The organism is Lentibacillus sp. (genome assembly GCF_035301675.1).
Classification (GTDB): domain Bacteria; phylum Bacillota; class Bacilli; order Bacillales; family Amphibacillaceae; genus Lentibacillus.
Map to the genome: position 1 here is coordinate 1 of NZ_DATGTT010000049.1, position 57671 is coordinate 57671.

The window sequence follows — 57671 nt, forward strand, 5'->3', positions numbered from 1 at the left end:
TTGGTGAAAGTATTTTGTATCTTGTAAAAGGAGAATCCTATAAATTAAACTAGCCTGACAGAAAAAAAGCTGTATTACACTTGGCAATACAGCTTAGTTGGTGATGGTTTCGGCAATTTCCTTCTGGTCCATATCACTTGATAATTCGAACTCACCAAGCTGGACCAATTCACTGTAACCCTCGTCCTCTAAATACTCTGTAAATGCATCAGCATCGTCGATAATATCATTCTCTTCCAGCGTTTGACTTATTTCGGATGGTGCTACGCCTGATTCTACTGTCAGTGTATAGGTTTTTGGCGAACTTTCATCAGTACTGTCTGAGCTGTTGTTCTGCTCATTATTACTGTCATTGCTATCATCGGAATTGGTTTCCTCCGAAGAATTCTGTTGCTGATCTCCATCATCACTGTTTCCTTTATTGTTCTTATCCTTGTCCGATTCTACGGAAACAGAAATATATTCGGATTCTGTCAGCACGTGATAACCTTCTGACTCAATAATGTCAATCATATCCTCTGCAGGAATATTTTCGGCTTCAGGCTGCGGTTCATCAGCAACATAAAATACCCCAAGCAGAACGATACCGGCAGTCAGCAGGCCAAATGCAAATGAACGAATGATTTGTTTCATAGCGCTCCCCTATCTCTCATTGTTATGATCTCTTTTATGTATGGTGTCCTGAGAATAATCATTTGTCAGCACTTCGTCTTCCAGGGTCTTTATTTTCTTTTTCATTTGATAATTTTCCTGCATCGTTGAGATTGAAAGCTGTTCCAGTTCACTTTCGAGGTCATCAAATTTATCGTTCATGAAAAACGACAGGATCAGCAGCACCACTCCAAGGACGATAACGGTAACGACCGCATACAGCATGATTCATCCCTCCATTCACGTATCAATATAGTTATAACATACATTGTCGAAAAGCGAAACGGTCAAAATTTTACAGATTGTCAGCTTGAATATTATTCAATCATCTGCTATTATAGTTAAGGTCTGAAAAATGATATTAAATGTTAATAAACAACAGCAATTTATTGTCTGGAGGGAAAGAAATGCGCGTAAATATTACATTGGCCTGCACTGAAACAGGCGACCGTAACTATATTTCTACAAAAAATAAGCGGACAAACCCTGAACGTTTGGAGCTTATGAAGTACAGCCCGCGATTGAAAAAACACACATTGCATCGTGAAACAAAGTAATGATTTAATGAAGCTCCTGCCATTTACTGTGGCAGGAGCTTTCTATTTTGCCCGCGTTTGTTTATAATGACAGTCAGGGGTGATGACTTGGATAAATCAAATCTGCGAAGCAATATCATTGAAAAATTAAAGACATTATCAGCTGCGGAAAGAAAAAATATCGAACAGTCACTGGAAGAAAACCTTCTGACTTCCGAAATCTGGAAACAGTCTTCTGTTATCGGGATAACAATTTCACATGGTTTTGAATGGAATACCAAATCAATTATCGAAGCAGCCTGGCAGAATGGAAAAAAGGTTTGTGTTCCTAAATGCCAACCCAAAGAACGTAAGATGGATTTTTATCTCATAAACAATTATGATCAATTGGAAGTCGTTTATTATAACTTACAAGAACCAAAACTCGAAGAAACTGAAAAAATAACTAAAAATAACATCGATTTGCTTGTTGTGCCCGGTCTGCTTTTCGATAAACAAGGTTACCGTATCGGTTTTGGCGGCGGTTATTATGACCGTTTTTTGACCGATTTTACAAATAAAAAATTGTCACTTGCGGCGAATATGCAAGTCGTCGATAAGCTTCCCGCTGAATTGTTCGATGTTCCGGTGGATGACGTCATTACAGAAAATGGTTTCATCATACAGGGAGGATTATAAAGTGGATTCAGATCTCTCACGTTATTCGAGGCAGATTTTATTTGAACCAATCAGGGAAAGCGGGCAGCTGCGATTGTCGGATAGTACGGCGCTCGTTGTAGGCGCGGGAGCCTTGGGGACGGTTGTCTGCAGCCAATTGGTAAGGGCGGGAATCGGAAAACTTCGTCTGATTGATCGTGACTACGTGGAAATGAGCAATTTGCAGCGGCAAATGCTGTTTGATGAAGAGGACGTGAAGCATGTTCTGCCAAAAGCGGTTGCAGCCAAAAACAAATTGGAAAAGATGAACAGCCAGGTTGTCATTGAACCGATTGTGGGCAATATATCAATTGAAAATATAAATGATCTGATTAAAGATGCAGACGTTGTTCTTGACGGCACTGATAATTTTTCAACACGATATCTTTTAAATGATGCCTGTTTCAAATACAAGATTCCTTTTTCGTATGGCGGTGTTGTCAGTTCGCGCGGGATGACTGCATTTTTTATTCCGGGAAAAACCCCTTGCTTAAGATGTATAACAAGGGAAGGCGAAGGGGACGGTCAGACGTGTGATACAGTTGGTGTCATATCGCCTGCAGTTGATATGATTTCCTCTTTTCAGGTGACGGAAACACTAAAGTATTTAACCGGTAACCAGCTAGCACTGCGTCAGACATTAAAAACGATTGACGTTTGGCATAACCGTCACTATGATATGAAACTGTCCAATTCTGATCCGGAGTGTCTGGTGTGCTGGAGAAATGAATTTCCTGCCCTGCAGAAAACAGCTCAGAATGAAGAGACAGTATTATGCGGTCGGGATACAGTTCAGATTCACCGTAAGTCCGATATCGACCTGGAACAATGGGAAAATAGATTAGGACAGATTGCCGATATCAAACGTACACCATTTTTATTGAAGGCCGCCTTGCAAGAGGGGATTCATTTTGTCATGTTTAAGGATGGGCGGGTCCTCGTCCAGGGAACGGAAGACCCTGTGCAGGCACGTACGCTGTATGATCGATATATCGGGTCCTGATGCATAATTTCACGTTAATGGCAGATAACTATTACTGTCACAACATGAGAAAAGGGTGTCAGGTATGAGAGTTTTTACAGTACTTACGGTAATTTTAACAATCGCTGCAGTGATTTTCAGGTGGCGATACAGGATTATGAATACCTTGCTTGCAATCAGCTTTTTACGGCGTGCGGCGGTCATGATTTCAATGAATATGCCAGTCATCCGTGAGAAAATAATGCCAGTTTTATTCCAGAGGCGGCCAGCTAAATAACTAATATTGAGAAGCTGTTAATCCAACAGCTTCTTTTATATGTACAGAAGAAAATTATGATTAATTTTGGTATCATAAGTTTGAGGGGGGAAATGCATGTACCTGGATGAGAGCTATATACTGTATAAATTAGCCTGTCATTTGACTGATGCTGATGACTTTGAGCTAATACATATGAGTCAACATGAAGAATTATGGCTGGAAAAGCGTGAAGGCAAAACATCACATGTCATCCGGTTATTCCATGGCGGTTTTGACTGGAAGAACCATTTAAAGAACGATATAGGTCAGGTTTTTCAAAAAGCAAAAGCCGTGAAGCGTCATTTACGGGGCAAGCATGTCGAAATACATAATATCTATATTGCTGAACATGCACCGGTTGACAACTGGGATGTTCTGAAAAAACCGATGCAATTAAACGAGAAAAACCCGGTCAAAATGAATGTGTATTATTTATCAGCCAACGAAAAAGAAGAAGAACTGGCAAGACTCCGGGATGCTGTTGGGACTGCATTCCGGCTGCCTGATGAAGTTCTTTCTGAATCTGATAAAGAGGAAGCGGTACTTAACTGCAAAAGCAGATTAGCCGATCAGTTGAGACAGAAAGAACAGGAGCTTCAAGAGGTTTTCTCATACGGCAAGCCTTTCCTGACTTATTTTCTGCTGGCTGTCAATATTTTTATTTTTTTGCTGCTGGAACTGAATGGTAAAAGCACTTCAACTGAAACATTAATCAAATTTGGAGCTAAATATAATCCGGCCATTATCGAAAATGGTGAATGGTGGCGCATTGTGACCTCAATGTTTCTGCATATCGGCATATTTCATATATTAATGAATATGCTGGCCGTTTATTATCTGGGAACGGTCGTGGAGCGGATATATGGGTCATTCAGGTTTTTGATTATTTATTTTCTGGCTGGGATTGGGGGAGGTCTGGCAAGTTTCGCCTTTACAACCAATGTTTCTGCAGGTGCTTCCGGTGCACTGTTTGGTTTATTTGGGGCGCTGTTGTTTTTCGGGTGCATACATAAAAGAATCTTTTTCCAGACAATGGGCATGAATTTATTGTTTATAATCGGAATCAATATCGTGTTTGGTCTGATTGTTCCTCAGGTTGATAATGGTGCGCATATGGGCGGTTTGATTACAGGGTTTGTTGCATCAGCTATATTGTTTTTGCCTAAGAAAAAAAATGGACTAATTCAATTATCTGCTGTTATATTATATATGCTGATTGTTCCTGCACTGGTGGTTTGCGGTGTGGACCATAACAAGAACAGTCCTTCCTATCTATTAATGAAGGCGGAACAATTAATTTCAGAAGAACAATACGAAGAAGTTGTGGATGTTGCAACCAAGGGATTGCAAACTTCGAATCAAATAGAAGATGAGTTGGAAAGTCATTTATTGTTTCAGCGTTCATATGCCTATATCGAACTGAACAGTATTGACCAGGCGATAACGGATTTAGAAAAATCAGTTGAACTGAACGATAAGTTTTCGCGTGCACATTATAATTTGGCTGTTTTATATGGCAACAATGGAGTGAAAGACAAAGCAGTAAAGCATATCAATAAAGCCTATGAACTGGAGCCCGGAAATGAGGATATCGAGAAATTATATGAGCAGTTAACCGGAAATCAGGAAGATTGACCGCAAGATAATGGAACACCCCCGTTTTTTTATTGAGAAAACGGGGTGTTTTTATTTGATCAGTCAGAAATTTTCAGGGTATTGCTGTATGAGTCTTTCTTTTTGCCCATTCCATTCAAACAGGACCATTAAATGATCATTTTTCTTGGCGAACAGTATAAGGGGTATATAACTTTTCACTGTTTTGCCCCGTAAGTTCTTAACATTCAGGATATAGTTTTTGTAAATTCCTTCCCACAGCCGGCCCATGATCTGGTTTGTCTGCTTCTGTGTGAATGAAGGCAGTGGTTCGGTGTTAAATTTATGCAGATCTGTCAGCGGTGTTGTATAGTAATCCTCTTCGTCAATGTTGAAATACGCTATTAGCTGCTTCCAATTGTAGACAAGCTGCTGTTCTGTTGTATGATCCAGAAGTCGGGCCCATTCATGTTCATACTCCGTTTCAGGCGTTTTGAATGATTCAAGAACTGTATTTGGTGAATCAATGACATACAGCTGGTCGTATGTCATATGATGGATGCTTTTAATCTCATCATCGGGATAATGGACTTCACCATGATGAAATGATATCGTCTGAAAATAATTGCTGTCTTCCGCATTAAACTTCTCTTCTATGCTGATGGTGTCAGTGTTTTCTTTCCATTTGCTCCGAATTCCGAATAGCTGGCCATTATTAAACAATAGTGAAGCGTCCTGGCGCAGGTATAAGTCCTGGTCACTTACTGATTTGCTTGTCCAGATCATGTCATAAGAATCTCTCGAGTTTTCCGACATCATTTCAAGTGTTGTGTCGGTTTCAACAAATCTGGTTTGTTCATCTTCCGGAAAATAAGTGATCACCGGTGCATTGTCCAGCCGCCATATTAATGTTAACAGGCCTGTACAAATTAGAGGTATAGCGATCAGAAGCAGCAATCGTTTATTCATCCCGACCATCCTTTAGCGGGTTCTAGGTTTTGATATTTATCAAAAAATAATACCTTTTTCATAAGAAATGTATGAAAGCCTGCAACCGTTTATGTCCATTTGTGTATAGCTGCCATTGTTTCACACAAACTATGACAGATCTTATGAAATAAAAGGTGATTATATGGAAAAAGAAAAACAACCGTTATTTTCCACGTATTCCAAAAATGTGTCTTATATGAAGGAACGGCTGGCAGTTGATAAAAGCTTTGATGTCATACATTTGGATTTGAAATATGCCGGCCGGAATATGGCGATGTTTATGATTGACGGTTTTGCCAAAGATGAAATTATGCATTATATTATGAAACTGCTGGCAAAACTCGAGCCGGAACAGCTGGATCCTGATCCATTGGAAAAGCTGTTTAAGACGTATATTCCATATATCGAAATCGATCATGTAAAGGATTTAAATAATGCATCAGATCTTGTACTTGGGGGACCAGCTGCACTGGTTGTAGAGGGCATTGATGAAGTGATTATGATTGATGCGCGGACCTATCCTGTCAGATCACCTGATGAACCGGATCTTGAGAGGGTAGTCCGGGGCCCCAGGGACGGCTTTGTGGAAACGATTGTGTTTAATACGGCTCTCATAAGAAGAAGAGTTCGGGACCGTTCATTACGAATGGAATATATGCAAATAGGCAGAAGGTCAATGACAGATATTACGGTTTGTTATCTTGAAGATATAGCCGACCCGGAACGTGTCAATGATACAAAAGCTGTATTAGACAAAATTGATACAGATGGTCTGGCGATGGCTGAAAAAACAGTTGAGGAATACATCAGCGGCAGGCACTGGAATCCATATCCGACTGTGCGTTATACAGAGAGACCTGACACAGCTGCTGCGCATTTATATGAAGGGCATGTTCTGATTATTATTGATGGGTCACCGAGTGTCATGATAACGCCTGTAACGTATTGGCATCACCTTCAGCATGCCGAGGAATATCGACAAAAACCGATTGTTGGTGCGTATTTAAGGTTTGTGCGTTATCTGGCAGTATTTGCGTCTATATTTGTGTTGCCGCTGTATTATTTACTTGCCATTAATCCGGAGTATTTGCCCGCAAACCTTTCTTTTATTGGCCTGAGTGAGGAAGGGACAGTTCCGCTTATTGTACAGTTTCTTATTGCTGAAATGGGGATTGACGTCCTAAGGCTTGCTGCTATACACGTCCCATCTGCTCTGGCAACAGCCCTAGGCCTCGTGGCGGCAATATTAATTGGGCAGGTAGCAGTGGAAGTTGGTTTATTCTCATATGAGGTCGTTCTTTACATTTCGATTGCTGCAATCGGAACGTATGCCACGCCGAGCTATGAACTCAGTCTGGCAAATCGGCTTGTCAGAATGTTCCTGCTTATAGTGACCGGTATGTTTGGTGCGATGGGCTATTTCGTTGGGATCACACTCTGGCTGCTTTACTTAGTCCGGATGTCGTCATTCCGAATCGCATATTTTTGGCCGATGCTGCCATTTTCCTACAGGGCATTCAGGGATGTGTTTATTCGGTCGCCGATCCCTTTGAAAAACCGCAGACCGGTATTTTTAAATCCAAAAGATCCGGACCGCTGAATTCAGCAGTCTGGATTTGTTTTGTCCCGTAAGGAAACACCCACTGAAATTTCACTTTATGCCGATTTTTGACGGGTTTTGGGTCACCGCAGCTTTCTTATTCACTATTATGAGCGGTTTTGATATAATTTAGTTTGGTGATATATATGAAAACGGTATATGACGTACAACAGTTATTGAAACGTTTTGGCACAATTATATATGTGGGCAACCGGATTGCAGATCTTGAACTGATGGAAGCAGAAGTAAAGGAACTATATCAGTTTCAGATCATTGAGGCACACGAATATCAAAGGGCATTGCTGATACTGAGGAAAGAGACAGCGCGCCTGCGAGATGAAAAAGGGGCGAATTCCTAATGAAAAAGCCAATCATTGGTATTGACATTGGTGGTACAACAGTTAAAACTGGCATAATTGATAACGATGGAAATATACTGGATAAGTGGGAGATTCCCACCAATAGAACGAATTGCGGGGAATCAATTGTTTCTGATATTTGGAAATCGCTGACTGAGAGACTTGATCAAAACGAAATGCCGAAAGAATCAGTCGAAGGGATTGGAATCGGAGCACCCGGTTTTATTGACAGTGATACTGGCCACGTTTTTGAGGCTGTCAATATCGGCTGGAAAAACATGCCTTTATCTGAAGAGCTAAGAGCCATTTCCAAATTGCCGGTATTTGTGACTAATGACGCCAATGCTGCCGTATTGGGTGAGAATTGGAAAGGCGCTGGCGGAAATGTAAAAAATCTTTTCGCGCTTACACTTGGTACAGGTGTTGGTGGCGGAATTATAGTAAACGGAAATATCCTTAATGGAGAAAGCGGCATGGCAGGGGAAGTAGGCCATACGACTGTTGAACCTGACGGGGTATTGTGTAATTGCGGACGAAGAGGCTGTCTTGAAACAATCGCATCGGCAACCGGAATGGTCCGTCAGGCAAAAATGAAAATTGAACAGCACTCTGAGAGTTTGCTTGTATCAAGGTATAATGCTTCCGGAAACATTACGGCCAAAGATATTTTTGAACTGGCAAATGACGGTGATGTACCGTGCAAGGATATCATTGCATATACTGCTGATGTTCTCGGTATGGCAATTTCAAATGCAGCAACTCTGATCAATCCTTCTAAAGTTCTGATTGGCGGTGGAGTATCTGCAGCCGGCGAAGAGTTTATCCAGCTTATAGAAGATGCATTTCGCAACTATTCCTTAGCAAGAGTCAGCGGCATTTGTGAACTTAAACTGGCTCAATTAGGTAATGATGCCGGGATAATCGGTGCAGCATTTCTGGTAAAGAATAAACTGCAAAACATAAAATTCTAGGCTTGCCGGCAGAATCTATTAAGATAACATTTCACTAATTTGAAACGGATTCTATGAAACTTTTAATTGACTGAAAGCGTCGTATAATAATACGGGATATTAATGTTTTAAAATTTATATGCCGGGAATTTAACAAAACAGTATACATTGTTAATTATACCCGCACTGGGAGGAAAGAAAGATGGACTTTAAACGGTTCAGATATCCGTTGTTTATAGTTGCATCGTTATTATTTGGCATTAAAACGTATATAATGTACCGCTTGATATTTAATTTGGAATTGGAAAATAGGATGCAGGAGTTTATCCTGCTCATTAATCCTTTTGTAACCGCATTTTTGATTTTTGCCATAGCTGTCTGGTTTAGAAAGCAGTCACGGCAAATGAAATTTATTCGCTATAGTGCATTGGCCGGAAGCCTGATTTTGTATTTTAATCTTGTTTTTTACCGTTCGTTCAATGATTTCATAACGGCACCGCAGTTGTTCCAGGCAAGCAATATGGGTGACTTGGGTTCGAGTATCCTGACACTTATTGAAATATATGATGTGCTGCTTTTCCTCGATGTTGCGATTATCTGGTATTTAAGCAGGAAAAAACCGGAAGTTATGTCGGTCAGCTGCCAAAAAAGCGGGAAAGTATTTGCGCTGGCAATGTCATTTCTGCTCCTTGCCGGTAACTTTTTCCTGGCTGAAATGGAGCGCCCGCAGTTATTCACACGTGCATTTGACCGTGAATATCTCGTGAAAAACATCGGACTGTTCAACTACCATATTTATGATGCAGCAGTCCACTCCAAAGTGAAGACACAGCGTGTGTTTGCTGATGGCAATGAAGTTCCGGAAATTACCGAATATGTAGATGATAAAGTTAAGAGCGAAAAGAAATCGCCGTTACACGGTATTGCGGAGGATAAAAATGTCATTTTCATTTCACTGGAGTCCATCCAAAGTTTTGTGATTAATAATGAAGTTAACGGTGAAGAGATAACACCGTTTTTAAACAGCCTTGTCGGTGATGAGAGCACGTATTATTTTGAGAATTTCTATCACCAGACAGAGCAGGGGAAAACATCGGATTCTGAATTCCTGGTTGAGAATTCACTCTATCCGTTGTCCCGGGGAGCTGTATTCTTTACACACGGACAAAATGAGTATCACGGATTGTCAGAAGTATTAGGTGAAGAAGGCTACTATTCATCTGTGTTTCACGCCAACAACAAAAGCTTCTGGAATCGGGATCAAATGTATCAGAGTCTGGGTGTTGACCATTTTTATGGAGAAGAGGCCTATGAAGTTAATGCAGAGAATTCTGTCGGCTGGGGTCTGAAGGATAAACCGTTCTTTGAACAATCAATTAAGTATCTGCAGTCAATGGAACAACCGTTTTATTCGAAGTTCATTACACTGACAAACCATTTTCCGTTTGAACTGAGTGAAGAAGACAGCTCAATCGACAAATATGATTCTAATTCGAGCACACTAAATAATTTCTTCCCTACAGTACGTTATATGGATGAGGCAGCGGAACAGTTTTTTAACCAATTAAAAGAATCCGGACTCTATGAGGATTCCATTATCGTGTTGATGGGTGACCACTATGGCATCAGTGAAAATCATCATAAAGCCATGAGTCAGTATTTAGGAAAAGATGAAATAACACCATATGACCATGTTCAGTTACAGCGTGTCCCAATGTTTATTCACATTCCCGGACATGAGGATGGCAAAGTAATTTCGAAAGTAACCGGACAAATTGATGTAAAACCAACATTATTGCATTTGCTGGGCGTTTCTGCCAAGGATGATATCTATTTTGGCAACGATATGTTCATTGATGACCGAAAGGGATATATTGCCTTGAGAAATGGTGACTTTATCAGTAATGAATATATCTCGACCAGCGGCATTTGTTATAATCGTGATAATGGTGAGCCGGTAGAATCAGAAGTGAAGACAGAAGAAAAGTCCAAAAATAATACAACCGCGTCTGATAAAAAACAGAGCGAAACGCCATGTGATCCGATCATGCAAAAGGTAGAGAAAGGACTGGAGATGTCCGATAATATTATTTATGGCGATCTGTTCCGGTTTATAGATTTTAACAAAACGGATGAAATCAAAAATGATCAATAACCAAACAAAAAGCTGACGCGATTAACAATACGCGCCAGCTTTTTGTTTGGTTTTTAATGTTACATATTACCTAATTCCGTAACGATTGTGGCGATTGAAAAGAATCCGAAGACCAATACGGAAACTGCTGAAAAACCAAGTGCAAATAAGTTTTTAATTTTAATTTGCCGTATAACTGATACAATGGCCAGTAAAGTAACTAACAAAAAGATAAGTGCCAAAACCATTCGTAACACATCCTCCCTATAACTAAACATGGAAACTTATCTGTATTATTATGTAATAACTGTTTTCTATACTTATTTTATAGTATAAAATGATTTTTGTCGAGGTATAATCAAATGAATTGGGGGAGATTAGATGAAAATAACTGGTATGGAGGCAGGCCCGCTGGGAACAAATTGTTATATTGTACATAACAACACAGATGGTTTGATTGTTGATCCCGGAGGAAACCCTGAAGAGATAATTAACTATTTGGCAAAAGAAAAGGTGAATCCGAGAGCAATATTGTTAACACATGCTCATTTTGATCATATTGGCGGTGTTGATGCATTAAGATCGTATTACAATGTGGATGTTTATCTGCATGTTAATGAGGCAGAGTGGCTGGAAAATCCGGAATACAATGGATCCACTTCATTTATGGGCAGCGCTATTGCCACAAAACGTGCAGAACATAATTTGGATCAGGGGAGGATGGATATCGGCACAATAACATTCGAAGTTATTCATACACCAGGGCATTCACCAGGGAGTGTCAGTTTTATATTCAATGATCGGCAGTTTGTAATCAGCGGGGATGTTTTATTTAACCAAGGCATCGGGCGGACTGATTTACCTGGTGGTGACATGAATGTATTGGAGCAGAGCATACGTGATTCCCTCTATCAATTGCCGGAATCATTTACGGTTTATCCCGGGCACGGTCCTGCAACGACAATTGGCGATGAAAAGAAGCACAATCCTTTCTTTCGGGTTTAATAAGGACAATTGTTTTTTAATTTAGCGACTGAAATTGTTTCATCGTATGGGTTACTTGTGTGACCAGTTATATACACAGAGGCCACTGCGAAACAGCCGAGGCAGTCCAAGCTTCCACGGTTCTAAAATATAAAAAGTTAAAATCAAAACAAAAAATGCCAGCCATGATTGATGGCTGGCATTTAGGGGGGATGTGCTCTGCTCTTTTGTTGGTTAGGGATAAAAGTTAAGCTACTTAATATAGTATATACTGCATGTTAACACTATGTCAACAGTGAAAACTAAGAAAATGAAAAAACCCTGCATGTTGTATGTAGGCAGGGTTTTTCATAATAGTGATTAGACTTATCAATGCCCGAATCCCGGTACTAATATAAATTCTGAATACCAGGTAAATCCGACCATAAATATAGTACAATAAGCTCCGAATAAATACATATACATACGTTCAGATAATTTCAGATAGCTTACTGCCAGGAAAAATGCCGTCTGGACAAGAAACAATAATGCTACGTTTGTCATTTCTCCAACGTAAAACATAACGGTAAAAATACCTGTCCAAAAGGCAAGGACCCGAAACATTCGATCCATGTTTTCCCCTCCTTTGAGTTACCTTATAAATGTATTATAAACGACCTGATGAATAATGTAAATAAATCGCATTAAACAATTGAAAGCCTTGCTACGTACGTACAACTCTCACTGCCGCTGAACATAGTTTCCGTCTCGATTAATTCCATTGGTGACTGTCTGTTTTTGCTTACGAGTTTAGGGTAACACAGAAACATCACTTTTATTCAGAATTAAGTGTCATCCGATTGAAGACACTGTGAGTGGCACCATTGTCCGTTTGAATCCTGAAATATAAATGATACACCTGCTTTGTCTGTCTCGTATACTCAACAACAACATCCCCATAAGGGTATTCGTACGATATCGTTGTTACAGTTTCTGGTTTGGCGGATACATCTTCCTTAAATTGTGTCCGGGCCATTTGTAGTAATGTCTCGATTTTTAGTTGTTCTGTCTGGTGTTGCGTGATGCGGATTTCATCCTGATAAACATGAACATTTGCCGTAATAATTATGAGCGCTAAAGCAATGAAAAACAGAACATAAGGAAACACGAAACCTTTCTGGTCAGTTGTAAAAGACAATGATTTTCTCAAATTGATCACCATTTGTGGTTGTGATGGAAGCATGTAAACCATAAGACAAAGGAGCAAATTGAACATCCCGGACATTTCGCAAATATACTTCAAATCCTTCCTCATCAAGCTGTCTTATGATCAGATCGTCATATTGTTCCAATAAAACGCGTGAATCGTCCGGCTGTAAAAGGGTTATTTTGGTTGGCTCAACAATGATGTCGGAAGCCCTGATAACTTCATCACGCAAAAAGAAGAAAAATTGCTGCACCGACAGCCGATCATAATTGGTAGTGTAATCAGCCGTTTTTGTCAAGTATGCAGTAAAAGGAATCGTCATAAATATAATGCTGACTGCTAAGAAAATCGAAATAAATGTAAATCCTTGTTCATTTTTCCGGATGCCCGTATAAACAGAATTGACCATTTCTCTCATTAGCATTTTTCCATGTGGCACATCCTTTCAGTAAATTGCCTTTAGTGGTAAACCGGAACTCGGCTTCTGTTCCATCTACTGTTTTCAAAAGGCGGTGGGGGAGGCTTGTTTGCTCCTCCCACAAAAAATCCTGAAGCTGATTATGCAATTCGCTGCTGATATTTTGTTTTTGCTGCAAACTCTCGCGCTCGTTCAATATAAGGCTTGTGAGCGGAATCAGGTTGGTGATGATCATCATGAGAAGACTGGCTGCCACCAGCGCTTCAATCATCGAGAAACCATTACTGTTCGTCAAAGTAGCACCGTCCTTTCCCGAGCGGGCATACCAGATTATAGTGAGTGGTTGGTGTATAGATCGCCATTGTTCCCGGTTCACGGATTGTCCCGTTTTTATTGAATGAAATGGTCTTTATAACGCGGGTGTTTATTGTCCACCCCTCAGGCACTTTCCGTTCCAGGATATCTTGGTGGGCCGTACTTTTGATGACATAACGGTCCTGGTCAGGGAAGGCAAGACGGTAATTTGTTCTGGAATTGTACGATAAACTTTGCATATATAATAGATCCATTTCCAATGTTTCCAGAAAGCTTTCCTCGGTTTTTTTATCGAGCACGGAGGCTTGAATGGGTGCAGCGATAAGAATCAGGACAGACAATACAACTAAAACGAAAAGCACCTCGATAAGGGTGAAGCCGTTACTCGGTTTCATTATTCCGCAGAGACTTCCCCTTCTGTATTAATCGTTAGTTCTGTGCCATCAGGACAGGACTGTTGCTCGGCTGTTATATAATCACCTGTTAAATCTGCAATGGCTGCAGGGTAAGTGCCTTCCTCAATATAGTAGGCATCTGCCTGTGCTTGTACGACGCTAATCAAGGCATCACATCCCTTATCATATACTTCCTCGCTTTTTTTGCCTAAGTTCGGGACGATTAAAATGATCAACACAGAAATGATCATAAGAACGATCAGCATTTCAATCAACGTAAAACCACGTTGGTTTTTAAACATTAATTACATCTCCTTTTCAGATTGTATTGATTAACTGAAACATTGGCCACATGAGTGCCATGTAGATAAAAATAACGAGGCTTGCCAAAATCAAAAAGAAAAGAGGCTGGATATATGTGATGGCTTTCATAATCTTGCGGTGCATTTCCTCTGTCTGAAATTCTGCATAAATAGATAAATCTTTTTCCAATTCTTCTGTATCCGCGTTTTTTTGAAAAATAGCTGAAATTTGTTTATCGAATAGCGGTAAGTTCGCCAGCAGACTGGTGATATAAATTCCTTTGGATAATTCGGCAGTCAGCAGGGACGCGTAGTGGGCAAGGATCGGCTGTTTCTTCTGTTTGGACATATTGATCAGAATTTCTTTTATGGAAAGACCTGTCGACAATAATGAACTTAAGTGAGCTGCAAATAAAAATGAGACTTCCATCGTTTTATACTGCCGGTATACAGGAAGCAGGCTATAAAATCTAATCCGTTTATCGATACTGACTTTTTTCTGATTAACCTGCCAGATTAAAAACCCGAAAACGATAATGAGTAACAAAATCATGAAAAATCGCACGCTGAAGTCGATGGCTCCCATTGTCAGCATAACGGTTGAGGCGGTTTCAGTGTTGTTTTGAAACAAGTCGATAAACGAAGGCAAAACTGACTGTTTGACAAAGTAGAGAAGAACCGCAAATATAGCTAGCAGGATGATTGGGTACCGTGCTGCTTCCTGGAATTTTTTCATGTAAACCATACGCTGTTCGAACATAGTCATGCATTGTTCAATACTAGTGCGAAGATCGCCATTACTGCGTACAAAATATAAATAAGCTGTAATGGTTTGATTGAAATGGATTTTTTCCAGTGCTTCATCAAAATGGCTGCCAGATTTCAGAGAGGCAATAACGGAGGAAGCGATTGGTTTTAACTGCGTGTCCCACTGTATGATATCGAGGGCTTCAATTATTGGGTATCCGTTGTTCAATAATCGGGACAGACGGTGTAAGAACCGCAGTTGCAGCTCTTTTTTAGGAGCATTATTTACCGGTTTCCAAAATCGTTTCATTCCCGATGAACCCATATGCATAAGCCTTCTTTCGTAAGTGATGGAATGTATGAAAATGTTGTGTTGATGGTATATTCTCTCCCTTGATTACTGTTTCAAGCAGCTGTCCATCGAGCAGCTCCATAATGGCAGCACGTCTTACGGTATGCTGATTGATTTTAATCGGAACCAGCTGCAGGGCAGCAACCGCTATTAATGATTGTTGCAGGTCTGACTCCTTTATCCCCATTTCCAGCAATCGGTGTATTGTGCCTGCCGCATTCTTGGCGTGCAGCGTGCTTAATACCAAATGCCCGGTCAGCGAAGCATCAAAGGCAAACTCTGCCGTAAACCGATCTCTGATCTCACCAACCATAATGATATCGGGATCATGTCTGAGTGCGGCTTTGAGCCCGGTCTGATACGTAAGTCCCGCTTTTTCGTTTACCTGTACTTGCAGGATGTCACGAATTTCCTTTTCAATCGGATCCTCCAGGGTGATTGTCTGATATGATTTTTCGGCCAGAATGGATTGAAGCAGTGCATACAAAGTTGTGGTTTTTCCGCTGCCGGTCGGTCCTGTCAGCAGAATGATACCATTGCGGCTGGCAATCCATTTTTTCAGTCTTTTTAATTGATTGGGAAAAAGGAAAAGTTTATCAAGGGTAAGGTTGTTTTCCTGCGGGAGGATGCGAATTGCAAGACTTTCCAAGTGGTTAACAGGAAGCGTGGACAAACGTAATGCATAACGATGACTCGGCTGCTCATGGATTATTGTACCGTTTTGCGGTTTACGGACTTCCCCTATATCCATACCTGATGTAAACTTGTAATAAGTGAGCAATAACTGGTACTGGCTGGCTGAAATGGTTTTGTGAAGCATTCTGTTGCCAAATACACGGAAGTAAATGTTGACTTGTTCAGAGAAAGGGTAGAAATGGATATCCGAAGCATTTACTTTAACAGCGGATTGCAGGAGTTTTTCAGAGAGTCTGGAAGCTGTGTCCAATCATTTGTCACCTCCTTTATTTGACTATATTCGACACGATTCATAAAACTCCTTCTTTTTTCAAGAAATTATTTTTAATTCTTTTAAAGGCAGGTTGAAAATTATGCAAACACTTTATTTAATTGGATTCATGGGAAGCGGAAAAAGTACAGTGGGAAAACTGCTGCATGATAAGTTAGGTGGTTTGTATCTGGATACAGACGAAATGGTTGTTGAAAAGTATGGGGAAATAGCAAATATCTTTGAACAAAAAGGCGAGAAGCAATTTCGTGATTATGAAACCGAAATGCTAAGGGAGACAGCTGGTGAGAACTTTGTTGTTTCAACCGGCGGCGGGATTATAGAACGGCGGGAAAATGGTAAATTCATGAAAAGTAATGGACTGGTAATTTATTTGGATACGTCATTTGATGAAATTGAAAGCCGGCTGGGAAGTGATCCGACCAGACCATTGTGGCGCAAAAATGATTTAGAGAAACAGCGATTGTATCAGCGCCGGAACAAGCTTTATTCAGAGCTGGCGGATATCACAGTTGTGACTGATCACAAATCTCCACATATCGCGGTCAAGGGAATAATTGGGCAGTTACAATAATGTGTATTATTTTTAATTATGCCGGTAAACACTATAATAACAATCAAAACAGGAAGGTGTCAGTCATGCCTTTGAATGATTATATTAAATATTTGACCCAGCAGATTACGTCCTATATCGATACACCAGCAAAGGAAAAAAAGGAGCAAAAGGTTAAAAATAAAGATGAATCACCGGTCTATTTAAACAGATGGCTGGGGGTTTTACCATTCGCTTTTAAAGTGGCAAAGAAGAAAACCAATTGACAGGCTCACAAATGATGGAGCCTGTTTTTTCAATCCTGCAAATAAAAAATGCCTCCGTTAATAACTTCAAATGTGATATGCGGTGAATAGCGTTTTTTTATTTCCTCGATTTCCTTTTCCATTTCATGTTCATTCGATCCTTCTTTGTAGAAGTGACGGACCAGATCAATTTCTTCCTCCATGGTTTTGCGTGACGCTTCCGCCCAGTCATGATCCTGGTCCTGTATATAGCTTTGGAGTACCTTTTCAATCCGTTTAAATCCGCTGTGCAATTTAATCATCGGTGAAATGGTGTAACAATAATCGGGAATAGCATTTTGCAGAACTTTATGCTGCAGTTCTTCCATCATCTCCAGTTTCATGATGCCGTTGACCAGGTGAAGTCCGATTGAAATCATTTCATCTTTCTTTTGTTTCCCCCGATAACTGATTTTAATATTGCTGACAAGCCATGGATAAAGCGCGGTCTTCTGATTTGTATCAACCTGATCAAATAGCTTCGCGTACTTTTCACGTTCATTCAGATGGTTGATGATTTGGTGCAGTCGCGGGCTGCCATAATGAATCCACTCGTGTTTGCCGTCCCTTTTTTCGGGGTCGGTAATCAACGTAAGCTGCTTAGGTTGACCGGGGTGGCCCATATTTTTTATATAATGCCAGTAAAATGGCCGATTCATTAATGCACGATCCATTTTTTCCGTTAATTGCACAGTCAGCACCCCATCTTCGTTATGCATTAATTCACAGTTATGTGCTGTGAAATAAGACTGTAAAAAGCCATGTAAGCTGTTAATTGCCATATTGCTGCTCCCCCTGTGCTGTTTTGTCATGTGTTAATTGTATAACTGAGGACAGATTATCCAATTTAATTTTGGCCTCACCGGTTGAAGCTGATTCAGAAAAGATGGTTTGGATTTCGGATTCGATATCGTTTATATTCAGTTCAGCGAGAATGCTGTCCAAATGACCGATAACCTGTTCGAACAAATTAATTTTCTCATACAAAAGCGTCATAATATGCTCTTCCACTGTTCCGCGGATAGCGACATTATAAATGTGTACATCGTTCTCCTGACCATACCTGTGGATTCGGCCGATGCGCTGTTCAAGCCGCATGGGGTTCCAGGGAAGGTCGTAATTGATCATATGGTTGCAGAACTGCAGGTTAATGCCTTCACCGCCGGCTTCAGTGGCAATAAGGACTTGTGCATGATGCTCAAACAGTTGCTTCATCCAATCTTTTTTTCCTTTTTTGAATCCGCCCCTATATGGTACCGAAGTAATCCCGTTTTCTTTTAAATACCATTGCAGATAAACTTGGGTTGCCCGGTATTCGGTAAAGATAATCACTTTTTCATTACCGGCCTGTTTAATTAAATCCACAACTTTGCCGGCCTTTACATGCTGAGGGAGTTGTTCAATTTTTTCGGTAATCGGTTTAATCAGCTTTTCCCTTGACTCATCAGTTATCATTTTTTGTAATGACAGATAACATGCTTCTCGGGATGAACTGAGCTCTCTCAACAATGTAATTTTTGAAAAAGCAGGGAAGGCATTTACAGCATTCCCCAAATAGGAATAGACATCCATTTCTTCCTCGGTGAAGTCAATCCAGACTGTCTCAATATTCCGCTTAATTGCATCAAATTTTGTGTTTTGCCGCGTATTGCGAATCATCACTTTCTGTATTAAATGTTTCAAATAGCCATCCTGTTTCAGATTTTTACGGTCTTTTCCATATTGTTCCAGGAAACTGTCATAATCACCCAGATGTCCTGGTTTCAGGATAGAAACCAGATTAAAGATTTCAACCAGTCTATTTTGCACAGGAGTTGCTGTCAGCAGCAGACAATACTTTTTCTTCATTGATTTCACAAAATCAAAGTTTTGTGTCTTGTGGTTCTTTAATTTATGCGCTTCATCCACCAGCAGAAAATCATAATCCTGTTCCAGAATCTGTTCGCGGTGAGGTGACCGTTTTGCTGTATCAATTGAAGTGATAATCACATCATATTGATCCCATGGATAACTTTTCCGGAATGTCACTGCCGGGATATAGAATTTTTCGTTCAGTTCCTGTGCCCATTGATTGACTAAAGAAGCTGGTACAATAATTAATACTTTTTTAACCAGTCCACGAAGCATATATTCTTTTAGTATCAGACCTGCTTCAATGGTTTTGCCAAGGCCTACTTCATCCGCCAAAATCGCCCTGCCGTTCATTTCCTCAAGGACCTGCCTGGCAGTGGACAATTGATGGTCCAGAAAATCCATTTGCGGTAAATATTCCAATGCTTTTAATCCGTCAAATGATGGTGACATGGTTGTCAAGGCTGCTTCATAATTCATCCTGAAAAGATCCCATGAAGAAAAGGGACCCTCCGTTTGAAGTCTTTCTTCAAAACCATCGATGAACGTAGAATCCTTTTGAATATCTATTTGACTCATCCTATACTCCTTTTTTCACAAAGTTATGATTTTCCCTACTTTTAATATGGCTCATGTGATATAATGTAAGTAACATAGATAACTATTTCCTGATTTATACATAGTATAACCAAAATAATAAATATCATGATGCGAATGAATACAAGGGGAGAGATTACTGTTCAGGAGAGCAGTAACGCCGAAGGAGCAAACATTCAGTGAATCTCTCAGGCAAAAAGACTCTTGTAGGACGCACCTCTGGAGAGTGTTTACGAAGGTAAACCACCCACGAAGCAAGCACTTTTGAAGATGGATGCGGTTTCACAAAAGTGTGCAACTTTCTGGTTGAAGGACAGAGATTTCCCTGAATGCGGGGGATCTCTGTTTTTGTGTGCAGAAAAAGGAAGTTCATGGACAAGCATAAGTTTGAAAAAGGAGTTGATGGAATGAGTGAGTTGAAGCGCACACCGCTGTACCCTGAATATGAAAAATCAGGGGGCAAGACGGTTGATTTTGGCGGATGGGATTTGCCTATTCAATTCAGCGGTATTAAACATGAACACGAAGCGACCAGAACGAAAGCGGGCTTATTTGATGTTTCCCATATGGGGGAAATAATGGTTCAGGGGCCGGGAAGTCTGGAGCTTTTGCAGAAGGTTGTCACAAATGATGTTTCCAAATTAACACCCAAGCGGGCCCAATACACGTTTATGTGTTATGAAGACGGTGGCACCGTGGACGACTTTATTATCTATATGCTGGATAACAATCAGTATTTACTTGTTGTCAATGCGGCAAACACCGAAAAAGATTTTGAATGGCTAAAGGAACATAATGACAAAGATGCTTCGGTTAAAAATGTTACCCCGGACTATGTTCAGCTCGCACTGCAGGGACCAAAAGCGGAAACAATTCTGCAGCGGCTGACTGATGCGGATTTAAGTCAGATTAAATTTTTCCGGTTTGAAAATCCCTTATATTTTTATGGAGCTGAAGCAGGAGCGATTGTGTCCCGCACAGGCTATACGGGTGAAGATGGATTTGAGATTTATATTAATGCAGCTGAAGGCAGAGGCTTATGGAACCAGATCCTTGAAGCAGGTAAAGATGATGGTCTGGAACCGATAGGTCTGGGAGCCAGGGATACACTGCGCTTTGAAGTAAACCTGCCTTTATACGGCCAGGAACTTTCCAAAACGATTTCACCGGTCGAAGCGGGTATGAAGTTTGCGGTAAAAGTGAATAAAGAACATGATTTTATCGGTAAAGAAGCTTTAAAACAGCAAATTGAGAATGGCCCATCACGTAAACTTGTTGGGATCGAGATGATTGATAAAGGGATTCCGAGAACGGATTATCAGGTTTTTGCAGGTGATGAAGAAGTGGGCTACATCACAACAGGCACACAGTCTCCAACACTTAAAAAGAATATTGGACTGGCACTCGTAAAAACTGAGTTCGCTGCAGAAGGAACTGAATTATTCATCCAAGTAAGAAAAAGGAAACTGAAGGCAATCGTTGTTAAAACACCATTTTATAAACGTGGGCAATGAGAGGGAGGTTTTTATGGAATTTCGTTATTTGCCAATGACTGAATCGGATAAAAAAGAAATGCTGGGTACCATTGGCGTTGAATCGACCGATGCACTTTTTGCGGATATTCCGGAGAACGTTAGGTTTAAAGGTGAATTAAACTTGAAAAAACCGGCCAATGAAGCGGCACTGATGAAAGAACTGACGGGGATGGCAGGAAAAAATGCCAATTTAAAAGAATACAGTTCGTTTCTTGGTGCAGGTGTTTATGATCACTTCATCCCATCCGTGGTCGATCATGTGATATCACGTTCCGAATTTTATACAGCTTACACGCCTTATCAGCCTGAAATATCCCAGGGGGAACTACAGGCTATATTTGAATTCCAGACAATGATCTGTGAATTGACAGGAATGGAAGTGGCAAATTCTTCGATGTATGATGGAGGCACAGCACTTGCTGAGGGTGTAACACTGAGTGCCGGGCAAACGAAACGGAACAAAGTTATCGTATCCAAATCAGTCCATCCTGAGTCACGGGCAGTCATTCACACTTACGCAAAGGCGCAGAACCTGGATATTGTCGAAATAGATGCTGATGATGGCATAACAGATCTGACCCAGCTGGAGAAAGAGATGGATGAAAAAACAGCAAGTGTTGTCATCCAGTACCCCAATTTTTTTGGCCAGATTGAACCATTGGATAAAGTAAATGAGATTATCCGCCAGCAGAAAAAGACGATGTTTATTGTTTCCAGTAATCCGCTGGCACTAGGCTATTTAACACCACCAGGCGACTTTGGTGCCGATATTGTAGTTGGCGACACACAAGTTTTCGGCATCCCTGCTCAATTTGGCGGTCCGCATTGTGGTTATTTTGCAACCACAGATAAATTAAAACGCAAAGTACCCGGACGATTGGTTGGGCAAACAACAGATGAAGATGGTGAACGCGGGTTTGTGCTGACATTGCAGGCGAGAGAACAGCATATCAGACGTGATAAGGCAACATCCAACATCTGTTCCAATCAGGCATTAAATGCGCTTGCCAGTTCTGTTGCAATGAGCTCAATCGGAAAACACGGTCTGCGGAAAATGGCTGTATTAAATATGCAAAAGGCACGTTATGCCAAACAGCAGCTGGAAATTGCCGGCATCCCTGCAGTTTTTTCCGGGCCATTTTTCAATGAACTGGTCATTAAACTGTCTGAAGATGTTACAGGTATCAATGATAAGCTTTTAAAGAGCGGTATTATTGGCGGATACGATCTGGGACAAGGCTATCCTGAATGGGAAGGCCATATGCTGATTGCTGTCACTGAAAATCGTACAAAAGAAGAAATTGATACGTTTGTCAAAGAATTGGGGGATATCCATGGCTAAGACAGATTTTCCGTTAATTTTTGAGCGTGGGAAAAAAGGAAGAACAGGTTACAGTCTGCCGGAATTGGATGTTCCGGAAATCGATCTGGACAGTGAATTTGAGGATTCCTATGTCCGTTCCGAGGCACCTGATCTGCCGGAAGTGAGTGAACTTGATCTTATGCGTCACTATACAGCATTATCAAGTCGCAATTATGGTGTGGATTCTGGATTTTATCCGCTCGGGTCATGCACGATGAAGTATAACCCTAAAATTAATGAAGATGTAGCAAGACTAGCCGGATTCAGTCACATTCATCCGCATCAGGATCCAAAAACGGTGCAGGGCGCTATGGAAATGATGTACGATCTGCAAATCTCTCTTAGTGAAATAACCGGTATGCATGATTTTTCGCTGCAGTCAGCAGCCGGAGCCCAAGGTGAGTGGAGCGGATTAATGATGATTCGTGCCTTTCATGAGGCAAACGATGATTACAGTCGGACGCAAGTAATTGTTCCGGACTCTGCCCACGGAACAAACCCGGCGTCAGTCTCAGTTGCCGGCTTTGATGCGGTTACGGTTAAAACAAATGATAAAGGTTTAGTGGATATCGGGGATTTAAAGCGTGTTGTCAGTCAGGAAACAGCTGCATTAATGCTGACAAACCCGAATACACTGGGCTTGTTTGAGACTGAAATCATGGAAATGGCAGAAATTGTTCATGGTGCAGGCGGAAAGCTTTATTATGACGGGGCAAATCTTAATGCGATTATGGGATATGCCCGACCTGGGGACATGGGATTTGATGTTGTTCATTTGAATTTACACAAAACATTCACCGGACCGCATGGCGGCGGTGGACCAGGATCAGGACCAGTTGGTGTAACCGAGGAGTTCGCGCCTTATTTGCCAAAACCGGTGCTTACTAAAAAAGATGACCAATTCGTATTTGACTATGACCGTCCTGATTCTATCGGACGAATAAAGCCATACTATGGGAACTTCGGCATTTATTTGCGAGCTTATACTTACATCCGTACGATGGGTGCTGAAGGACTTAAAAAAGTAAGCGAATATGCGGTATTAAATGCAAATTACCTGATGCGCAGGCTTGAAAAAGAATATTTCTTGCCATATCAACAGCATTGCAAGCATGAATTTGTGTTATCAGGCAAAAAGCAAAAACAGCTGGGTGTCCGCACATTGGACATTGCTAAACGGCTGCTTGATTATGGTTATCATCCGCCGACCATTTACTTCCCTTTGAATGTGGAAGAAGCTATGATGACCGAACCGACTGAAACTGAATCGAAAGAAACATTGGACGGTTTCATTGACGCTATGCTGCAAATATCCGAGGAGGCGAAAAATGAGCCTGAGTTGGTTCAGGAGGCGCCGCACAATACGGTTGTAAAACGAATGGATGAAACAACAGCTGCACGGAAACCGATATTGCGTTACCATAAATAAAATGGACGGGGTTATCGCCCCGTCCATTTTATTTATCCCGCTTTTATCCGCATCTAATGATCAGTCAACCGTTAAAAAACGGCGGTTGACTGACCTTGATACCCGGGATCTGTTTAACTGACATTCAATAGGGAAAAAGCGCCCACTGCATGAAGTTTTACTATATTGGATAAGTTGCATTGTGTTATTTAGCTTTTACTTTTCCGGTCCATTTTTTAAAGCCGCCTTTGAGCTGGTTGATATCTTCATAGCCTTTTTTATGGAGCAGCTGGGCAGCTCTTCCTGATCTTGAACCACCCTGGCAGTACAAATAGACTGGTTTATCTTTTCTCAGTTCAACAAGCCGCTGTTTCATTTGCGTCAGCGGAATATTCCGTGCACCAAGAATATGACCTTTATCAAATTCATTTGGCTCACGGACATCGATCAGTTGCGCTTTTCGATAACCTTGGCGGAACTGGTCTTCCGTTAATGTTTTCAAAAAGTTTTTTTGTCTGAAGTACCGGAACATGCCTACTGCCAAAAGAGCTACAACAACTATAATTAAAATTTCCATTATGAATCCCCCGTCAATCTAATTCTTCCATTCTCTATTATATGGCGGATTAGTATTTTTTTCAAAGTATTTTTCTTGATGGGAGGGAATGTGGTGATCATATAAGAGGTTGTTATTTTCAGTGGTAGGGATGAGAAGGATTATGACTATATTTGTCGAATTTTCTGTTTTATTGCCGGAAATAAAGTGAAACTTTATTCAGTGGGGCACTTTTTCCCCATTAATGTTTGTTGAACAAAATCGGGCAGTTAAGGTCAGTTAGCCATCGTCTTTCGGCGGTTTACTGACCATTATATGCGGGGTAGAAATTGAAAAAGGTTAAAAACGCTATATTTATGGGAGTTATCTTGATTTTACTCTTTATTTCTTGATATATTTGTCCTTTATTGTGATTGACAAATCACTGATCGTTTGTTCTTTTCACCATATATTGTATTGTTTTTAAAAAATATATACTATATATTGTTTAATTGTTTCGAAATGTGGTATGTTTATAATAGCACATTTATGAAAGGGAGTGAATCCGAAATGTCGACTGCTGTTGAAAATCGGTATGACATAGATGTACAGGCATTGAACGACGATATAAAACTGTTTCCGCAAGTACATCCGGTTACAGATGATATGAGATTGACGCATAAAGGCGTATCAAGGCTGGTTATGCTCGATCGGTATGCATTTAAAGATACTGCAAAAACCACGTTAAAAGCAGGAGATTTTGTCGTGTTGACCGTTAAGGCTGACCCTAGTTTTCCTGCTCGCGGGCTTGGATTTATCAAATCTATTGATTGGGATAACAAAGAGGCAATGATTGAAGTTGATTCAGATTTTGTTTCGGTTCTTGATGATGAAGAGGAAGCTTCCACAGGGATTATAAGACGGTCACTCAGTGTGATAGACAAACCGCTGGAAGTTTTTTATGAGCAGATAGCTAAACGAAATGCCACAGGCTTGGCAAATGTCGAGACAACGAAAGAACAACAGAATGAGTGGTATGAAAAATTCAACGAAGAACTGAGCAGGATGAATTTTATTCCTGCAGGACGCGTGTTATACGGGGCAGGAGCTGATACCGATGTGACGTATTTCAACTGCTATGTCATGCCGTATATTAAAGATTCACGCGAAGGCATTTCAGATCATCGTAAACAGGTGATGGAGATTATGTCGCGGGGAGGCGGTGTCGGTACAAACGGTTCGACACTCAGACCGCGAAATGCGCTGGCAAGAGGCGTGAACGGAAAATCATCCGGGTCGGTCTCCTGGCTTGATGATATTGCCAAACTGACTCATCTTGTGGAACAGGGTGGATCAAGACGTGGTAAACAGAAGTGCCTCGTCTATAAATAAACCCCGTGAATTGCTGGGAACTCTTTTATGACTTGTTGGCTACAACGTAACCGGAAACGGTAAGCGTGACATGCGAAAAAACAGCAAGTGGACAAAGACAATCAGCAGCCAAACTTCGTATGGAAGAAGGTTCAACGGCCATCGAAAGCACGTGAAAATACGTAAGCGAGTAGAGTAGAAATCGAGTGATTTCGAAGCGCGGGGACACATTTTGAGTAATGTGTAAGATATGGTCTGAACTCCAAAGTGATTTGGAGAGTTGATGTAACGAATCAACGTAACATTTTGGCTCAAATGATCATGTTAGTCGATTCTCACCCGGATATTATTGAATTTATCATTTCAAAAATGCAGAATCCGAGGATTTTGCGGTATTTGATTGAAAACACCGAGGATGAGCAGATTAAAACGCTGGCACAGGAAAAATTGAAATTTACACCATTGACTGAAACTGAATCCGATCTTTATCAGGGGATTGTCAATTACTGTTCAATGCCGGGACAAGGCGGTTTCACACAGGCTGCCATTCATGAGGCAGAACAAAAACTGATTACCGGAGGAACGTACGATGTTCATAATCCTGAGTTCCTAACAGGTGCCAATATTTCAGTCTGTATCACAAAAGATTTCATGGACGCTGTGGAAAATGATGAAGAGTATGAACTTCGTTTTCCTGATGTTGAGAACTACTCAGAAGAAGAAATGAAGGCTTATAATGAGCAGTGGCATGAAATAGGCGATGTCCGTAAATGGGAAGAAATGGGTTACGGTATTCGTGTTTATCGCCGGATTAAGGCAAAAGAATTATGGAGCCTGATCAATATTTGTGCAACATATTCGGCGGAACCGGGCATTTTCTTCATTGATAATGCCAATGAAATGACAAATGCGCAAGCTTATGGCGACCAGGTGGTTGCAACAAACCCGTGTGGGGAACAACCTCTTGCACCTTATTCTGTCTGCAATCTTGCAGCTGTCAATTTAGCTCAGATGGCTGATAAAAGTACGAAATCCGTTGATTTTGATAAACTAAAACAAACTGTCAAGACAGGCGTTCGCATGCAGGACAATGTCATTGATGCAACACCGTATTTCCTTGAAGAAAATAAAAAACAAGCACTTGGTGAACGCCGTGTCGGTTTGGGCGTCATGGGACTTCACGATTTGTTGATCTATTGCGAGACAAAGTATGGATCAGAAGAAGGCAATAGGCTTGCTGATAACATATTTGAAACAATTGCAACAACCGCATACCGCGAATCGGTTGAGCTGGCTAAAGAGAAAGGGAGTTTTCCGTTTCTGGTTGGAGAGACCGATGAAGAAACAAAAAGTCTGCGGGAATCATTCATAAACACTGGTTATATGCAAAAAATGCCAGCAGATATCAAAGAAAGTATTCTTGAATATGGTATCCGCAACTCACATCTGCTGACGGTTGCACCAACTGGATCAACAGGGACGATGGCCGGAGTCAGCACCGGGTTGGAACCATATTTCTCCTTTTCATATTTCAGAAGCGGCCGGTTAGGGAAATTCATTGAAGTCAATGCTGATATTGTTCAAGAATATCTGGATAAACATCCTGATCGGGATCCGGAAAATCTTCCGGAGTGGTTCATATCAGCTATGGATCTGTCCCCCGAAGAACATGCAGACGCACAGTGCGTCATCCAGGGCTGGGTGGACAGTTCTATCTCCAAAACGGTTAACGCACCTAAAGGTTATACAGTTGATCAGGTAGAGAGTGTCTACCGCAGATTGTATAATGGCGGTGCAAAAGGCGGCACGGTATACGTTGATGGAAGCCGTGACACACAGGTGTTAACGTTAAAAGCGGAAGAAAATGCCTTTAGTGAACAAACCGAGCTTTTTGAGGAAGAAAAACCGAAAGTAGTTCTGATGGATACTGTTCAGGAATTGGATAAAACAAATGTTTCCATCGGATCTGAAGTGGGAGACACATGTCCTGTCTGCCGAAACGGAAATATTGAGGATATCGGCGGGTGCAACACATGCACAAGCTGTGGTGCCCAGCTTAAATGCGGATTGTAAATTGAAATTCAGAGGGGAATCGGTAAACTGGCCGGTTCCCCTTATTAATTCCCTGAAGCTTGTCTCATCAGCTGATATCCTGTATCCTCTAGAGAGAAACAATTTTGCACTGACTAAAAAATTATTCCCATGAAATGAGTGATTTGATGCCTACCCCAAGTATGGAGGACTATATTGAACAAATTCATAATTTAATGGAGTCAAAGGGTTATGCCCGCGTATCGGATATTGCAGAAGCTCTGTTGGTCCATCCATCATCTGTCACAAAAATGGTTCAAAAACTGGACAAGGATGGCTACCTTAACTATGAAAAATATCGGGGATTCATATTGACATCAAAAGGTGAAAAGCTCGGTGAGCGGCTTGTTTACCGGCATGAATTGCTGGAAGAGTTTCTTGAAGTTATTGGTGTTGACGGTGACAAGATTTATGAAGATGTGGAAGGGATCGAACACCATCTCAGCTGGAATTCCATCGACAGAATCGGCGATCTTGTCCAATATTTCAAAACCGATAAGAAACGAATAAGAGACTTGCAAAGCGTTATCAAGGCAAGTGAAGAGTAACCGGCTAATTTTGTGTTCTATTTCCCTTTGTGTGCTCTTACATATATAAAGCGGGGCAAAATTTTTGTGACAGGAGGGTTGTCACAGATCATCAGATAAAAGGAAGAGGGGCTGGCCGACAGCAAAAACGAGCGATAACAATGGGGAGAGGTCTGATGAAAATTGATGGCGTATTTTCAGGCGGGGGAGTTAAGGCGTATGCATTTATTGGAGCGTTAGAGCGAGTGTACGACCATAACCATACGTTTGAAAGGGTGGCCGGTTCATCCGCCGGTGCTATCATTGCAGCATTTCTTGCTTCGGGGTATCAGTTTCGCGAGATGGATGAAATGATACAGGAATTGGACACCAAAAAACTGATGGACGCTCCTAAATGGACGACGTTTATTCCATTCTCCAAATGGGTGAACCTTTATTTTCAACTTGGTCTGTATAAAGGCAATAAACTCGAAAAATGGATTCATAAACAATTGGCAAGAAAAAAGATACACACCTTCAATGATCTTAAGCCCGGTTATTTAAAAGTGATTGTCAGTGATATATCCCTCGGTAAACTTGTTGTTATTCCAGATGATTTGCACAGGATTTACGGCATAAACCCGGATTATTTCCCAGTTGCAAAGGCAGTCCGTATGAGTGCGGGATTCCCATATTTTTTTATGCCAAAAAATATCCCCACTAAAGCAAACGGGAAAAGAAGCTTGATAGTGGATGGTGGTTTGTTAAGCAACTTTCCGCTATGGGTTTTTAATGCTGGGAACAACCGAAGCAAACGCCCGGTAGTTGGAATGAAATTAAACGGACATCCGGCACGGGAAAAACCGCGTGAAATCAAAAATGCCATAGATATGTTTCAGGCACTATTTTCCACAATGCTTAATGCGCATGATGCCCGTTACGTTTCTACATCAGAAAAGGAAAACATTATTTTCCTCCCGGTGGACCATGTAGAAACGACAGATTTTGAACTGAACCCCACCGCGAGAGAGCGGCTGATCCGTACCGGAAAAGATCAGGCACAAGAATTCCTTAAATATTGGCCAAACTAAAAACCGGGCTAGTTTTAAAAACTAGCCCGGTTTTTTCTTTTTGATTTATTTCCATCAATAACCCGCAAATGGGACGGGCGCTTATTCGATTTCTTTTTCAGTGAAAACGGCTGCGAACGTTTAGAAGGAGATTTTGGTTTGTTTTGCTGGCTGCTGTATTTAACTTTCGATTGCTTAACCGCCTGTTTATACTTTTTAGTTTCGTTTGACGGTGTTCGCTTTTTGAAAAAAACGAAGTACATGACCGCAAAAATGGCAATACCAAACCCGAGCATTGTAAATATACTGGTCAGAAAAGAGGCTGTATTGGTAAACAACTGTGTGACAACACCAATAACGGCCAACCCTATGATCACATAAACCAGCAAAGCACTTTTATGATTACCCATTCGGATATCCTCCTTTCACGCTTTTAATACTGCTATTATACCTATACCACGATTAACGCGATTTTTATCATTTTCTTTAAAATTTTTTTTGCTATTTATCATTGTTTCCGTTCCTGTACAAAATATGCACAATTTACCAAGGTATTTTATACTTCTTATTTTACTAGAAAATCCTCTTTAAAACCAGTTAATTGCCCATGAAATCGGATGATTGGTTTTGCGGTATTCGGTAACAATAAACATGGAGGTGTTTCGAATGGAAAACCAGGATCAACGTCTGGAACAGAATAAACAGGAAGAACCGGTCAGCATTTTATCCCGTTCATTGCTGACGGGGTTTATCGGAGGACTATTGGGAGGATTTTTTGGTGTGGTGTTATACTACTTTAACTTTTCCGAGGTGGCCCCGAAGAGTTATCTGCTTCGTTCCTGGCTAACGGCAAGCTGGATTGACGGCTGGTTGGGAACGGTTTTATCTATTTTGATGATTGGCGTCATATCTCTGTTGACGGCGTTTATTTACTTCATACTGTTTAAGAAGGTCAATTCACTCTGGATGGGCGTCGCATATGGGATCGTTTTATGGTTCGTTGTGTTTTATATCATTCAGCCAATCTTTCCGAATATCCCTCCATTGGGGGACTTGAATGCAAATACGATTGTTTCGACAATCTGTTTATATATATTATACGGTACTTTTATTGGATATTCCATATCTTATGATTATACTGATACGCTGTATAAATTAAGAGCTGAAAAGGAACGTGGAACTGAATGATAACCCTTTGATTATTCAATCGCTTTAGTTTGTGATAAACTTAAATAGTCCATAACTAGTATATTGGTAAAGGGAATGAATCAACACATGAACCGTCTTTTGCTGATGAATGGCCCGAATATTAACTTATTGGGAAAACGGGAAAAGGAAATCTATGGAGCGTTTACTTTACAGACGATTGAAGAAAAAATCACTGAATTAGTGGAAGAATACGGCGGTAAACTGGACTGCTTTCAGTCAAATCATGAAGGAGAATTGATTGACCATTTGCACCAGGCAAATGAAAAATCGTATGATGGGATTATTTTCAATCCTGCTGCTTACACCCATACAAGCATTGCATTAAGGGATGCGATTACCGCAATTGACACTCCGGTTATCGAAGTGCATATTTCAAACGTGCATAAGCGTGAGACGTTTCGCCATCAGTCCATGTTGGCGGCCGTTTGTTATGGACAGATCGTCGGTTTTGGCATGGACAGCTACCGCCTGGCAGCACTTGCTTTTCTAAATAAATAGAAGGGGATGATCATATGGGGAAATTGAGTAAACTTCGCGAGAAATTACAAGAAAACAAATTGGATGCCTTATTAATTACCAGCCCAGTCAACCGGCGGTATATAACCGGTTTCACCGGGACAGCGGGTATAGCTGTCGTAAGTTTGAATGATGCACGCTTCATTACCGATTTCCGGTACATAGAACAGGCGAGCGATCAGATAACTGACTTTAAAGTTGTCGAACATAGAGGATTAATTCATGAGGAAATTAATGATCAGTTAAAGCAAATGAACGTAAAACATGTCGGATTTGAAAAGGATCATGTGGCGTACTCAACCTACCAGCAATATAATAAAGCTTTTGAGGCTGAGCTGGAGCCTGTGAGCGGGCTTATAGAGGAACTCCGTCTGATCAAATCGGAAAATGAGCTAGCGATTTTAAAACAGGCAGCCAAGATAGCTGATGACGCATTTGAGCATATTCAGGACTATATTAAACCTGGTGTTAAGGAAATTGATATCTCAAATGAACTTGAATTTTTCATGCGCAGACAGGGGGCAACATCATCCAGCTTTGACATTATTGTTGCTTCAGGATACCGTGCCGCTCTTCCGCATGGTGTTGCTTCTGACAAAGAAATCCAATCCGGCGAGCTGGTAACGATGGATTATGGAGCACTGTTTAATGGTTATTGCTCGGATACCACTCGGACAGTTGGGGCAGGAGAGATTAATAGTGAGCTTAGGACGATTTATGACACGGTCCTGGAAGCCCAGTTGCGGGGTGTGGACGGACTGAAACCAGGCATGACCGGAAAAGAAGCAGATGCTCTGACACGGAACTATATAAAAGAAAAGGGCTTTGGAGAATATTTTGGCCACTCAACAGGACATGGACTTGGCATGGAAGTTCATGAGGGACCGGCATTGTCATTCCGTTCTGATAAAAAACTGGAGCCGGGGATGGTCGTAACCGTCGAGCCTGGTATCTATATTCCAAATGTTGGCGGTTGCCGTATTGAAGATGATATAGTCATAACAGATTCAGGCAGCGAACGGCTGACATACGCAGAGAAAGAATTAATTCAACTCTAGTTAAGGAGGATTTCGGATGGTTTCGGTAAATGATTTTAAGACTGGTCTGACAATCGAAGTTGATAATGATATCTGGCAAGTAATTGATTTTCAGCATGTTAAACCGGGAAAAGGCGCCGCTTTTGTCCGGTCAAAATTGCGGAATCTGCGAAGTGGCAATACCCAGGAGAAAACCTTCCGTGCCGGTGAAAAGGTAAACCAGGCACATATTGAAAACAGGAAGATGCAGTATTTATATGCATCCGGTGACAGTCATGCATTTATGGATACAAACACTTATGAGCAGTTGGAACTGCAGACAAGTCAAATTGAAAATGAATTAAATTTCATGCACGAGAATATGGAAGTGTCTGTTGTGACTTATGAAGGTGAAGTGATTGGCGTCGAACTTCCAAAAAACGTTGAACTGACTGTAACTGAAACGGAACCCGGTTTGAAAGGAGATACAGCAAGCGGCGGAACAAAACCGGCGACGCTGGAAACCGGATATGTTGTCCAGGTTCCGCTCTTTATTAATCAAGGTGACAAATTAGTCATCAGCACAAAAGAAGGTAGCTATATATCAAGAGCTTAGATGAATCATTGAATGTTTAAGCGATCCTGCATTACAGGATCGCTTTTTTAATGGGCTTTTTATCAGCGGCCAGGTCATAATTTGCTTTTATAAACATACATTTATTAACAAGCTATTGTAAGGTGAGGATATTGAAATGGAAGAGATATTGCGCTTATTCCCCGAAAAACTAAGACAAGCTGTAAATAAAAAACTCCACAGCCGCTGGAGCGATATACAGGAGATCCGTTTCAGGCTGCAGCAGCCGCTTGAATTCGTTTTTGACAGTCATACGGAATGGCTTGATTGTATCAAACCCAACAAGAACGACAGCATATTTTTGCTGAATCAGCTCAGTGAATTTTCCTTATACCGGATGGAGGACGAATTGAGAGAAGGGTATGTCACCATTGAGGGCGGTCACCGTGTCGGTTTATCCGGGAAAGTAAATACGCTGCATGGCCAGGTGAAAGCTATCCGGCATATCACGTTTTATAATATTCGTATTGCAAAACAAACCATCGGTGCGGCTCTGCCGCTCGTCCCGTATTTGTATCCTAATCAATACGTCAATACGCTTATTATTGGTCCGCCGCAAACAGGGAAAACGACATTGATTCGCGACCTGGCCCGTCTGATTGGCTCAGGCTGGGGCAAAGCTGTAGCACATAAAGTCGGGGTTGTGGATGAGCGTTCGGAAATCGGCGGTTCAAATAAAGGCATACCTCAGCATGATTTGGGAATCAGGACCGATGTGATGGATGCCTGTCCTAAAGACGAGGGCATGATGATGATGATCAGGTCGATGTCACCTGAAGTGCTGGTGGTCGATGAAATTGGCAGCGAATCAGATGTACAGGCTTTAATGGAAGCTATCAACGCAGGAGTGGCTGTCATTTGTACCATTCACAGCAACTCGCTTGAAGCACTGAAGAAACGTCCGTCTTTACAGCCGCTTTTTGACCAGCAGGTTTTTCGGCGGTTTGTTTTATTAAACAGACAGGACAAGCCAGGTGATATTTATCGAATTTATAATGAATCTGAAGAAAATCTTTTGCAAAAATCGAGGTGCGTAACAAATGCAGTGGATTGGCGCGCTTCTTTTCATAGGCACAACAACGCTGGCAGGATTTGATATTAGTAAAAGATTGAACGAACGGCCAAAACATATCCGGCACATGAAAAATGCTTTGCAGATTTTGGAAGCAGAAATATTGTATGGTCAACTGCCTTTACCGGATGCATTTGCAACAATAGCGAAACAAATTCCGGACCCGATCAGCTCATTTTTCAATCAGTTAAATGGATCTCTGACTCATCATAACAATGATTTATCACAAGTTTGGAACAGGCATTTAGAGGAATTAATTAAGTCATCAGCATTAGATACAAATGAAGCAGAAATTTTAAAGCAGTTTGGCAGAACACTAGGTCAACACGATTTTGACCAGCAGCAAAAACATATTCATCTGACTCTTAAGCATTTGGACCGTGAACTTGATGATGCCCGGGATAACCAATATAGATACAGTAAAATGGCCAAAAGCCTGGGGCTCTTATGCGGTCTGTTTATTGTATTGCTGCTCATTTAGAGGGAAAGGGGCACTTCTATGGCTATTGATGCATCAATATTATTTCAAATTGCGGGCATTGGCATTATTGTTGCACTCATTCATACGATATTAAAGCAAATGGGGAAAGAGGAAATAGCCCAATTTGCGACACTGGTCGGTTTTATTATTGTACTGGTCATTGTGGTTAATGGCCTTTCCGATCTGTTTCAGCAGATTAAATCCGTATTCCTTTTCCAGGGGTAGTAATAAATGGATATCATACAAATCGTAGTGATTGGAATCATTGCCAGTATTCTTTACATCATTCTGAAAGAAATCAATGCATCTTTTGCGTTTTTTTTAGTTCTTACAACAGCTATTCTGATTTTTTTGGCTATCATTCAACAAATAGGTATTATTTTCAAAATGATAGAGTCACTTGCAAATAAAGCAAATGTTGATGGCATGTATATGGCAACGATTTTAAAAATCATTGGGATAGCTTATATTACCGAACTTGGAGCAAATCTCACGAGGGATGCAGGGCTCAGCTCAGTGGCAGCCAAGATCGAACTTGCCGGAAAGATATTCATCCTCTTGCTGGCTGTTCCGATTATTACTGCCGTGATCGAGGCTATATTAAGCTTCGTTTCTGCGGTTTAGGAAAGGGGTAATGGCTGCGTGATACAAAATAAGCGTGCAATCTTCATAGTCTTTTTCATTCTGCTGTTATTCCTTATGGGACATGCAACTGTTTTTGCCGAGGACAATCAAGAAGAATTGAGGCCGGATGATATCGAAAATCAGCTGCTGAATGATATTTCGCTTGACGGGATTCAATCATATTGGAAAACACTCGTAAATGATTATGGGGGATATGTCCCTGAACTGGAAAAAACAAGTATCTATGAATTTATTAAAGAGGATGGATCGTTTTCGATTGAAGATACACTATGGGGTCTTGTTGAGTATTTGCTCCATGAACTGATCCTGAATGGGAAACTATTAGGGACACTCCTGATGCTGACATTGTTTTCGACGATTTTACAAACAATGCACACCGCTTTTGAAAAAAGTGCTGTTAGTAAAATTGCTTATTTTGTTGTTTACATTGTCTTGATCTACCTGGTTTTAAACAGTTTTTATTTGGCGGTATCCTATGCCAATGACGCTATAGATATGATGAGCAGTTTCATGATTGCTTTATTGCCGCTTGTTCTCGGGATAATGGCGACTTTGGGGAATGTCATGACAGTTTCGTTTTTCCACCCGATTATTATATTCCTTATTAACGTGAGCGGAGTGCTCGTTTCAAGATTTATTCTACCTTTATTATTTTTGGCTGCTCTTTTATTAATAGTGAGCAGTTTGAATGATAACTACAAAGTTACGAATCTGGCAAATTTGTTTAAGCAAGTTGGAATGGGAACTTTGGGTGTCTTCTTAACCATTTTTTTGGGGGTTATGTCGGTACAGGGGGCAACAAGTGCTGTACAGGATGGTGTGGCGATGAAAACCACCAAATTCATTACTGGTAATTTTATCCCGGTAGTCGGAAGGACATTCACCGATGCAACTGACACTATATTAAGCGCATCTCTATTATTGAAAAATGCTGTCGGGATTGTAGGCGTGATGATTGTTGTATTGATTGCCGTATTTCCGGCGCTTAAGATTTTTGCCATTGCCCTCATCTACAAGCTGTCTGCTGCTATTCTGCAGCCAATAGGTGATGGGCCTGTCATTTCAACACTCGAAATAATCAGCAAGTATATTGTATTTATTTTGGCTTGCCTATTAGCTGTGACATTAATGTTTTTTCTGGCAATTGTCATTTTAGTGGCTGCCAGTAATATTACGATTCTCCTGCGTTAGGAGTGGAACAATGGATTTATTGATTAATTGGGTTACCCAAATCGTTATATTTTTATTGCTGGCATCTGTTGTCGACTTGCTTATACCGGTCAATTCTATGAAAAAATATGTCAAATTAGCAATGGGGCTGATCCTGATCCTCATTTTTTTAAAACCGGTTTTTTATTTATTTGATTTGGATGTAAGACAAGCACTGGAAGCGTCTTTTACAGAGATGAATCAGGAGCGGATTGAAAAAAGTGAGGCAGAAAATTTAATGAAAAAGCAAAAAAGTGAAATACAAGCCTCACAACATGCATATATTTTAGAACAAATGGCTGTCCAGTTAAAAGAATTAGCAAATAATCCCCTGCAGGAGAAGTACAGGAAAGAAATAGCGGATATCGATTTTCATTTTTCTTCGGAGACTGAACTTACATACGAAAATCTTAATGAAAATTTGGATGAGGTTAAGGTCACATTGAAGGAATCCGAACCGGGGAAGGGGGGAGTGGATGCTGTTGACGATGTAGTCATTAACACAGAGGAACCGCAAAAAGATGAATCAGACTTCGATGCAGACGGGATTAAGCAGCTGTTGCACAATGTATGGGATGTAGACAAAGAGAAAATCACCATTCTTGAGGAGGGAGGGTCATCTTGAAAAATCTTTTTAAAAAAATATTAAGGCAGTCAGATTCATCGGACAAGGTTTCCAAAAAGACCGGCTACATTTTTGTAATAGGGCTAATTGGACTACTGCTGCTTATTATAGGCAACGTATTTTCATCCGGTGACGAAAATGACGCTCCATCAATGAATTATGATCCTTCAGAAAATGCAAAAGAACAGAGCACAGATGAAACATTTTCAAATAAATCATCCAAAACGTCAGATGTAAAGGAAATAGAAGGGAGCTATGAAGACGATCTCAAGAACATGCTGAATAAAATAGAAGGTATTTCAGAAGCAGAGGTGATGGTCAATCTTGATTCAACCAAAGTAAAAGTTTATGAAAAAAATCTGATCACCGGACAGCAAGTGACGGAGGAATCGGATACAAATGGCGGGACCAGGGACATCGAAGACAGCCAAAAAGAAACACAGGTTGTCCTGGTAAATCAGGGGGATAAAGAAGTTCCGCTGCTTATCCGTACAGACAAACCAGAAGTAAGAGGTGTCTTTGTTGTCGCGAAAGGAGTCGATCATGCAACGGTTGAAAAGCGGGCAGTAGAGGCAATTTCACGCGTGCTTGATGTTCCGACACACAGAGTTTCTGTAATGCCAAAAAATTAGGAGGGAGTAAACATGTTAAAAAAACAAACAGTATGGCTTTTAACAATGTTAAGTTTAATGATTGTACTGAGTGTCTATTATATGACATCACCCGGAAATGGCGGAGATCTTGCTTATGTCAACAAGGATGAAAATAATCAGGAGGAAACTGCTTCTTCGGATGCCGAGGATGGGAAATCAGCTAAAGGTGGGAAAGAGGCCAATGTGAATGACATATCCAATGTAGGTGATGATCAGTTATTTACGACGATTCGAATGGAAATTCAGGATGAGCGCAGTGAGACTAAAGACCGGTTGGATGATGTCGTTGCTTCAAGTACCGCAAGTGTGGAAGAAAAAAACCAAGCCAGAGACGAAATGAATCAGCTTGATGAGATCTCAAGCAAAGAATCGGTCCTGGAAAACTCCATTATGGCAGCAGCTGACTACAATGATGTGCTTGTCCGTCATGAAGATGATAAAGTTCATGTTCACGTTAAGGAAAAAGAGCAATTAAGCAATTCCGAAGTCGTTAATATTATGCAGATGGTAAAAGATGAATTTGGAGAAATAACGGTCGATGTCATCCATCAGTCAGTTGAAGGCTAGTCAGGCATATGCACGATAAAACCGGGTTCTAAACACCCGGTTTTTCTTATGATATAAGAAAGTATAAATTTTTGGCTTTATGAATGCTTTATCAAAAATTGCCACGTCTGGCTCCAGCGCCCAGCGACTAGCGTGACTTCCTTCACCTCCGTCCGATAAGTCAACAGCGATTTCAGAAGTTCAAGGAAGGCCGACTAAACCCGGGCTTTGCGCCCAACGTCGGCATACCCCCTATGAGGGGGCATGTTTCCTTTATCTCCTGCAGCCAGTGGAGCAGATCGGCTAAAACCGCCGCAATGCGCGGCAACGCCGACCCACCTGCAGCGCTGAGCGCAGTCCGTACGTCGCTAAACGGGCGCCCCGAGCCTTTGTTCTGTCCGTATAAATTCGCATAAACTTAAGAAGATTGGTATAATGGACTTTGTTGGAAACGTTTTACGTAAATGGCTATTCAAAAGTACAGGTTGATGTTTTGATTAAATTTATCGTAAAATGTTAAAAGGCATTATAAGTTCCTGTTATAAATTTGTAAACAAAGGAGTGCCAGATATGTTAAAAGTACAGGAAATACGTGAACTGATTAAATTAGTAGATCAATCAGCTATTGATGAATTTACCTATGAAACAGACGGTACGACGGTTTCAATGAAAAAATCAGGCAACAATTCGGCAGCTGCTGTGAACACTGATACAGCAGCAATACCTGAACAGCCTGCCGAGCCGGTTAAGATTGCTGAGCCGGAGATTCAGACAGAACAAAAAGAAAACAATACACCGAAAGAAGAACCAGCTCCTGAAAAAGCTGCACATGGAGACAAGGAAATTGTGTCGCCTATGGTCGGCACCTTTTATGCTAAACCGACTCCTGAAAGTGATACATATGTGAAAAAGGGATCAACGGTTGAAGCAGATACAGTTGTTTGTATTGTAGAAGCTATGAAATTGTTTAATGAAATTGAAGCTGAAACATCCGGTGAAATCACGGAATTATTGGTTGAAGATGGTGAATTGGTGGAATACGGCCAACCATTATTCAGAGTAAAGACAGTATAGGGGGATGTCGCGGGTGATTAATAAACTGCTGATTGCAAATAGAGGAGAAATAGCGGTACGCATCATACGGGCCTGCAAAGAAATGGATATTACAACAGTTGCTGTTTACTCTGAAGCAGATAAAGATGCATTACATGTTCAGCTGGCTGATGAAGCTTATTGCATAGGGCCTGCACTCAGTAAAGACAGTTACTTAAACTTTACGAACATCATGAGTGTTGCGACACTGACAAATATTGATGCCATTCATCCCGGCTATGGATTTCTGGCTGAGAATGCTGACTTCGCAGAGATTTGCAAAGCATGTAATATCACATTTGTCGGGCCTCCTGCTGAAGCGATTCAAAAGATGGGGATCAAAGACGTTGCAAGGGAAACGATGAAAGCGGCGGATGTGCCGATTGTACCGGGGTCTGAGGGTGTCATTGAAAGTGAGGATGAAGCAATTCAGATTGCCGGAAAGATAGGCTATCCGCTTATCATAAAAGCAACTGCCGGCGGGGGCGGTAAAGGAATACGTGTTGCCGAATCTGAGGAAGATCTGATTAAGGGCATACGTGTGACTCAGGAAGAAGCTGAAAAATCGTTTGGTAATCCAGGAGTTTACCTAGAAAAATTCATTGAAGATTTTCGGCATGTGGAAATTCAGGTTCTCGCCGATCAGCACGGAAATGTCGTACACCTGGGAGAAAGGGATTGTACCATCCAGCGGCGTCTTCAAAAATTAATAGAGGAAACACCTTCACCTGCTTTAACACCTGATATACGGGAGAAGATGGGTGAATCCGCCGTAAAAGCTGCCAAAGCAGTTGACTATGTCGGCGCTGGCACAATCGAATTTATCTTTGACCGAAAAAGCCAATCATTTTATTTCATGGAAATGAATACACGTATCCAGGTAGAGCACCCCGTAACTGAAATGGTAACCGGTGTTGACTTAATTAAGGAACAGATAAACATTGCCAATAACGAAAAACTCCCATTTCGGCAGGAGAATATTGAGTTCGAGGGCTGGGCTATGGAATGCCGTATAAATGCTGAAAGCCCATTTAAAAATTTCATCCCGTCCCCCGGTAAAATTGACTTGTATCTGCCACCGGGCGGACTGGGAGTGCGAGTTGATTCGGGTGCCTACCCAGGTTACAGCATACCGCCTTTTTACGATTCAATGGTCGCAAAATTGATTACGTACGGAAAAACGAGAAAAGAAACCATTGACAGGATGAAGCGTTCACTTGATGAGTTTGTTGTTGAAGGTGTTGATACAACGATTCCATTTCACCGTCAGATAATGGACCATGCTGTTTTTGTGAATGGTGACTTTAATACAAAATTCCTTGAGGAAAATCCGATTACAGAAAAGGATGATTGAAGATGAGCGAACAGCCTTTGCTGAATGTAAGTGATGGTTCGAACCTAGGAAAAGTCGAGATTGCTCCGGAAGTGATTGAAGTCATTACTGGCATTGCGGCATCTGAAGTGGAAGGTGTGTCCTCAATGCGCGGTAATTTTGCAACAGGCGTCGTTGAACGATTTGGGAAAAAATCACACGGTAAAGGCGTTAAAGTCGATCTGACTGAAAACGGTATCCTTATTGACTTGTTTGTTGTTTTAAATTTTGGCGTCTCCATACCTAAAGTGGCGCAGCAGCTTCAGGAAAATATTCGGCAGACACTTAAAAATATGACAGCGCTGGAAATTGATGAAATCAATGTTCATGTCGTTGGAATTCAGATGGAAGATACAGAAGAAACCGAATAAAAATGGAAGGTCAAAAGAGTCATTTCTTTTGGCCTTTCTTTGTTATATATAATGTTATATATATTTTGGCTCTGCCAATTTATTTGTATAGAAAGAGTCATATCCGGTTCCGGCGCCCAGCGGCTGGTTTGCTTTCTTCACCTCTGTCCAATAAGTTAACATCGATTTCCTCCGGTCACCGTGTTTCCTTTATCTGCTGCGGTGCAATCCAGCACATACGCGCTAACGGGCGCTTGCGCTCTTGTTATTAATGGAATCAGGTTGTTCTAGCTTTTCGGTTTATAATCGTGTTATGATTTGTGTGAGATACAAGTCAAAGGAGTTATACACGATGAACAGGCACGCGGCAAGAGAAAAAGCAATGCAAATATTATTTCAACTGGATATGAATGACAAAGCTCCCGAACAGGCCATGAACGATCACCCTGAATCATTGGGGACTGATGATTATTTAAAAGATCTTGTTGAAGGAGTGGCCGGCCAAAAATATAATATTGATCAAAGGATAGCTGAACATCTGGAAAAATGGTCAATGGATCGCGTGGCCTCTGTGGAAAAAACAATATTGCGTATCGCTGTTTATGAGATCAAATTCAGAGAAGACATACCGCAAAATGTGGCGATTAATGAAGCGGTGGAACTTGCTAATTTATACGGTGATGAGAAATCGGGAAAATTTGTAAATGGCGTGTTATCAAAAATAGCAGCATAAATAGATAATGTCTGCCTATTTAAAGAGAGGGGAATGGATGTTATGACGGCACAGATAATTGATGGAAAAGAGCTTGCACATAAACTGCGGAGTGAAATGGCGGAGGAAGTGGCACAGCTAAAAGAGAAAGGAATCACGCCTCATTTGACAGTGATTATAATTGGAGATGATCCTGCATCGAAATCCTATGTGAACGGAAAAAAGAAAGCGTCAGGCCAAACAGGTATCTCTTCCGACATAATTGAAATGCCATCGTCAGTATCTGAACGGGAGCTTCTTGAGAAAATCGACATGCTTAATAATGAGGATCATGTTCATGGCATCCTTGTACAACTTCCGCTCCCGGATCATATAAATGAACAGCATATTATCGAAGCGATAAGCCCTCATAAAGATGTTGACGGATTTCACCCAATAAGCATTGGAAAAATGATGACAGGTGATGATACGTTTTTTCCGTGCACCCCGTTTGGGATTTTAACCATGCTGCACTCTTACGGCATCCAAATAGAGGGTAAACATGCGGTTGTCATTGGACGAAGCAATATAGTCGGCAAGCCGGTGGGACAATTGCTGCTGAACGAACATGCAACAGTTACATACTGTCACTCGAGAACAAAAGAAATGACAAACTATACCAAAAACGCAGATATTCTGGTTGTTGCAATCGGAAAACCGGATGTGATTCGTGCTGAGCACATTAAAAAAGGCTCGGTCATAATTGATGTAGGCATCAACCGTATGGATGACGGTAAGCTTAGCGGTGATGTGGATTTTGCATCCGCAGCCGAAAAAGCATCTCACATAACGCCTGTCCCAAAAGGGGTAGGGCCAATGACGATTACGATGCTGCTGCAAAATACAATTAAGGCTGCTAAAGGACTGTCTGGCATTGGAAGGTAAATATTTAACAGTCACAGCACTGACAAAATACATAAAGCGTAAACTTTCAGCAGACCCTCATTTAAAGAACATCTGGCTGAAAGGCGAAATATCGAATTTTAAACACCACAGCCGGGGTCATATGTATTTAACAATCAAAGACGATCGTGCCCGTATCCAGGCTGTCATGTTTGCAGGCAATAACCGCAGATTGAAATTCAGACCGGAGAATGGCATGAACGTGCTAATTCACGGAGATATCGGTGTGTTTGAACAATTTGGCCAATATCAGCTGTACATTCAGCAAATGGAACCGGACGGAATCGGCTCGCTGTATTTGGCATTTGAACAGTTAAAGGAAAAACTGCATAAACAAGGCTACTTCAATGAGGATTATAAAAAAAGCCTTCCAAAATTCCCTGAAAATATCGGTGTGATCACATCACCTACAGGGGCTGCTGTGCGAGATATCATTACAACCATCAAGCGGAGATATCCTATTGTACAGACGACTATTATCCCGGTGCTTGTTCAGGGTGAAAATGCCCCAGGTTCAATTGCAGATGCCATTAGCAGAGCAAATGAAGAGACAAATTGCGATGTATTAATTGTAGGAAGAGGCGGCGGTTCAATAGAAGAACTTTGGGGCTTTAATGAAGAGGCAGTGGCGAATGCTATTTTTCATTCTCATATTCCAGTAATATCTGCAGTAGGCCATGAAACCGATATTACCATCAGTGATTTTGTTGCTGATGTACGAGCACCTACGCCTACAGGTGCAGCTGAAATCGCGGTGCCATCCCAGCTGGATCTTGCAGATAAAATCAATGGCATGCGGCGTTCGCTGACAAGGGTAATCACAGATCAGTTAACGGCTTCAAAACAAAATTTAAACCGCATGAAACAGTCGTATGCCTTTCGTTATCCTGAGCAGTTAATCACACAAAAAGAACAGGAATTGGATAAATATATGGAGCGGCTTGGGAAAGCATACCAGCTAGAATGGAAGCGAAAGTATGAGTCATTGACACATTTGAATTCAAGGCTGGTAGCATTGCACCCCAGACAACAAATTGAGCGTACAGACAAAGAATTGAAGCAGCTCACAAAACAAATGACTTATTTGATGACTAGTCACTTGGAGCAACATTCGGACAGGCTGCAAAAAGCACTTGAAAAACTGTCACTGCTTAATCCGCTTGAAACAATGAAACGCGGTTATGCCATAACTTATTCTGCGACAGGAGATTTGATCAAATCAGTTAAATCAGTATCTGAAGCAGAGCAAATTTCCGTAAAACTGGCGGATGGCACACTTAATTGTCATATATTGGATATAAAGGAGGAGAGCAATGGAAGAGGAGAATAGCCTCTCATTTGAAGAGGCAATGCTGCAGCTGGAAAAAATCGTGGAAAAACTGGAACAAGGGGATGTTCCTCTGGAAAAAGCTATTTCGTATTACCAGGATGGGATGAAACTTTCCAAATTGTGCGGTGACAAGTTAACCAATGTTCAAGAACAGATGACTAAAATCATGAACGAGCAAGGGCAATTTGAAACGTTTGAAGTACAGGAGGAAGAATGATCGTGCAGCATGAACTTAATCACTTCATCAATACAAACAGGGAAAAGATTCAACAGGAACTTACGCATCATTTGCATCAGCTGGATATACCGGAACAGCTGAAGAATTCGATGATCTACTCTGCGGAAGCAGGAGGAAAGCGGTTAAGGCCGATACTTTTAATAGCAAGCTTTAACGCTTACAGCGATGATGTCAGTAAAGTGCTTTCTTCGGCCGTTGCATTGGAATTGATTCATACGTATTCCCTGATTCATGATGATTTGCCGGCAATGGATGATGACGATGTGCGGCGTGGGCACCCGACAAATCATATAAAGTTTGATGAAGCAACCGCTATTTTGGCTGGTGATGCGTTATTGACTTTCAGTTTTGAACTGATTGCAAATGACGTTTATTTAACAGATAACCAAAAGGTACAGCTCATTCAGCTGTTTTCGAAAGCAAGCGGTCCAAAAGGTATGGTAGCCGGACAGATTCTCGATATGGAAGCGGAGAAAAAAGCTGTGACTCTGGAAGAGCTGGAAACAATTCATGCACTCAAAACAGGCGAATTATTCCGTTTTGCGATTCGATCAGGAGCATATCTGGGAGAGGCAACCCGCGAACAAATTGCTCATTTGGATAAATTCGCCCATTTTCTCGGCCTCATTTTTCAGATTCAGGATGACATATTGGATGTAACCGGAGATGCTGAAAAAATCGGTAAACCAGTTGGCAGTGACGAGACAAATGAAAAAAATACTTATGTTAAACTTTTGGATATTGACGGGGCAGTTGAAAAGAAAGAATACTATGTAAGCAAAGCAAAGAAGGAACTGTCTGAAGCAAATGCCGATGCATCTTATCTGATGGCACTTGTTGACTATTTAAGTAATCGTGACCACTAACTTTTAATAGTATAATTTAAAATGATATGTTATAATTAAATTATAAGAGGAATGGTGCAGTATTCTAGTCAGCCCTCCGTTCCTGAAGGCGGGCCTAAAAATCCGCTAAAGGGCATATCGATGAAGTTCCTTGTGCCGGCTTGAGGCGCCCAGCCTTGGGTCGGTGCTGGGAGTTAAGGTTTTCGGGCGATCCGCAAAGGCATGTGGGCGTTGACCCGATTACCGTGGAGGCCCATATCTGTCGTGTAATCTAAGCCTAGGTTGCATTATGGAATGGGGTATGAACCTGTGTAATAGGGTGAGGGTGACCTTATTTACAGCGTAGCCTGCCTTGAGTGGTGATGAGGGAATTAGAGTTTAATGCAGTCCAAATGGCCATTGGATTGTTTTGGTGTCTCTATGAAATCATCCCTGCAAAAGAGGATAGGGGGCGGTTAAAGGCTGCCGAGGAAAACTCCTAGACTGTTCATTGACGTTTAAAGGGCATTATAGTGCGGACTAAGTGGCAATCCAGTCCGGCATTCGGAAACGGTGTCGAGGCGGATTTAAAGGGGAACCGCCCCTATGGCAACATTGGGTATCCGCTTGGGAAAACCTACTGGACCTAAGCCGCAGTTTTTACCTTTTAAATGACCATTCCTGCTCATACATATCTTTTTTAATAGGGGTTAAAATGAATCCGCAAATGAAAAAATCCTTAAAATTCAGTGTTACTATTGCCGTTATCACGTTCGTGCTAGCGGCTATTTTTTCAGTTGTTTCCGAATCTGTCCTCAGCAATGTTATCTGGATAATCGGATTACTTATTGTTTTTGTCATAGTATTTATAGGTGTCATTTTTGATATGATGGGAATAGCTGCAACTGCGGCTGTCGAAAAACCATTTCATGCAATGGCAGCCGAAAAAGTAACCGGTGCAAAAGAGGCTGTTAATATTATCCGTAACGCTGACAAATTTGCCAGTTTTTGCAATGATGTTATTGGAGACATATCCGGTGTTGTCAGTGGTACAGCATCAGCAACTGTCGTATTGCAGATATCCAATATAGCCGGCAGCGGTGAGGGGTCCGCTTTTCAAATTACGTTATCCGTTGTTCTGACAAGTCTTGTTGCGGCTTTAACAGTCGGCGGTAAAGCCGTTGGTAAGTACACAGCCATGAACGCATCAACAAAAATCATTTTTTTTGCCGGAAAAGCAGTTGCATTTATTGAAAAGAACTTTAAAATTCGTTTGATCCCCAACGGAACGAAAGAAGCTAAAAAATAAAACCTGATCATATTCGATAAAAACTTAACAATAAAGGATTTAAATGATGACAAAAAAACGTTTGGACGTTCTGCTGGTGGAACGGGATTTGGCAGATACCAGAGAAAAAGCGAAACGGATGGTCATGGCAGGTCTAGTTTTCAGCGAACAGGAGCGCCTTGACAAGCCGGGTGTTAAAGTCGATGAATCCATTCCATTGCACGTCAAAGGAAAATTATTACCATATGTCGGCCGTGGCGGTTTGAAACTCGAAAAGGCACTGGCTGATTTTTCTATAAATGTCAAAAATCGGATTATGATGGATGTTGGTTCATCCACAGGTGGTTTTACCGATTGTGCACTGCAGCATGGTGCACGGCTTTGTTATGCGATCGATGTCGGTTATAATCAGCTCGATTGGAAATTGCGAAATGACGATCGGGTAGTCGTGATGGAACGGACAAATTTCCGCTATGTTACACCTGATATGATTCAGCATGGCTGGCCGGATTTTGCGACAATTGATGTATCGTTTATTTCCCTTAGACTCATATTGCCAGTTCTGAATCAGCTGCTTAACAGCGGGAGCGATGTAATTGCTTTAATAAAACCCCAGTTTGAAGCAGGGCGTGATCAGGTTGGCAGCAAAGGGATTATCCGTGATAAAGCTGTACATTTAAATGTACTGAAGGAGACTGTAACATTTGCCCGCCGGCAGGGGTATCAATTGCTTGACCTGACATACTCACCGATTACAGGCGGCGACGGCAATATTGAATTTTTGACACATTTGGGCTGGAAGACAGATCAGGCAGAATTCAATAATAGCGATGCCGGATTACAGGATTTAGTGAAAAAAGCCCACCAAACGTTTAAGTGAAGTTCTGGAGGCATTTTATGAGTAAAATTCAACGCCATATTAAAATACGCGAACTGATAACAGAAAATGAAATAGATACACAGGACGAGCTTGTCGATGAGCTGAAATCACGGGGCTATAATGTCACGCAAGCGACAGTTTCACGTGATATCAAGGAGCTGCATCTTGTAAAGGTACCTTCGTCCAGCGGCCATTATAAATACAGTTTGCCTGCGGATCAGCGGTTTAATCCGCTAGAAAAATTGAAGCGCTTAATTAGAGATGCTTTTGTAAAGATTGAGCATACCAGCCATTTTATTGTTTTAAAAACATTGCCGGGCAATGCCCACGCGATTGGTGTGCTGATTGATAACCTGGAGTGGGATGAAATCATGGGCACCATATGCGGTGATGATACATGTCTGATTATTTGCAGGACTGAAAATGATTCAGCTGTTATTGAGCAGCGTTTCCTGGGTATGCTTTAATCGTGGGGTGACAAATGTGCTGACAGAATTATCGATCCAGGATTTTGCTATTATTAATAAAATCTCCATCACTTTCAATGAAGGTCTTACGGTTTTGACCGGTGAAACAGGTGCGGGTAAATCGATTATTATTGATGCCGTTCAACTCCTGGCCGGCGGACGCGGTTCAGTCGAATATGTGAGGCATGGTGCAAACAAAGCACAAATGGAAGGTCTGTTTATTTTAGATACGAACAAACATCAAATATATGAGACAGCAAATCAATATGGAATTGAAGTGCAGGATGGAATGGTTGTGCTGCACCGTACAATAACATCCGGCGGAAAGAGTATTTGCAGGGTAAATGGCAAATTAGTCACGCTGGCAATTCTTAAAGAATTCGGCAAGCAGTTGATTGATGTCCACAGCCAGCATGAAACCCAGTCATTATTGGATCCGGATAATCATATACAGTTATTGGATTTGTATGATAAGGAGCGTATAGCAAATGCGAAACAGGAATACGTACACTTATATGAAAAACTTACTGCATTACAAAAGCGATACAGGGAATTAAGTGAAAATGAACAGGAGATATCGCAGCGTCTTGATTTATTAAATTTCCAGCACAACGAAATTGAACAAGCCAACCTGGTTCCGAATGAAGATGACGAGCTGGAAGAAGAACGCAGTCAATTGGCCAATTTTGAGCGTATTTATAATGGTTTGCAGGATGCTTATTACGCACTTTATGGTGAACAAAAAGGACTTGAATGGCTGAATATGGCCAATCAATCACTTCAGAACAGCAAAGAATATGATTCGTTCCTTAACGAAAAAGCCGAAAAGATGTCGAATCATTATTTTTTAATTGAAGAACTGATGTATGAGCTGCGAAGCTATGCAGATACTTTGGAATATGACCCGCAGCGCCTGAATGAGATTGAATCAAGGTTGAATGAGATCAGCCGATTAAAGAAAAAATATGGCTCAACAGTCAATGAAATTTTAGAATATCTTGGAAAAATTGAAGAAGAAATCGAACAGATTACAGATAAAGATTCACACTTGACAAACCTGGATGAACAAATTAAAGAAACGTACGAGGATACCTATCTGGAAGCAAAACAGCTGCATGATCTGCGCGAAAAAGCTGCTCAGGCTTTAACGAAAAATATCCATCAGGAATTAAAGGACCTTTATCTGGAAAAAACATCTTTTTCAGTTTCCTTTGATACTAAGATAAATCAGGGAGAACGGACAAACCTGCATCACAATGGATTTGATTATATTCAGTTTCAGATAGCAACAAATCCCGGTGAGCCGCTGAAGCCGCTGCATAAAGTTGCTTCGGGCGGTGAGCTCTCACGGATTATGCTTGCATTAAAAGAAATCTTCGCAAGGCATCAGGGAATAACGAGTGTCATCTTTGATGAGGTGGATACCGGTGTCAGCGGCCGAGTGGCTCAGGCAATTGCTGAAAAGATTCAGCAGATTTCCGGTCAGTCACAAGTTTTGTGTATCACGCACCTGCCGCAAGTGGCAGCTATGGCTGATACACATAAATTAATTCAGAAACAGGCAAAAAATAACCGCAGTTCAACGGTTGTCAAGGAATTATCCAAAAGCGAAAAAATCGATGAATTAGGTCGCATGATTACTGGTGCCAAATTAACGGATACCGCAAAAGATCACGCCACGGAAATGCTCGAATTAGCCGATAATTATAAAAAAAATCATGGATAAAGTATTGCAAAAAGCCAGAAGCTATAATATCTGGCTTTTTTTATTATAGGTCGTTCAAAAGTCCGGTAAAATGACCTATCATATTTCCTTGTGTTTCTCGAACCTTGGAAAAGAAAACACTAACGCCCGTGTGCGATGCGGATTCAGCGAAGCATTCCTTGTGCTCGGAGCTGTGCCGCCCAGAACTCACCGGTCCTTTTATCCTCCTTTTTGAACACGTTACATATATGCATTTATTGCACAGGAAATGTTACACATCTTTTCTTGATTTTCACCAGTTTAAAACAGGTTCCGTTCGGTCAGATTAGAAATACAGAGAGAGAAAATTAAATGGTGTGGGGTTAGGAAGAGGAGAGTGAATTGGGTGAAAGATCATCGGAAAATCAGGTTATTGACAGGAATTCTGCTTCTCATAACTGTTTTGGCAGTACCTTTTATTGCACCAGTCAGCCATTACCTTTCCATTCCTAATCAAATTGTGGCTTTTGATGACTCGTCGGCACCTATAAGTGTTCCTGCAATCGGTGAAAACGTATCTGTTGCTTCCCCGGACAAGACGCTGCAGGCAATTGATTCTACAGATTTTTATGCGAAAGAAACCGGGAATAGTGAACTGATTTATCAGGCTGCAGGTCTTCCGATAAAGAAAGTGGATGTGTCAGTACTGGAAGATATTAAAGTTGTTCCCGGAGGCCAATCAATTGGGGTGCAGCTTCATACACTCGGAGTGCTCGTCGTTGGTCATCATCAAATTGAAGGTACAGACGGAATGATTTCACCGGGCGAGGAAGCAAATATTGAAGTGGGTGATGTCATTTTAAAAATAAATGGCGAGAAGATTAAGGAAATGGAAGATGTTAAACCATTTGTAAAAGAGGCCGGAAAAAAAGATAAATCATTGGATATTACTCTCAAACGTGATGATGAAACCATTGAAACAACATTGACCCCGATAAAAGACAAAAAAGAGGAAGAATACCGAATTGGGCTGTATATCCGTGATTCGGCTGCGGGTATTGGAACCATGACATTTTATGATCCCGAAACCAAAAACTACGGGGCACTTGGTCATGTCATTTCCGATATGGACACACAGGAGCCAATTGAGATCCATAACGGATCTATTGTCCGTTCGAATGTCACCTCGATTGAAAAAGGTAATAACGGCACCCCCGGTGAAAAGCAGGCGAAGTTTTCAGTTAAGGACAAAAAGATTGGAAACATTACTAAAAACAGTCCGTTTGGGGTTTTCGGACAATTGAACAAACCAATATCGAATGGCGAATACGACAAACCAATGCCAATCGCATTGTCACATGAAGTCAAAGAAGGACCGGCAAAAATTTTAACCGTTCTCGATGGAGAGAAAGTTGAGGAATTTGATGTAAAAGTTGTAAGCAGTGTTCCACAAAAAGTTCCGGCAAAAAAGGGAATGGTCATTCAAATAACCGATGAAAAACTTTTGAATGAAACCGGCGGGATTGTTCAGGGAATGAGCGGCAGTCCAATAATCCAGAACGGAAAAATAATTGGTGCTGTAACACATGTATTTGTGAATGATCCGACAAGCGGTTACGGTGTTCATATTGAATGGATGCTTCAGGAGGCAGGAATAGAAGTAAAAGAAGAGGAAACAAATCAGGACAAGGCCAGCTGAAAAAAATGACTTGTTATAGGAAAATTTTTCTATAGCAAGTCATTTTTTATCTGGTTTATGCTATAATACCTACAAAGATTTTTCGACAAATAAGAAATTATCTTGTCAAAAATTATCAAATATAATCGATATTTAAAGTAAATTTGAATAAAAATAAGGAAATCAAAAAAAAATTAAAGTTTTTTAAATAAAAGAAGGATATTTGAATCCTGTGTCGAATATATAACGTGGAGAAAGCTCGAATTAAAGGAGGAACTTTTGTGGGAAATATTTCAGTTTGTTTAGTGGATGATAACAGGGAACTCGTCCAATTAATGGAGGAGTATTTCGGAGAGCAGGATGATATTGAGGTTATAGGGACAGCCTACAATGGACGGGAATGCTTGGATATGCTCGAAGAATTGGAACCGGACGTACTCGTTTTGGACATTATTATGCCGCATATTGATGGGCTTGGTGTATTGAATACAATACGCAGTGAAGCACGGGATCATGATCCAAACGTTATTATGCTGACAGCTTTCGGCCAGGAAGAAGTCATGAAGAAAGCAGTGGATTTAGGGGCATCATACTTTATTTTGAAACCATTTGAATTGGACAATTTGGCGGAGCAGATCCGTCAGGTAGAGGGTACCGATACTGCAAAGCAGACATCATCGAAGAAGTCCAGCGGCAAAGAGCGCAAGAAAAAAGATTTAGAGGCAAATATCACAAATATCATACATGAAATTGGCGTCCCTGCACATATAAAGGGTTACATGTATTTAAGGGAAGCGATTACGATGGTTTACAATGATATTGAACTTCTGGGATCGATTACCAAAGTCTTATATCCTGATATTGCCAAGAAGTATAATACAACAGCATCACGGGTAGAGCGGGCGATACGTCATGCGATTGAAGTTGCCTGGAGCCGCGGAAATGTTGAATCAATTTCAGCACTGTTCGGTTATACGGTTAATATTTCAAAAGCCAAGCCGACCAACTCCGAGTTCATCGCTATGGTCGCTGACCGTTTACGGCTTGAACATAAGGCGAGTTAAATATCATATAAAAAAACTGTATGCGGATGCCCGCATACAGTTTTTATTAGCCAAAGAATTTTTGGTAAAGTGACCTGACGGCTAAATCGAGTTTATCTTTCCGGATACCGAACATTACGGATACCTCTGAAGATCCCTGGTTAATCATCTCGATACTTATATTGGCTTCAGCGAATGCCGCTGCTGATTTTTCAGCAATGCCAACTGCGCTCATCATACCCTCTCCGACAACCATAATCATGGCGAAACCGTAATCGATTGAAATGGTTTCAGGGTTTAACTCGCTTTTAATTCGATTTATCACATTAATTTCTTTTTCAGCGGTCAACTGACTGTCCCGAATAATAACGGACATATTATCAATTCCGGAAGGAGCATGCTCGAAGGAAATTTCCTCATCCTCCAGAATTTGCAACAATCTACGTCCAAAACCGATTTCCCGGTTCATAAGATATTTACTCACGTATAAATTGGAAAATCCTGTATCACTGGCAATTCCGACGACACATCTGGTATGAGGATCTTTGTCAGAAACAATCATCGTACCGGGACTGGCCGGATTGTTGGTGTTTTTGATGCACACCGGTATTTCCGCTTGAAACGCAGGCATAAGTGCCTCGTCATGAAATACACCGAAACCGGAATATGATAATTCACGCATTTCCTTATATGTCAAGGTCGTTATTTTTTCAGGATTGCTGACGATTGTCGGGTTGACGGCATATACTGAATCAACATCCGTGAAATTCTCATACAAGTCCGCCTGAACTCCTGCAGAAACAATGGATCCGGTGATGTCTGAGCCGCCTCTGGAAAAAGTCATTAACCCGCCATCTTTTGTGAATCCGAAAAATCCGGGTATGACTAAAATCCCGTCCTGCTTACGCATCTCGTACAATTTAGCGAAGCTTTCAGGCAGCACCTGTGCATTTCCGGGTTCATTGCTGACAATAATTCCCGCATCTTTCGGATTAACATAATGAGCATTCAGCCCCATTGTTTTTAGATATTCACTCACTATTTTTGCGCTGCTGTCCTCACCGATTGATTTCAGTCCATCTGCTTTGATCCGGTCTCCCGCATTATTGTTTAATGTGTTTTGGATCGACTGTTCAATGTCAGCGAGAATCGACTGCGGAAGTTCAAGCTTATTGACAATTTCCGAAAATCTTTCCATTATTTCCTTGAACTTTTTTTCATAGGATTTGTTATTGAGTACCAGTTCGCTTAACTCAATCAAGAGATCGGTTATCTTGACATCATCTTCAAACCGTTTTCCCGGTGCTGACACAACGATAAATTTCCGGTCGGTATCATCCTCGATGATTGAACCGGCTTTTTTAATCTGTACATCATTAGCAACAGAACTTCCCCCGAATTTTACAACTTTCATGCGACACCTCTCCAATGGTAAATTGTTTTAAAATCATCATCTTCCATCATTTACGTTTTCGTTTGTTCTTTTGATTCTTTCTATCACGGTACACAATAAATCCGGTAATAAATGCAAGACCGCCAAGAAATAAAAGAAATCCAGCAATAAACTGGATGCTTATATGAAGAAAAACAGGGTAAAAATCATTAAACAGTGTATCTCGCATCAGTTTAATGCCATAAGCAGATATAAGTCCAGGTATAAGCAGTATCAGCACTGCAATAATGCGAATCATGAATGTGGTCTTCCCCTTTATGTAAAACAGGCTCTTTTAAGTATAGCAAAATTGAAAGAAAATATGAACACATATCAAACATTTGCATATTAATACGCTTAATTTAACGCTCGGGCTGCGCACATAAATGTCAATGTCTTCAAAATAACAATTTTTTCTAAAAGAGACTTGCTAATAAATGCACATTGACGTATCCTTGAATTATGCAAATTATTGCAGAGGCGGGATGACATGAAACGTGTCCTGATTGTGGGAGCAGGTAAAGGCGGAAGTGCCTTACTGGAAATTTTACATAATACGGAGAAAATGAATATTGTGGGCATCGCAGATATCAACCCGGAGGCTAAAGGTTTAAAAATTGCCGGAGATTATGGCATTCCTGCCGGCACCAGCTATGACAATTGGATTGACGATAATATCGATATCATCGTGGAAGCTACTGGTGATGATGATGTGTTGGCGGAATTGCTTGATAAGCGAAGCGGCAAAACAGTCGTCATTCCCGGAAGTGTTGCTTACATCATTGCAGAGTTGATGGATGAAAAAGAATCGTTGTTGGAGCGATTGAAGCTTGAAGCGAATAACCAGGAGTTAATTCTGAATAATATCCATGATGGTATGATTGTTGTGAATGATCAGGAAGTTGTCCAGTTTGTCAACAAAAGCGCCGAGCGGATTGTTGGAATTGACAAGGAACAATTCAGTGGCAGCGATATTAAGAATGTTATTGCCGACACAAGACTTCCTAACGTATTGCGAAGCCGGCGAAAAGAAGTCAATCAGCGTCTCATTCTGGAAAACGGCAAGAAAGTTATCACAACCCGAATACCGATTATTAATGCAGAAGAACAAGTGCTTGGCGCTTTTGCCGTTTTTAAGGATATTACCGAAGTGATGAATCTTGCGGAAGAAATAACCGATCTCAAGGAAATAAAAACATTGCTCGAAGCAATTATCCAGTCGTCCGACGAAGCGATATCAGTTGTGGATGAGAATGGAAACGGACTCATGATTAATCCTGCATATACGCGCCTTACCGGTCTCAGCGAATCAGACATTATTGGAAAACCTGCCAGTGCAGACATATCAGAAGGCGAGAGCATGCATATGAAGGTGTTGCAAACCCGCCGTGCTGTTCGCAGGGTCCATATGAAAGTCGGCCCTGGCAAAAAAGATGTACTGGTAAACGTGGCCCCTGTTATTGTAGATGGAAAAATAAAGGGAAGTGTAGGCGTATTACATGATGTATCAGAGATTCAATCATTAACAAGCGAGCTGAAACGTGCGCGGCAGATTATCCGTAATCTTGAAGCAAAATATACATTTGATGACATTATCGGTTCTTCGTCAGAAATGCAGATAGCACTTGAACAGGCCAAAGTCGGGGCTAAAACCCCTGCAACGGTTCTATTGCGCGGTGAATCTGGTACAGGAAAAGAATTGTTTGCACATGCCATTCATAATGAAAGCGACCGCAAGCATAACAAATTTATACGTGTGAATTGTGCTGCCATTGCTGAAAGTATACTGGAAAGCGAGTTATTCGGTTATGAGGAAGGTGCTTTCACCGGTGCAAAACAAGGCGGCAAAAAAGGATTGTTTGAAGGGGCAAACAAGGGAAGTGTTTTTCTGGATGAAATTGCCGAGCTGTCACTTCACATGCAGGCAAAATTGCTCCGGGTGCTTCAGGAGGGGGAAATAGTCCGTGTCGGCGGAACATCTCCCGTAGCTATCGATGTCCGGGTGATTACAGCAACCAATATTAACCTTGAGAAAGCCATTATGAACAAAACTTTCCGGGAAGATTTATATTATCGTCTAAACCGACTCCCGATATATATCCCGGCACTGAAGGAACGGATAGGGGATTTGCCGGAGATCATTGACTATCTTATTCAAAAGATTAATCAGGATTATGGAAGAGATGTTAAATCAATTGATGCTCACGCAATTGCTTATTTGAAAGATTATCATTGGCCCGGGAATGTCCGTGAACTGGAAAATATTGTTGGACGGGCCATGATTTATATCGGCATGAGTGAAGAAGTGATAAAAAAAGAACATATCCCGGAACTGATGCCGTCTGCAGATTCATCCCAGAGGTTGAAATGGGGAACGGAAAAAAATAAAACATTGCAAAACGCTATGGAAGCGTATGAAAAACAATATATTTCAGAAGTGCTGCAAGCGTTCAATAATAATAAAACTCAAACCGCTAAACATCTAAATATATCGATACGGAACCTTTACTATAAGCTTGAAAAGTATAAAATTGAAAAAAACAACATGCAAAAATATTCATGAATGCAATATAATGCACAATATAAACCGCCATCAGTAAAGCGCTTTCAAACATAGAAAGTTGGCACGTTTTTTGCACTATAAGTATGGGGTGGTTTCAGCCAGATACAATCACATTTAGAATAATATTGGCCAGCAGGTATGATTGACAAATATTTAGGGGGTATTAATGATGGAAATTTTTAGCTATATGGAAGAGTATGATTATGAACAGCTGGTGTTTTGCCAGGATAAAAACTCAGGATTAAAAGCGATTATTGCAATCCATGACACAACTCTCGGCCCTGCTCTCGGTGGAACCCGAATGTGGACTTATGATTCAGAAGCTGATGCAATAGAGGATGCTCTGAGGCTGGCAAAAGGTATGACTTATAAAAATGCTGCTGCGGGACTCAATCTTGGGGGCGGAAAAACAGTTATTATCGGTGATCCAAAAAAAGATAAAAACCCTGAAATGTTCCGGGCCTTCGGAAGATATATTCAAAGCCTGAACGGAAGATATATTACAGCAGAAGATGTTGGAACGACTGTTCATGATATGGACCTGATTCATATGGAAACAGACTTTGTCACCGGTACCTCACCAGAATCAGGTTCATCAGGCAACCCGTCACCAATGACCGGTTACGGTATTTATAAAGGCATGAAGGCAGCTGCTATGGAAGCGTTCGGTGATGCTTCAATGGAAGGAAAAACGGTTGCTGTACAGGGTATCGGCAACGTGGCTTACGCATTGTGTGAGCAATTGCATGAAGAGGGTGCCAATTTAATTGTCACAGACATCAATGAAGATGCGGTTAAACGTGCTGTGGATACTTTTGGAGCCAAAGCAGTCGGACCTGATGAAATTTATAGTGTCGATTGTGATATATATGCACCATGCGCACTTGGTGCCACTATAAATGATGAAACCATTCCACAACTGAAAGCTAAAGTTGTTGCCGGTTCTGCAAATAACCAGCTTAAAACAACGGAACATGGGGATATGCTCCATGAGATGGGGATTGTTTATGCACCGGATTACGTCATCAATTCAGGCGGTGTCATTAACGTTTCAGATGAACTAGATGGCTATAACCAAAAAAGAGCAATGAAAAAAGTGGAAACAATATATGATAATCTGACAAAGGTTTTTGAAATTTCACGGAGGGATCAAATCCCGACATCCGCCGCCGCCGACCGTTTGGCCGAAGAACGGATCCGTTCGCTTCAGGCATCACGCAGCCAATTTTTAAGAAATGGCCATCACATACTAAGCAGACGATAACGTGGTTGAAAAAGTTACGGGGGTAAATTGTCTTGGTACAGCAATCATTGCGTGTCTTAGCTATAAATCCGGGATTGGCCTCAACTAAAATCGGCGTGTTTGACGACGAACATTGCATATTTGAAAAAAGTATTAAGCACAGCGCGGAAGACCTTTCCGAATATAAACGGATCATCGATCAATCTGCGTTCCGCAAACGGATTTTATTGGAACAGCTGGATTACGAAGGGATTAATATTTCCAAATTAAATGCCGTTTGTGCCCGCGGGGGTCTTTTGCGTCCAATT

The 57671-nt window shown here is 41.2% G+C and carries 64 protein-coding genes, 2 pseudogenes and 1 riboswitch (1 of these 67 running past the window's edge); of the genes and pseudogenes, 48 read left to right on the forward strand and 18 right to left on the reverse strand.

Annotated elements, in window-relative coordinates; translation table 11 throughout:
* Nucleotides 1-93: 93 nt before the first annotated feature.
* Both VK097_RS08125 and VK097_RS08130 read right to left on the reverse strand, forming a co-directional pair.
* Complete coding sequence (locus VK097_RS08125; RefSeq protein WP_324211311.1) at nt 94-633, reverse strand: hypothetical protein; 540 nt, start codon at nt 631-633, stop codon at nt 94-96.
* A gap of 9 nt (nt 634-642) precedes the next feature.
* On the reverse strand, nt 643-876 hold the full coding sequence (locus VK097_RS08130; protein ID WP_324211312.1) for a hypothetical protein: 234 nt from the start codon (nt 874-876) through the stop codon (nt 643-645).
* A gap of 182 nt (nt 877-1058) precedes the next feature.
* Between VK097_RS08130 and rpmG the strand changes: the two genes are divergently transcribed.
* The 5 genes from rpmG (at nt 1059) to VK097_RS08150 (ending at nt 4798) form a co-directional block, all read left to right on the forward strand.
* Nucleotides 1059-1208 (forward strand): 50S ribosomal protein L33, encoded by a 150-nt coding sequence (gene rpmG / locus VK097_RS08135; RefSeq protein ID WP_010530995.1) that lies wholly within the window; start codon nt 1059-1061, stop codon nt 1206-1208.
* An 87-nt stretch (nt 1209-1295) separates the two neighbouring features.
* Nucleotides 1296-1865: a 5-formyltetrahydrofolate cyclo-ligase gene (locus VK097_RS08140; protein WP_324211313.1), complete on the forward strand. Its 570-nt coding sequence runs from the start codon at nt 1296-1298 to the stop codon at nt 1863-1865.
* A 1-nt stretch (nt 1866) separates the two neighbouring features.
* A complete protein-coding gene (locus VK097_RS08145; protein ID WP_324211314.1) occupies nt 1867-2886 on the forward strand; it encodes a ThiF family adenylyltransferase in 1020 nt (339 codons plus the stop codon).
* Nucleotides 2887-2950: 64 nt separating this feature from the next.
* Entirely contained in the window at nt 2951-3142 is a 192-nt protein-coding gene (gene yqgO, locus VK097_RS15525; RefSeq protein ID WP_491712957.1) for a protein YqgO, read from the forward strand.
* 96 nt (nt 3143-3238) lie between these two features.
* A complete protein-coding gene (locus tag VK097_RS08150) occupies nt 3239-4798 on the forward strand; it encodes a rhomboid family intramembrane serine protease (RefSeq protein WP_324211315.1) in 1560 nt (519 codons plus the stop codon).
* Nucleotides 4799-4861: 63 nt separating this feature from the next.
* On the opposite strand, the gene VK097_RS08155 is transcribed toward VK097_RS08150, so the two are convergent.
* The gene (locus VK097_RS08155) at nt 4862-5725 is read right to left on the reverse strand and encodes a hypothetical protein (protein WP_324211316.1); all 864 of its coding nucleotides are present in this window, start codon (nt 5723-5725) and stop codon (nt 4862-4864) included.
* A gap of 163 nt (nt 5726-5888) precedes the next feature.
* Between VK097_RS08155 and VK097_RS08160 the strand changes: the two genes are divergently transcribed.
* The 4 genes from VK097_RS08160 (at nt 5889) to VK097_RS08175 (ending at nt 10810) form a co-directional block, all read left to right on the forward strand.
* Nucleotides 5889-7346 carry a spore germination protein gene (locus VK097_RS08160; RefSeq protein WP_324211317.1) on the forward strand — a complete coding sequence of 486 codons (1458 nt, stop codon included), beginning with the start codon at nt 5889-5891 and terminating at the stop codon, nt 7344-7346.
* Nucleotides 7347-7492: 146 nt separating this feature from the next.
* Nucleotides 7493-7705, forward strand: a complete 213-nt coding sequence (locus VK097_RS08165) for a YqgQ family protein (RefSeq protein WP_324211318.1) — start codon at nt 7493-7495, stop codon at nt 7703-7705.
* On the forward strand, nt 7705-8676 hold the full coding sequence (locus tag VK097_RS08170; protein WP_324211319.1) for an ROK family glucokinase: 972 nt from the start codon (nt 7705-7707) through the stop codon (nt 8674-8676). Before VK097_RS08165 ends, VK097_RS08170 begins: the two co-directional genes overlap by 1 nt.
* A gap of 181 nt (nt 8677-8857) precedes the next feature.
* Complete coding sequence (locus VK097_RS08175) at nt 8858-10810, forward strand: LTA synthase family protein (protein WP_324211320.1); 1953 nt, start codon at nt 8858-8860, stop codon at nt 10808-10810.
* Nucleotides 10811-10869: 59 nt separating this feature from the next.
* On the opposite strand, the gene VK097_RS08180 is transcribed toward VK097_RS08175, so the two are convergent.
* Nucleotides 10870-11037, reverse strand: a complete 168-nt coding sequence (locus VK097_RS08180) for a DUF2759 family protein (protein WP_324211321.1) — start codon at nt 11035-11037, stop codon at nt 10870-10872.
* Nucleotides 11038-11170: 133 nt separating this feature from the next.
* Here VK097_RS08180 and VK097_RS08185 point away from each other — a divergent pair, with 133 nt between their 5' ends.
* Nucleotides 11171-11794 (forward strand): MBL fold metallo-hydrolase, encoded by a 624-nt coding sequence (locus VK097_RS08185; RefSeq protein ID WP_324211322.1) that lies wholly within the window; start codon nt 11171-11173, stop codon nt 11792-11794.
* Between the two features lie 348 nt (nt 11795-12142).
* Here the strand turns inward: VK097_RS08185 and VK097_RS08190 are convergent, their stop codons facing one another.
* The 8 genes from VK097_RS08190 to comGA form a co-directional block, all read right to left on the reverse strand.
* Nucleotides 12143-12385, reverse strand: coding sequence for a DUF2626 domain-containing protein (locus VK097_RS08190; protein WP_324211323.1), 243 nt, complete (start codon nt 12383-12385; stop codon nt 12143-12145).
* A gap of 202 nt (nt 12386-12587) precedes the next feature.
* Nucleotides 12588-12950 carry a competence type IV pilus minor pilin ComGG gene (gene comGG, locus VK097_RS08195; protein ID WP_324211324.1) on the reverse strand — a complete coding sequence of 121 codons (363 nt, stop codon included), beginning with the start codon at nt 12948-12950 and terminating at the stop codon, nt 12588-12590.
* Nucleotides 12934-13377, reverse strand: coding sequence for a ComGF family competence protein (locus VK097_RS08200; protein WP_324211325.1), 444 nt, complete (start codon nt 13375-13377; stop codon nt 12934-12936). The genes comGG and VK097_RS08200 overlap by 17 nt, the downstream gene beginning before the upstream one ends.
* Nucleotides 13331-13672: a hypothetical protein gene (locus tag VK097_RS08205; RefSeq protein WP_324211326.1), complete on the reverse strand. Its 342-nt coding sequence runs from the start codon at nt 13670-13672 to the stop codon at nt 13331-13333. Before VK097_RS08205 ends, VK097_RS08200 begins: the two co-directional genes overlap by 47 nt.
* A complete protein-coding gene (gene comGD, locus VK097_RS08210; protein WP_324211327.1) occupies nt 13659-14087 on the reverse strand; it encodes a competence type IV pilus minor pilin ComGD in 429 nt (142 codons plus the stop codon). The genes VK097_RS08205 and comGD overlap by 14 nt, the downstream gene beginning before the upstream one ends.
* Nucleotides 14087-14389, reverse strand: a complete 303-nt coding sequence (comGC, locus tag VK097_RS08215) for a competence type IV pilus major pilin ComGC (protein ID WP_324211328.1) — start codon at nt 14387-14389, stop codon at nt 14087-14089. The genes comGD and comGC overlap by 1 nt, the downstream gene beginning before the upstream one ends.
* Nucleotides 14390-14405: 16 nt before the next feature.
* Nucleotides 14406-15446 (reverse strand): competence type IV pilus assembly protein ComGB, encoded by a 1041-nt coding sequence (comGB, locus tag VK097_RS08220; RefSeq protein ID WP_324211329.1) that lies wholly within the window; start codon nt 15444-15446, stop codon nt 14406-14408.
* Entirely contained in the window at nt 15418-16434 is a 1017-nt protein-coding gene (gene comGA / locus VK097_RS08225; protein WP_324211330.1) for a competence type IV pilus ATPase ComGA, read from the reverse strand. Before comGA ends, comGB begins: the two co-directional genes overlap by 29 nt.
* A gap of 103 nt (nt 16435-16537) precedes the next feature.
* On the opposite strand from comGA, the gene VK097_RS08230 reads away from it, so the two are divergent.
* Both VK097_RS08230 and VK097_RS08235 read left to right on the forward strand, forming a co-directional pair.
* Complete coding sequence (locus tag VK097_RS08230; RefSeq protein ID WP_324211331.1) at nt 16538-17029, forward strand: shikimate kinase; 492 nt, start codon at nt 16538-16540, stop codon at nt 17027-17029.
* A 65-nt stretch (nt 17030-17094) separates the two neighbouring features.
* A complete protein-coding gene (locus VK097_RS08235) occupies nt 17095-17274 on the forward strand; it encodes a YqzE family protein (RefSeq protein ID WP_324211332.1) in 180 nt (59 codons plus the stop codon).
* 29 nt (nt 17275-17303) lie between these two features.
* On the opposite strand, the gene VK097_RS08240 is transcribed toward VK097_RS08235, so the two are convergent.
* A complete protein-coding gene (locus VK097_RS08240; RefSeq protein ID WP_324211333.1) occupies nt 17304-18074 on the reverse strand; it encodes a YqhG family protein in 771 nt (256 codons plus the stop codon).
* Entirely contained in the window at nt 18064-19722 is a 1659-nt protein-coding gene (locus tag VK097_RS08245; RefSeq protein WP_324211334.1) for a DEAD/DEAH box helicase, read from the reverse strand. Before VK097_RS08245 ends, VK097_RS08240 begins: the two co-directional genes overlap by 11 nt.
* A 135-nt stretch (nt 19723-19857) precedes the next feature.
* Nucleotides 19858-19954, forward strand: a riboswitch (glycine riboswitch).
* Between the two features lie 193 nt (nt 19955-20147).
* On the opposite strand from VK097_RS08245, the gene gcvT reads away from it, so the two are divergent.
* The 3 genes from gcvT to gcvPB are packed head-to-tail and all read left to right on the forward strand — an operon-like array spanning nt 20148 to nt 24067.
* The gene (gene gcvT / locus VK097_RS08250) at nt 20148-21254 is read left to right on the forward strand and encodes a glycine cleavage system aminomethyltransferase GcvT (RefSeq protein ID WP_324211335.1); all 1107 of its coding nucleotides are present in this window, start codon (nt 20148-20150) and stop codon (nt 21252-21254) included.
* 13 nt (nt 21255-21267) lie between these two features.
* Nucleotides 21268-22617, forward strand: a complete 1350-nt coding sequence (gcvPA, locus tag VK097_RS08255) for an aminomethyl-transferring glycine dehydrogenase subunit GcvPA (protein WP_324211336.1) — start codon at nt 21268-21270, stop codon at nt 22615-22617.
* Nucleotides 22610-24067, forward strand: a complete 1458-nt coding sequence (gcvPB, locus tag VK097_RS08260) for an aminomethyl-transferring glycine dehydrogenase subunit GcvPB (RefSeq protein ID WP_324211337.1) — start codon at nt 22610-22612, stop codon at nt 24065-24067. Before gcvPA ends, gcvPB begins: the two co-directional genes overlap by 8 nt.
* Before the next feature lie 184 nt (nt 24068-24251).
* Here the strand turns inward: gcvPB and VK097_RS08265 are convergent, their stop codons facing one another.
* Nucleotides 24252-24623 carry a rhodanese-like domain-containing protein gene (locus VK097_RS08265; protein WP_324211338.1) on the reverse strand — a complete coding sequence of 124 codons (372 nt, stop codon included), beginning with the start codon at nt 24621-24623 and terminating at the stop codon, nt 24252-24254.
* A gap of 528 nt (nt 24624-25151) precedes the next feature.
* On the opposite strand from VK097_RS08265, the pseudogene VK097_RS08270 reads away from it, so the two are divergent.
* The 4 genes and pseudogenes from VK097_RS08270 to VK097_RS08285 form a co-directional block, all read left to right on the forward strand.
* Nucleotides 25152-25946, forward strand: a pseudogene (locus VK097_RS08270) (ribonucleotide reductase barrel domain-containing protein); the annotation flags it as partial.
* Nucleotides 25947-26261: 315 nt separating this feature from the next.
* A pseudogene (locus VK097_RS08275) lies at nt 26262-28025 on the forward strand (vitamin B12-dependent ribonucleotide reductase); the annotation flags it as partial.
* Nucleotides 28026-28171: 146 nt separating this feature from the next.
* Nucleotides 28172-28591, forward strand: a complete 420-nt coding sequence (gene mntR, locus VK097_RS08280; RefSeq protein WP_324211339.1) for a transcriptional regulator MntR — start codon at nt 28172-28174, stop codon at nt 28589-28591.
* A gap of 155 nt (nt 28592-28746) precedes the next feature.
* Nucleotides 28747-29640, forward strand: a complete 894-nt coding sequence (locus tag VK097_RS08285) for a patatin-like phospholipase family protein (RefSeq protein WP_324211340.1) — start codon at nt 28747-28749, stop codon at nt 29638-29640.
* Nucleotides 29641-29654: 14 nt separating this feature from the next.
* Here VK097_RS08285 and VK097_RS08290 read toward each other — a convergent pair whose 3' ends face one another.
* Entirely contained in the window at nt 29655-30029 is a 375-nt protein-coding gene (locus tag VK097_RS08290; protein WP_324211341.1) for an SA1362 family protein, read from the reverse strand.
* A gap of 256 nt (nt 30030-30285) precedes the next feature.
* Here VK097_RS08290 and VK097_RS08295 point away from each other — a divergent pair, with 256 nt between their 5' ends.
* The 26 genes from VK097_RS08295 (at nt 30286) to spo0A (ending at nt 52146) form a co-directional block, all read left to right on the forward strand.
* Nucleotides 30286-30807 carry a YqhR family membrane protein gene (locus VK097_RS08295; RefSeq protein WP_324211342.1) on the forward strand — a complete coding sequence of 174 codons (522 nt, stop codon included), beginning with the start codon at nt 30286-30288 and terminating at the stop codon, nt 30805-30807.
* Nucleotides 30808-30894: 87 nt separating this feature from the next.
* Complete coding sequence (aroQ, locus tag VK097_RS08300; RefSeq protein WP_324211343.1) at nt 30895-31326, forward strand: type II 3-dehydroquinate dehydratase; 432 nt, start codon at nt 30895-30897, stop codon at nt 31324-31326.
* Between the two features lie 14 nt (nt 31327-31340).
* Complete coding sequence (locus VK097_RS08305; RefSeq protein ID WP_324211344.1) at nt 31341-32402, forward strand: M24 family metallopeptidase; 1062 nt, start codon at nt 31341-31343, stop codon at nt 32400-32402.
* 16 nt (nt 32403-32418) lie between these two features.
* Nucleotides 32419-32976, forward strand: a complete 558-nt coding sequence (gene efp, locus VK097_RS08310) for an elongation factor P (RefSeq protein ID WP_324211345.1) — start codon at nt 32419-32421, stop codon at nt 32974-32976.
* A 136-nt stretch (nt 32977-33112) separates the two neighbouring features.
* Nucleotides 33113-34090, forward strand: coding sequence for a stage III sporulation protein AA (spoIIIAA, locus tag VK097_RS08315; protein WP_324211346.1), 978 nt, complete (start codon nt 33113-33115; stop codon nt 34088-34090).
* Nucleotides 34035-34547 (forward strand): stage III sporulation protein SpoIIIAB, encoded by a 513-nt coding sequence (spoIIIAB, locus tag VK097_RS08320; protein WP_324211347.1) that lies wholly within the window; start codon nt 34035-34037, stop codon nt 34545-34547. The genes spoIIIAA and spoIIIAB overlap by 56 nt, the downstream gene beginning before the upstream one ends.
* A gap of 18 nt (nt 34548-34565) precedes the next feature.
* Entirely contained in the window at nt 34566-34772 is a 207-nt protein-coding gene (gene spoIIIAC / locus VK097_RS08325) for a stage III sporulation protein AC (RefSeq protein ID WP_010530955.1), read from the forward strand.
* 6 nt (nt 34773-34778) lie between these two features.
* Nucleotides 34779-35171: a stage III sporulation protein AD gene (spoIIIAD, locus tag VK097_RS08330; protein WP_324211348.1), complete on the forward strand. Its 393-nt coding sequence runs from the start codon at nt 34779-34781 to the stop codon at nt 35169-35171.
* A gap of 18 nt (nt 35172-35189) precedes the next feature.
* Complete coding sequence (gene spoIIIAE / locus VK097_RS08335; protein ID WP_324211349.1) at nt 35190-36383, forward strand: stage III sporulation protein AE; 1194 nt, start codon at nt 35190-35192, stop codon at nt 36381-36383.
* A 10-nt stretch (nt 36384-36393) separates the two neighbouring features.
* Nucleotides 36394-37026: a stage III sporulation protein AF gene (spoIIIAF, locus tag VK097_RS08340; RefSeq protein ID WP_324211350.1), complete on the forward strand. Its 633-nt coding sequence runs from the start codon at nt 36394-36396 to the stop codon at nt 37024-37026.
* On the forward strand, nt 37023-37658 hold the full coding sequence (gene spoIIIAG / locus VK097_RS08345) for a stage III sporulation protein AG (protein WP_324211351.1): 636 nt from the start codon (nt 37023-37025) through the stop codon (nt 37656-37658). The genes spoIIIAF and spoIIIAG overlap by 4 nt, the downstream gene beginning before the upstream one ends.
* Before the next feature lie 12 nt (nt 37659-37670).
* Nucleotides 37671-38246 carry a SpoIIIAH-like family protein gene (locus VK097_RS08350; RefSeq protein WP_324211352.1) on the forward strand — a complete coding sequence of 192 codons (576 nt, stop codon included), beginning with the start codon at nt 37671-37673 and terminating at the stop codon, nt 38244-38246.
* Nucleotides 38247-38795: 549 nt separating this feature from the next.
* Complete coding sequence (accB, locus tag VK097_RS08355) at nt 38796-39299, forward strand: acetyl-CoA carboxylase biotin carboxyl carrier protein (protein WP_324211353.1); 504 nt, start codon at nt 38796-38798, stop codon at nt 39297-39299.
* A gap of 13 nt (nt 39300-39312) precedes the next feature.
* Entirely contained in the window at nt 39313-40671 is a 1359-nt protein-coding gene (accC, locus tag VK097_RS08360; RefSeq protein WP_324211354.1) for an acetyl-CoA carboxylase biotin carboxylase subunit, read from the forward strand.
* Between the two features lie 2 nt (nt 40672-40673).
* Nucleotides 40674-41060, forward strand: a complete 387-nt coding sequence (locus VK097_RS08365; RefSeq protein ID WP_324211355.1) for an Asp23/Gls24 family envelope stress response protein — start codon at nt 40674-40676, stop codon at nt 41058-41060.
* 331 nt (nt 41061-41391) lie between these two features.
* Entirely contained in the window at nt 41392-41772 is a 381-nt protein-coding gene (gene nusB, locus VK097_RS08370) for a transcription antitermination factor NusB (protein ID WP_324211356.1), read from the forward strand.
* Between the two features lie 42 nt (nt 41773-41814).
* Nucleotides 41815-42675 carry a bifunctional methylenetetrahydrofolate dehydrogenase/methenyltetrahydrofolate cyclohydrolase FolD gene (folD, locus tag VK097_RS08375; protein WP_324211357.1) on the forward strand — a complete coding sequence of 287 codons (861 nt, stop codon included), beginning with the start codon at nt 41815-41817 and terminating at the stop codon, nt 42673-42675.
* Nucleotides 42665-44023: an exodeoxyribonuclease VII large subunit gene (gene xseA, locus VK097_RS08380; RefSeq protein ID WP_324211358.1), complete on the forward strand. Its 1359-nt coding sequence runs from the start codon at nt 42665-42667 to the stop codon at nt 44021-44023. The genes folD and xseA overlap by 11 nt, the downstream gene beginning before the upstream one ends.
* A complete protein-coding gene (locus tag VK097_RS08385; protein ID WP_324211359.1) occupies nt 44007-44240 on the forward strand; it encodes an exodeoxyribonuclease VII small subunit in 234 nt (77 codons plus the stop codon). Before xseA ends, VK097_RS08385 begins: the two co-directional genes overlap by 17 nt.
* Nucleotides 44237-45127: a polyprenyl synthetase family protein gene (locus VK097_RS08390; protein ID WP_324211360.1), complete on the forward strand. Its 891-nt coding sequence runs from the start codon at nt 44237-44239 to the stop codon at nt 45125-45127. Before VK097_RS08385 ends, VK097_RS08390 begins: the two co-directional genes overlap by 4 nt.
* Before the next feature lie 673 nt (nt 45128-45800).
* Nucleotides 45801-46394 (forward strand): hypothetical protein, encoded by a 594-nt coding sequence (locus VK097_RS08395; RefSeq protein ID WP_324211361.1) that lies wholly within the window; start codon nt 45801-45803, stop codon nt 46392-46394.
* A gap of 46 nt (nt 46395-46440) precedes the next feature.
* A complete protein-coding gene (locus VK097_RS08400) occupies nt 46441-47253 on the forward strand; it encodes a TlyA family RNA methyltransferase (protein ID WP_414672169.1) in 813 nt (270 codons plus the stop codon).
* Between the two features lie 17 nt (nt 47254-47270).
* The gene (gene ahrC, locus VK097_RS08405; protein ID WP_324211363.1) at nt 47271-47720 is read left to right on the forward strand and encodes a transcriptional regulator AhrC/ArgR; all 450 of its coding nucleotides are present in this window, start codon (nt 47271-47273) and stop codon (nt 47718-47720) included.
* A 16-nt stretch (nt 47721-47736) separates the two neighbouring features.
* Nucleotides 47737-49446 carry a DNA repair protein RecN gene (gene recN, locus VK097_RS08410; RefSeq protein ID WP_324211364.1) on the forward strand — a complete coding sequence of 570 codons (1710 nt, stop codon included), beginning with the start codon at nt 47737-47739 and terminating at the stop codon, nt 49444-49446.
* A 364-nt stretch (nt 49447-49810) separates the two neighbouring features.
* On the forward strand, nt 49811-51103 hold the full coding sequence (gene spoIVB, locus VK097_RS08415; RefSeq protein WP_324211395.1) for a SpoIVB peptidase: 1293 nt from the start codon (nt 49811-49813) through the stop codon (nt 51101-51103).
* Nucleotides 51104-51363: 260 nt separating this feature from the next.
* Nucleotides 51364-52146, forward strand: a complete 783-nt coding sequence (spo0A, locus tag VK097_RS08420) for a sporulation transcription factor Spo0A (RefSeq protein WP_324211365.1) — start codon at nt 51364-51366, stop codon at nt 52144-52146.
* 46 nt (nt 52147-52192) lie between these two features.
* On the opposite strand, the gene VK097_RS08425 is transcribed toward spo0A, so the two are convergent.
* Together VK097_RS08425 and VK097_RS08430 are read right to left on the reverse strand one after the other, a co-directional pair.
* Nucleotides 52193-53539 (reverse strand): aspartate kinase, encoded by a 1347-nt coding sequence (locus VK097_RS08425; protein ID WP_324211366.1) that lies wholly within the window; start codon nt 53537-53539, stop codon nt 52193-52195.
* A 46-nt stretch (nt 53540-53585) separates the two neighbouring features.
* The gene (locus VK097_RS08430) at nt 53586-53816 is read right to left on the reverse strand and encodes a DUF2627 family protein (RefSeq protein ID WP_324211367.1); all 231 of its coding nucleotides are present in this window, start codon (nt 53814-53816) and stop codon (nt 53586-53588) included.
* Nucleotides 53817-54047: 231 nt separating this feature from the next.
* Between VK097_RS08430 and VK097_RS08435 the strand changes: the two genes are divergently transcribed.
* The 3 genes from VK097_RS08435 to buk form a co-directional block, all read left to right on the forward strand.
* Nucleotides 54048-56120, forward strand: a complete 2073-nt coding sequence (locus VK097_RS08435) for a sigma 54-interacting transcriptional regulator (RefSeq protein WP_324211368.1) — start codon at nt 54048-54050, stop codon at nt 56118-56120.
* 169 nt (nt 56121-56289) lie between these two features.
* A complete protein-coding gene (locus tag VK097_RS08440; protein WP_324211396.1) occupies nt 56290-57384 on the forward strand; it encodes a Leu/Phe/Val dehydrogenase in 1095 nt (364 codons plus the stop codon).
* A 32-nt stretch (nt 57385-57416) separates the two neighbouring features.
* Nucleotides 57417-57671, forward strand: the start of a protein-coding gene (buk, locus tag VK097_RS08445) for a butyrate kinase (protein ID WP_324211369.1). Its footprint extends 864 nt past the window's final position; the window shows 255 of its 1119 coding nt (coding positions 1-255); the start codon lies at nt 57417-57419; the stop codon falls past the right edge of the window.

Bases quoted from the DNA above. Each gene is read 5' to 3' on its own strand.
- VK097_RS08125 (WP_324211311.1), bottom strand. From the start codon at position 633: ATGAAACAAATCATTCGTTCATTTGCATTTGGCCTGCTGACTGCCGGT.
- VK097_RS08130 (WP_324211312.1), bottom strand. From the start codon at position 876: ATGCTGTATGCGGTCGTTACCGTTATCGTCCTTGGAGTGGTGCTGCTG.
- rpmG (WP_010530995.1), top strand. From the start codon at position 1,059: ATGCGCGTAAATATTACATTGGCCTGCACTGAAACAGGCGACCGTAAC.
- yqgO (WP_491712957.1), top strand. From the start codon at position 2,951: ATGAGAGTTTTTACAGTACTTACGGTAATTTTAACAATCGCTGCAGTG.
- VK097_RS08150 (WP_324211315.1), top strand. From the start codon at position 3,239: ATGTACCTGGATGAGAGCTATATACTGTATAAATTAGCCTGTCATTTG.
- VK097_RS08155 (WP_324211316.1), bottom strand. From the start codon at position 5,725: ATGAATAAACGATTGCTGCTTCTGATCGCTATACCTCTAATTTGTACA.
- VK097_RS08160 (WP_324211317.1), top strand. From the start codon at position 5,889: ATGGAAAAAGAAAAACAACCGTTATTTTCCACGTATTCCAAAAATGTG.
- VK097_RS08165 (WP_324211318.1), top strand. From the start codon at position 7,493: ATGAAAACGGTATATGACGTACAACAGTTATTGAAACGTTTTGGCACA.
- VK097_RS08170 (WP_324211319.1), top strand. From the start codon at position 7,705: ATGAAAAAGCCAATCATTGGTATTGACATTGGTGGTACAACAGTTAAA.
- VK097_RS08175 (WP_324211320.1), top strand. From the start codon at position 8,858: ATGGACTTTAAACGGTTCAGATATCCGTTGTTTATAGTTGCATCGTTA.
- VK097_RS08180 (WP_324211321.1), bottom strand. From the start codon at position 11,037: ATGGTTTTGGCACTTATCTTTTTGTTAGTTACTTTACTGGCCATTGTA.
- VK097_RS08185 (WP_324211322.1), top strand. From the start codon at position 11,171: ATGAAAATAACTGGTATGGAGGCAGGCCCGCTGGGAACAAATTGTTAT.
- VK097_RS08190 (WP_324211323.1), bottom strand. From the start codon at position 12,385: ATGGATCGAATGTTTCGGGTCCTTGCCTTTTGGACAGGTATTTTTACC.
- VK097_RS08200 (WP_324211325.1), bottom strand. From the start codon at position 13,377: ATGAGAGAAATGGTCAATTCTGTTTATACGGGCATCCGGAAAAATGAA.
- comGD (WP_324211327.1), bottom strand. From the start codon at position 14,087: ATGAAACCGAGTAACGGCTTCACCCTTATCGAGGTGCTTTTCGTTTTA.
- comGC (WP_324211328.1), bottom strand. From the start codon at position 14,389: ATGTTTAAAAACCAACGTGGTTTTACGTTGATTGAAATGCTGATCGTT.
- comGB (WP_324211329.1), bottom strand. From the start codon at position 15,446: ATGAAACGATTTTGGAAACCGGTAAATAATGCTCCTAAAAAAGAGCTG.
- VK097_RS08230 (WP_324211331.1), top strand. From the start codon at position 16,538: ATGCAAACACTTTATTTAATTGGATTCATGGGAAGCGGAAAAAGTACA.
- VK097_RS08235 (WP_324211332.1), top strand. From the start codon at position 17,095: ATGCCTTTGAATGATTATATTAAATATTTGACCCAGCAGATTACGTCC.
- VK097_RS08240 (WP_324211333.1), bottom strand. From the start codon at position 18,074: ATGGCAATTAACAGCTTACATGGCTTTTTACAGTCTTATTTCACAGCA.
- VK097_RS08245 (WP_324211334.1), bottom strand. From the start codon at position 19,722: ATGAGTCAAATAGATATTCAAAAGGATTCTACGTTCATCGATGGTTTT.
- gcvT (WP_324211335.1), top strand. From the start codon at position 20,148: ATGAGTGAGTTGAAGCGCACACCGCTGTACCCTGAATATGAAAAATCA.
- gcvPA (WP_324211336.1), top strand. From the start codon at position 21,268: ATGGAATTTCGTTATTTGCCAATGACTGAATCGGATAAAAAAGAAATG.
- gcvPB (WP_324211337.1), top strand. From the start codon at position 22,610: ATGGCTAAGACAGATTTTCCGTTAATTTTTGAGCGTGGGAAAAAAGGA.
- VK097_RS08265 (WP_324211338.1), bottom strand. From the start codon at position 24,623: ATGGAAATTTTAATTATAGTTGTTGTAGCTCTTTTGGCAGTAGGCATG.
- mntR (WP_324211339.1), top strand. From the start codon at position 28,172: ATGCCTACCCCAAGTATGGAGGACTATATTGAACAAATTCATAATTTA.
- VK097_RS08285 (WP_324211340.1), top strand. From the start codon at position 28,747: ATGAAAATTGATGGCGTATTTTCAGGCGGGGGAGTTAAGGCGTATGCA.
- VK097_RS08290 (WP_324211341.1), bottom strand. From the start codon at position 30,029: ATGGGTAATCATAAAAGTGCTTTGCTGGTTTATGTGATCATAGGGTTG.
- VK097_RS08295 (WP_324211342.1), top strand. From the start codon at position 30,286: ATGGAAAACCAGGATCAACGTCTGGAACAGAATAAACAGGAAGAACCG.
- aroQ (WP_324211343.1), top strand. From the start codon at position 30,895: ATGAACCGTCTTTTGCTGATGAATGGCCCGAATATTAACTTATTGGGA.
- VK097_RS08305 (WP_324211344.1), top strand. From the start codon at position 31,341: ATGGGGAAATTGAGTAAACTTCGCGAGAAATTACAAGAAAACAAATTG.
- efp (WP_324211345.1), top strand. From the start codon at position 32,419: ATGGTTTCGGTAAATGATTTTAAGACTGGTCTGACAATCGAAGTTGAT.
- spoIIIAA (WP_324211346.1), top strand. From the start codon at position 33,113: ATGGAAGAGATATTGCGCTTATTCCCCGAAAAACTAAGACAAGCTGTA.
- spoIIIAB (WP_324211347.1), top strand. From the start codon at position 34,035: ATGCAGTGGATTGGCGCGCTTCTTTTCATAGGCACAACAACGCTGGCA.
- spoIIIAC (WP_010530955.1), top strand. From the start codon at position 34,566: ATGGCTATTGATGCATCAATATTATTTCAAATTGCGGGCATTGGCATT.
- spoIIIAD (WP_324211348.1), top strand. From the start codon at position 34,779: ATGGATATCATACAAATCGTAGTGATTGGAATCATTGCCAGTATTCTT.
- spoIIIAF (WP_324211350.1), top strand. From the start codon at position 36,394: ATGGATTTATTGATTAATTGGGTTACCCAAATCGTTATATTTTTATTG.
- VK097_RS08350 (WP_324211352.1), top strand. From the start codon at position 37,671: ATGTTAAAAAAACAAACAGTATGGCTTTTAACAATGTTAAGTTTAATG.
- accB (WP_324211353.1), top strand. From the start codon at position 38,796: ATGTTAAAAGTACAGGAAATACGTGAACTGATTAAATTAGTAGATCAA.
- VK097_RS08365 (WP_324211355.1), top strand. From the start codon at position 40,674: ATGAGCGAACAGCCTTTGCTGAATGTAAGTGATGGTTCGAACCTAGGA.
- nusB (WP_324211356.1), top strand. From the start codon at position 41,392: ATGAACAGGCACGCGGCAAGAGAAAAAGCAATGCAAATATTATTTCAA.
- folD (WP_324211357.1), top strand. From the start codon at position 41,815: ATGACGGCACAGATAATTGATGGAAAAGAGCTTGCACATAAACTGCGG.
- VK097_RS08385 (WP_324211359.1), top strand. From the start codon at position 44,007: ATGGAAGAGGAGAATAGCCTCTCATTTGAAGAGGCAATGCTGCAGCTG.
- VK097_RS08390 (WP_324211360.1), top strand. From the start codon at position 44,237: ATGATCGTGCAGCATGAACTTAATCACTTCATCAATACAAACAGGGAA.
- VK097_RS08395 (WP_324211361.1), top strand. From the start codon at position 45,801: ATGAATCCGCAAATGAAAAAATCCTTAAAATTCAGTGTTACTATTGCC.
- VK097_RS08400 (WP_414672169.1), top strand. From the start codon at position 46,441: ATGACAAAAAAACGTTTGGACGTTCTGCTGGTGGAACGGGATTTGGCA.
- ahrC (WP_324211363.1), top strand. From the start codon at position 47,271: ATGAGTAAAATTCAACGCCATATTAAAATACGCGAACTGATAACAGAA.
- VK097_RS08425 (WP_324211366.1), bottom strand. From the start codon at position 53,539: ATGAAAGTTGTAAAATTCGGGGGAAGTTCTGTTGCTAATGATGTACAG.
- VK097_RS08430 (WP_324211367.1), bottom strand. From the start codon at position 53,816: ATGATTCGCATTATTGCAGTGCTGATACTGCTTATACCTGGACTTATA.
- VK097_RS08435 (WP_324211368.1), top strand. From the start codon at position 54,048: ATGAAACGTGTCCTGATTGTGGGAGCAGGTAAAGGCGGAAGTGCCTTA.
- VK097_RS08440 (WP_324211396.1), top strand. From the start codon at position 56,290: ATGGAAATTTTTAGCTATATGGAAGAGTATGATTATGAACAGCTGGTG.